The sequence below is a fragment of the Microbacterium elymi genome, from assembly GCF_021582895.2.
Lineage (GTDB): Bacteria > Actinomycetota > Actinomycetes > Actinomycetales > Microbacteriaceae > Microbacterium > Microbacterium humicola.
In genome coordinates this window covers 2,908,236-2,965,609 of record NZ_CP091139.2, presented here as the reverse complement: position 1 = coordinate 2,965,609, position 57,374 = coordinate 2,908,236, and the positions used below count along the sequence as shown (strand labels likewise).

Genomic DNA, 57,374 nt, shown 5'->3' with positions numbered 1-57,374 from the left:
CGATGGCGATCAGGATCAGGATGGTGGGCTGACGCAGCGCTCCCGCCAGCCGCCGGCGGAGAAGACGAAGCTGGGCTGGATGCTGACGGTCACGGCGATCAGGACGAGGATGAGGACGACAAGTCCTGCCTCGCGCGCCCGCAGCACCTTCGGGAACCAGGATCGTCGCGCCTCGACCGGCGGAACGGTGTGGGTGACGCTCATGCGGCTTCCTCCGTCGCGTGAGTGGCGGCGTACATGACGTTCTCCGGCGTGGCCTTCTCGCGCGGCAGCTCGGCGGTGATCCGGCCCTCGCGCACGACGAGCACGCGGTCGGCCATTCCCAGCACCTCGGGCAGCTCGGACGAGATCATCAGGACGGCCACGCCGGTGCCGGCGAGCTCGGAGAGCAGTCGATGCACCTCGGCCTTCGTGCCCACGTCGATCCCGCGGGTCGGCTCGTCCACGATGAGGATCTTCGGCTGCGTGGCCAGCCACTTGCCGAGCACCACCTTCTGCTGGTTGCCGCCGGAGAGCATGGATGCCTCGGTGTCCAGCGCGTGCGTCTTCACCTGCAGCCGCGACGCCCATATGCGGGCGCTGGGTTCTTCCAGCGAAGACGTGATGAAGCCCAGCTTGGCCAGGCTCTCCCGGATGGCGAGCGTGATGTTGGACTGCACCCCGGCCGACATCGCCAGACCCTGCTTGCGGCGGTCCTCGGGGACGAAGCCCATGCCCAGCCGCATCGCGGCCATCGGGTTCTTCGCCGGAACGGTGCGCCCGCCGATCGTGACGGTTCCCGACTCGTAGCGATCGATGCCGAAGACGGCGCGGGCGATCTCGCTGCGGCCGGCGCCGACCAGGCCGGCGAAGCAGACGATCTCGCCGGAGCGGACGGTGAAGCTGACGTCTTCGAAGATGCCGGGGCTGGAGAGGTTCTCCACCTCGAGCACGGCGGCGCCGACGGTGGTCTCCTCCTTCGGGAACAGGTTCTCCACGCTGCGGCCGACCATCTGCCGGATGATCGCGTCCTCGGTGACGTCCTCGACCGGGTTCGTGGCGATGTAGCTGCCGTCGCGCATCACGGTGATGGTGTCGCACAGCGCGAACACCTCGTCGAAGCGGTGGGAGATGAAGATGAGGCCGCGGCCCTCGTCGCGCAGCTGGCGGGCGATGCCCATCAGCCGGTCGACCTCGATGCCGGACAGGGCCGCGGTGGGCTCGTCCATGATGATGACCTTCGCGCCGATCGAGATGGACTTGGCGATCTCGACGACCTGCTGGTCGGCGATGGACAGTCCGCGCGCCTCGCGATCGGGGTCGATCGGCACGCCGAGTCGACGGGTGAGCTCGGAGGTCTCACGGCGCATCTTCGCGCGGTCGATGCCGCCGAACCGGGTGTAGGGCTGACGGCCGACGAAGATGTTCTCGGCGACGCTGAGGTCGGGGAACAGCGTGGGCTCCTGGTAGATCACCGCGATCCCCGCCTCCTTCGCCTCCCTCGTGCTGCGGAAGTCCACGCTCTCCCCTTCGAGCAGGAACTCCCCGTCGTCCCGGCGGTACAGGCCGCCGATGATCTTGACCAGGGTCGATTTGCCGGCCCCGTTCTCGCCGACGAGGGCGTGGATGGAGCCCGGTGCCAGCGTCAGGTCGGCGCTGATCAGGGCCCGGACGGCGCCGAACGACTTGCGCACTCCGGTGAGCTTGCATCAAAGGCGTCTCGGTCATGCGGTCACCTCGATCTCGATGGAATAGGAGCGGCTCTCGCCCGGCTTGGAGCTCGGGCAGGCGGCCGTGGGCGCGGGCGGCGGCCCGCCCCTGGATCTCTGCCGTGTTGGCCGGCTCCAGCCCGAGCACGAAGTGCTTGGTGGCGGTGAGCTTCCACTGGAAGACGGCCGGAAGCGTGGCCGAGCTCGCGAGCGAGAGCGTGAGCCCGCGGGCCGGATTGACCACGCGGGCGAGGTGCGGCCCGTCGCCCGTCTCGTGGATGTACAGCTGCTCGCGGAATCCGGCGGTGGGCGCGCCGATGCGGGTGCGCTCGTCGAAGCCGGCTTCGGCATCCGCATCCCGCGCGTGCACGGATCGTGCGGGGATCTCGACCGTGGTGCCGGCGTCGATCAGCGGCCAGCCGAGGTTCACGTGGTACAGGATCATGTGCGGGCTGGGATCCTCGCCGTCGTTGGTCACGGTGTCGTCGATGCGCAGCGCGGAGGAGCCGACCACCGAGGTGATCCGGCGCTCCAGCAGCAGGTTCTCCTGGAACACGGCCGTCTGCCGCGCCTGGCCGGCGACCGTCACCAGCTCGGGTGTCGCCGAGATCTCGCCGATCCGCGCGGGGATGCTGCCGATCCGGCCGTGCATCCCCACCACACCGGCCTCGTCGTCGGCCGGCGGGCCGAAGCTGTCGAGTCCGCAGGTGGTGACCAGACCGCCGCCGAAGGTGCGCAGCCAGCCGCGGCCCTCCGGCTCGTAGGCGTCGGGCCGGGTGATCCCGGTCGAGGAGAGCCAGGCCAGCGGCATCCCGCGGAACGTCGCCGCGCCGATGTCCAGACCGCGATCCGGGTGCACGTCGAACTCGAGTCCGCCGCCGTTGACCACGCGCAGCCGCCGCGCCCCACGGGCCGGCCCGTCGTCTTCGACGAAGCGGTCGACCCGGGCGACCTGGTCCAGAGAGCCGATGCGGGCAGCGCCTCGGCGGCCGGCGTTGCGAAGATGTCAGCCAACGGGACCGAGCTCCTGGTTGTCCGGCCCGAAGTGCTTGAGCATGACCAGGTCGTCCGTGCTCTGCGGTTCGTGATCGTGACCCCGGCTCGGGCGGCGCGCTCCGAGACGAAGAACTCGTCCTGGCTGAGCTGCCCGAAGCGGATCAGCGTGGCGGCCTGGGCGTCATGCGCGCCGAACGCGCCGGCGCCCTGCACGACGATGGCGCCGTAGGCGTCCTGATCGGCGATCGTGACGGTCTGACCGGGACGCACCGTCAGCTCGGTGGCGCTGAAGGCGGACGAGCGGTAGACGATCCAGTTCTCCGCATAGGCCGCGCCGCCGTCGGCGGCGGAGGCGGCGGTCGGGCGAGGGCGCATGAAGCGGTTCTCCACGAATGCGGGATCGACGTTGCGCTCCCAGTCCAGCAGATCGAGGATGAAGTCGTAGTCGCCGTGGTGCTCGTGCGGGACGTCCTTCCAGAGCAGCTCCTCCGGCACCTCGCGATTGTTGCTCCACGACTCGCACATGCAGAACACGTCGCTGGCGGACTGCGGCTCGTAGGTGCAGATGCTGGCGGGGGCGTGCAGCACGCCGGAGGGGATGTCCCACCCCGTGCCGAGCTGGGTGCGGTAGCCGAGCGCGTAGTCGGTGATGCGGTTGTCGCCGCCGGAGGCGAACCGGGCCAGACGCTCCTTCAGCTGGTCGCGGGTGGTCCCGGGCTGCAGGCCGAGGAACGAGATCGCCTGGTCGCCGGTGTAGTTGTTCATGTGCGGCGAGTAGTAGTACGCCTCGGGCTTGCCGACCTTGTCCACCAGCGCGGCCTTCTCGTCGCTGTGGTGCACGTGGAACGGCAGCGGCTCGCAGGTTGTCGTAGAACTTCGAGTACATGGTCCACCCGCCGAAGCGGTCCTGCAGCCGCGAACCGATCAGCTCGGCCCGGTGGTGCGCGACGAACTCGTCGAACGGCAGCAGCCCGCCGTCCGGGTCGACGACCAGGCTCAGCCCCTCCCACGGTCCGGTGAGCGGGCCGTTGTCGGCACGCACCGTCGACGCCAGCCAGCGCTCGTCGATGCCGCCGCGGGTCTGCGCGAACGGGAAGTAGTCGTCCGGGTGCAGGCGGATGCGACGGCCGGGGTGCAGAACGCCCGCGGCACCCAGGCCGGCGCCAGCCGGACGATGCCGTCGCCGGCGTCCAGAGCACGGTCGAAGCCGCTCGCGGTGGAGCGGACGTTGTCGTATGCCTCGGCCATCGTGTGACGCCCTTCTGCGGTCGGTGCGTCGACGAGCCCCGCGGCGACGCTGCTGTTCAGGAGTGGTTCAATGAACCACGACGGGAATCTAACACCCACCCGACCGTGTGTCAATGATTTGGCAAGACACACGTTCGATCCCTGTTTTTTCAAGCCTTCTCAATGATTGATGTGCGGTGTGCCTTGGAGATAACATAAATGTCACAGCGGAAGGGACATCGATGGCGATCACCAGCAGCACGGAGTCCGAGGAACGGCGCGCCCAGCTTCTCGCGATGCTCGAGCGCGACAACATCATCCGGCTGGCCGAGGCCGCCACCTCGCTGGGGGTCTCGGCGATGACCATCCGGCGCGATCTGGCCGATCTCGAGTCCGAGGGTCTGCTGCGCCGAGTGCGAGGCGGTGCGATCTCGGTGATCGGGCCCCGCCCGTATCGCGAGCGGCAGTCGGTGAACTCCCGCGCGAAGGATGTCATCGCCGAGAAGGCTCTCGCCCTCGTGCCGCGGTTCGGCTCGGTCGCCTTCGATGCATCGACGACGGTGGGCACCCTGGCCGCGCGGATCGGCCCGCGCTCCGGCCTGGTCGCGAGCACGAACTGCTATCCCACCTACGCCGCGTTGAAGGGCACTCCCGGCGTCACGCCCATCCTGATCGGGGGCGAGACCGAGGAATCGACCGACACCTTCGTCGGACCGCTGGCGGTGCAGGCCGCGGAGTCGCTGCGCTACATCCGGTTCTTCTCCTCGGCCAGCGCAGTCGACGCCGGCTTCGGGACCACCGAGGTCTCGCTCGCCGAAGCGCAGATGAAGCGCGCGTTCGCCCGGGTCTCGAAGGATGTCGTGCTCTGCCTGGACTCGTCCAAGCTGATGCAGTCCGCGACGGCATCCGGGCTCGAGCTCAGCCGGGTCTCGGTGCTGATCACCGAACTCGCCCCCGGCGACCCGCGCCTGGACGAGTTCCGGGATCACGTCGAGGTGCGCTGATCGGCACGCTTGTCGACGACGTCATTTCTTGTTACATTGCACACCAGAACGAACTTTTCCTAACAATGTCGGCAGCGGAGCCGGCCCTCCATCAGATTGAAGCCATGCGCACCACGTCAGCAGAACTCATCGAGCGATCCCACCGTCTGGGCAGCGATCCGAAGAACACCAACTACGCCGGCGGCAACACCTCGGCCAAGGGCACCGAGATCGATCCGGTCACCGGCGAACCGGTCGAGCTGCTCTGGGTGAAGGGATCCGGTGGCGACCTGGGCACGCTGAAGGAGAGCGGGCTCGCCGTGCTGCGTCTGGACCGGTTCCGCGCGCTCCAGGCAGTGTACCCGGGCGTGGATCGCGAGGACGAGATGGTCGCCGCGTTCGACTACTGCGTGCACGGCAAGGGCACGGTGGCCCCCTCGATCGACACCTCGATGCACGGCCTGGTCGACGCCCCCCACGTCGACCATCTGCATCCGGACTCGGGCATCGCGATCGCCACCGCCGCCGACGGCGAACAGCTGACGGCCGCGATCTTCGGCGACAAGGTGGTGTGGGTCCCGTGGCGCCGCCCCGGATTCCAGCTCGGCCTGGACATCGCGGCCATCCGGCGCGCGCACCCCGACGCCGTCGGGTGCATCCTGGGCGGTCATGGCATCACCGCGTGGGGGCAGACCAGCCAGGAGTGCGAACGCAATTCGCTGTGGATCATCGACACGGCGGCGGCCTACATCGCCGCGCACGGCGTCGCCGAGCCGTTCGGCGCGGTCGTGGCGGGATGGGAACCGCTGCCCGACGCCGAACGCCGTGCCAAGGCGGCCGCGCTGGCCCCCGTCATCCGCCGGATCGCGTCGCAGGACAGCGTGATGGTCGGCCACTTCGACGACTCCGCGCCGGTGCTCGACTTCCTCTCCCGCGAGAAGCCTGCCGCTGGCCGACCTCGGCACCAGCTGCCCGGATCACTTCCTGCGCACGAAGATCAAGCCGATGGTCCTCGACCTGCCCGCCGATGCGTCGGTCGAGGAGTCGATCGCACGCCTCACCGAGCGCCACGAGGCGTACCGCGCCGACTACCGGGCGTACTACGACGCGCACGCGACCGCCGACAGCCCGGCCATCCGCGGCGCAGACCCGCTCATCGTCCTCGTCCCCGGCGTGGGCATGTTCAGCTACGGCGCCGACAAGCAGACCGCCCGCGTCGCCGGCGAGTTCTATCGCAACGCGATCAACGTGATGCACGGCGCCGAGGCGGTGTCCCGCTACACCCCCATCTCGGATGCCGAGAAGTTCCGCATCGAGTACTGGGCGCTCGAAGAGGCCAAGCTGGAGCGCAGACCGGCGCCCCAATCGCACCAGGGGCGCATCGCGCTGGTCACCGGCGCCGCATCCGGGATCGGCAAGGCCATCGCCACCCGGCTCGCCGCCGAAGGCGCCTGCGTGGTGATCGCCGACCTCGATCCGGGCAAGGCCGAGGCCGCGGCCGCCGAGATCGGCGGCCCGGACGTGGCCGTCGGCGTGGCGGTGAACGTGGCGGATGCCGCAGCCGTCCAGGCCGCGGTGGACGCGGCCGTGCTCGCCTTCGGCGGCGTCGACCTCGTCGTGAACAACGCCGGCCTGTCCATCGCCGCCTCGCTGATCGACACCACCGAGGCGGACTGGGATCTGCTCCACGATGTGATGTCGAAGGGCTCGTTCCTGGTGTCCCAGGCCGCGGCCAAGGTGCTCATCGCACAGGGACTGGGCGGCGACATCGTCTACATCTCATCGAAGAACTCGGTCTTCGCCGGTCCGAAGAACATCGCCTATTCGGCCGCCAAGGCCGACCAGGCGCATCAGGTGCGCCTGCTGGCCGCCGAGCTCGGCGAGTTCGGCGTGAAGGTCAACGGCATAAATCCCGACGGCGTCGTACGCGGCTCGGGCATCTTCTCCTCGGGCTGGGGCGCCGACCGCGCAAAGACCTACGGGGTGAAGGAGGAGGACCTCGGCCAGTTCTACGCCGACCGCACCCTGCTCAAGCGCGAGGTCGTGCCCGAGAGCGTCGCCGATGCCGTCTTCGTGCTGACCGGCCCCGAGCTCAGCCGCACCACCGGCGTGCACATCCCCGTCGACTCCGGCGTCGCCGCCGCGTTCCTCCGGTAGCGGCCATGCGCAGCGGATCGGTCGCCGCGATCGACCTCGGGGCCACGAGCGGACGTGTCGTGGTCGGCCGGGTCGCCGACGCAGCGGTGCGCCTGCAGATCGTGCAGCGCTTCGAGAACAATCCGGTGCGCCACTGGGAGGGCACGACCGAGGCGCTGCACTGGAACCTGCTGGAGCAGTACCGGTCGATCCGGATCGGCCTGCGCGCCGCGCTGCGGCAGGAGGGCGAGCTGCACAGCATCGCCGTGGACTCGTGGGGCGTCGACTACGGGCTCCTGCGCGACGGGGCGCTTCTGGGCAACCCGTACCATTACCGCGACGAGCGCACCGCACGCGGCATGCGCGCGACCCACGAGCTGATCTCCCCCGAGGCGCTGTACGCGGTCAGCGGGCTGCAGGTGATTCCGATCAACTCGCTCTACCAGCTCGCCGACGACCGGCTCGCCGGACGCCTGGCCGCCGGAGACTGCGCCCTGCTGATCCCCGACCTGATCACCTACTGGCTGACCGGGCGGCTCGTGGCCGAGCGCACGAACGCATCGACCACCGGCCTGCTCGACGTGCGCACGCGCGAGTGGGCGACCGACCTGCTGGAGCGCCTGTCGCTTCCCCGCGACCTCTTCCCCGAACTCGTCGAGGCCGGCACGCCGGTCGGTGCGCTCTTGCCGGGCCTGGCCGAAGAGATCGGTGCACAGATCCCGGTGCACACCGTCGGCTCGCACGATACCGCGTCGGCCGTCGTCGGCCTCCCGGCCGTCGGGGACGACTTCGCCTATGTCTCCTGCGGCACCTGGGCGCTGGTCGGGGTCGAGACCGAGCATCCCGTGCTGACCGACGCCGGGCGGCGCGAGAACTTCACGAACGAGGGCGGCGTGGACGGGCGCACCCGCTACCTGAAGAACATCATGGGGCTGTGGCTGCAGTCCGAGAGCATCCGCACCTGGGAGCATGCCGGGCGGCAGATCGACCTGACGGCGCTGCTGGCAGAAGCGGCGGCGCTGCCCGGCGGCGCGCACTTCGATGCGAACGACCCCCGGCTGCTGGCCCCCGGCGACATGCCGGCGCGGATCGCACAGTGCTGTGCGGAGGCCGGTCAGCCCGTGCCGCAGACGCCGGCGCAGTTCGTGCGCGCGATCAACGAGTCCCTCGCGGACGCGTTCGCCGCCGCGGTGCACGCGGCCGCCGCGCTGTCCGGCAAGGAGGTGCGGGTGGTCCACATCGCCGGCGGCGGATCGCAGAACGCGCTGCTGTGCCAGCTCGCAGCCGACCGGCTCGGCCTGCCGGTGATCGCGGGGCCGGTGGAGGCCACCGCGATGGGCAACGTGCTGGTGCAGGCGCGGGCGACCGGGCTGCCGTCCGGCAGTCTGGACTCCCTGCGCGCGATCGTCGCCGCGAGCGCGCCCACCCGACGCTTCGAGCCGCGCACGCACTGACCGATCGGCTCGGTGTGGACGGCCGCGGCTCTGACGGCGCGAGCCCGGGCATTCGCCGCGAGACCCAGGCCGAACTCCTCGGTCCGGCCGAGCATCCCGGTTTCGGCGAGCGGCCCGGGCGAGTCCGCTATTCCTTCGCCACCAGCGTGAGCACGTCGTAGGACGCGACGAGGTCGTCGTTCTGGTTGCGGATGACCGCGTCCCAGCGCACCTCGCCGTAGTCGTCCGTCTCGCGCGGCGTGAGCTGCTTCGCCGTGAGCACGACCCGGATGCTGTCACCAGGTGAGACCGGCGTGACGAAGCGCAGGTCCTCCAGACCGTAGTTGGCCAGCACCGGCCCCGGCGCCGGGTCGACGAACAGTCCGGCCGCGAACGAGACCAGCAGGTATCCGTGCGCCACCCGGCCGGGGAAGAACGGGTTCGCGGCGGCCGCCTCTTCGTCCATGTGGGCGTAGAACGTGTCCCCGGTGAAGCGCGCGAACGTCTCGATGTCCTCCAGCGTCACCTCGCGCGAGGCCGAGGCGAGCTGGTCGCCGACCCGCAGCCGGGCCAGCGGCTTGCGGAACGGATGCTCGTCGTCGGCGCGCACGTCGGCCCCCGGATGCCACACCCCGGTCAGCGCGGTCAGCATCTGCGGCGAACCCTGGACGGCGGTGCGCTGCATGAAGTCGCAGCACCGCGCGGATGCCGCCCAGCTCCTCCCCGCCGCCGGCGCGGCCCGGGCCGCCGTGCACGAGGTGCGGCACGGGCGACCCGTGCCCGGTCGAGGTGCGGGCATCGATCGAGTCCAGGAACAGCACCCGCCCGTTGTGTGCGCCGATGCCGGCCATCAGCGCGGTCGCCACCGCCGGCTCGTCGGTGGCCACACTGGTCACCAGCGATCCGCCGCCGCGGTTGGCGAGTTCGACCGCCTGCGCCAGCGTCTCATAGCCGATCAGGGACGAGACCGGCCCGAACGCCTCCACCTCGTGCGCGACATCCGGCGCGTCCGGCCCGAACCCGATCACGATCGGCTCGACGAACGCGCCGTCCGGCGCCGCGCCCACCGTGCCGTCGCCGCGGACGACATCGGGCGCCGACCGCGACCCGATGAGCACCTCTCCGCCGGCACTCACCAGTTGATCCACCTGGCGGATCAACTGGTGAGCCTGCGCGACCGACACCAGCGGGCCCATGGTCACGCCCTCCGCGCGCGGGTCGCCGATCACGACCTTCGCCAGCTTCGTCCGCAGCGCGTCCACGACCGCATCCCGCAGCCCGACGGGGACGATCGCGCGCCGGATCGCGGTGCACTTCTGCCCCGTCTTGGCGGTCAGCTCCACCATCAGCTGCCGCACGAACGCATCGAACACGGCAGTGCCCGGGGTCGCATCCGGCCCCAGCACCGATGCGTTGATCGAGTCGGTCTCGCTGGTGAACCGCACGCCGTCGGGGGTCTGCGCACGCAGGCCGGCCGCCGTCGACGCCGAGCCGGTGAACGCGACGGCGTCGCCGAGCGTCAGCAGGTCGAACAGGCCCGGCAGCGCACCGCAGACCAGCTGCAGCGCGCCGGCGGGCACGAGACCCGAATCCAGCAGCATCCGCACCCATGCCTCGGTGATGTACGCGGTCGGGGTGGCGGGCTTGATGATCGTGGGCATGCCGGCCAGGAACGCGGGGGCGAGCTTCTCCAGCGGCCCCCACATCGGGAAGTTGAAGGCGTTGATCTGCACCACCGCGCCTGGCAGCCGGGTGTAGACGTGCCGCCCCAGGAACGAGCCGTCCTTGGCGAGCGTCTCGGCCGGGCCGTCCAGGTACACCTGGGCGTTGGGCAGCTCGCGGCGTCCCTTGGACGCGTAGGTGAACAGCACCCCGATGCCGCCGTCGACGTCGACCATCGCATCCCGCGCCGTGCACCCGGCGCGGGCAGACAGCTCGTACAGCTCGGCCTTGCGCTCGTTCAGCACGGTGGCGAACTGTTCGAGCAGCAGCGCGCGCTGGTGGAAGGTCAGCGCGCCCAGGCTGTCCTGTCCGGTCTGCCGCGCGTACGCGAGTGCGCCGGCCAGGTCGGCGCCGCGCGCGCTGACCCGGCAGATCTCGGCGCCGGTGGACGCGTCGCGCACGAGCACCGCGTCGGTGGCGTCGCCGGGGGTCCACCAGTCGCCCTGCAGGTGGCTGGGCAGGATCTCGGTCATCTCAGTCGCTCCATTCGTAGAATCCACGGCCCGACTTGCGGCCCAGGCGCCCCTCGGCGACCATCCGCCGCAAGCTCGGGCGGAGCGAACCGCTCCCCCAGCCTGCGCGTGCAGCTCTTCGGCGATGCCCAGCCGCACGTCCAGTCCGACGATGTCGGTGGTGCGCAGCGGGCCGGTCGGATGCCGGTAGCCGAGCTCCATGGCCGCATCGATGTCGGCGGGTTCGGCCACGCCCTCTTCGACCATCCGGATGGCCTCCAGTCCGAGCGCCACGCCCAGCCGGCTGGAGGCGAAGCCGGGCGCGTCCCGCACCACGACCGCGGTCTTGCCGATCTGCCCGACCCAGTCCCGCACGCGCTCGAGGACGGCCGGCCCGGTGGCCGCGCCGGTGACGACCTCGACCAGCCGCGACGACGGCACCGGGTTGAAGAAGTGCATGCCGACGAAGCGCTCGGGCCGGGCCACCCCGGTCGCCAGCGCGTCGATCGAGATCGACGAGGTGTTCGAGGCCAGCACCGCGTCCCCGTCGATCACCGCCTCGGCCCGAGCGAACGCGGCGTTCTTGAGCGCGCGGTCCTCCGGGACCGCCTCGACCACGAGCGCGCAGCCGGCCAGTGCGGCCGCGTCGACGCCGCAAGCCGAGGGATGCCTCGACCTCGGCGGTCGGCCGGTCGAGCACGCCGCGCCGGGCGGAGCCGGCGATCAGCTCCCGGATCCGGGCGGCCGCGGCATCCGCCGTCGGCTCGTCCCGCTCGAGCACGACGACCTCGGCGCCTGCGCACAGGAACGCGTGCGCGATCCCGGCGCCCATCCGGCCGCCGCCGATCACACCCACCCTCGCGGCGATCATCGCGCCCGCCGATCCAGGAACGCCGTCATCCGGCGTCGCTTCTCCGGGCTCTCGAACAGCTCGGCCTGCAGCGCGAGCTCGATCGCCGGGTGCGCGTCGGCGGGGGCACGCAGCGCGGTCTTGGTGTGCCGCACCGCGAGCGGGTCGTTGGCGACGATCCGATCGGCCAGGGCATGCGCGGCCGGGATGAGTTCGTCGGCGGGGTGCACGGCCGTCAGCAGCCCCCACGCCAGGGCCTCGTCGGCGCCCAGGATACGCCCGGTGAACAGCAGCTCGGCGGCCCGCGCCTCGCCCACCAGCTCGGGCAGTCGCCAGGTGGCGCCGGCGCCGGCGATGATGCCCAGCCCGGTCTCGGGGTTGCCGATCTTCGTCGTCGGCGTGCCCAGGCGCAGGTCGGCGGCGTAGGCCAGCTCGGCTCCCCCGCCCAGGGCGTAGCCGTCGACGGCCGCGATCACTGGCATCGGCAGGGCGCGGATGCGGGTGAACACGGCGGTGTTGATGCCCGCGCGCGCATCGGCCGCGCGCCGGTCGCGCAGCTGGGCGATGTCGGCGCCGGAGGCGAACACGCCGCCGGCGCCGGTGATGATCAGGATGCGCGGGGACGCCTCCAGTTCGCCGCACAGCGCGTGCAGCCGGTCGACGAGGTCCTGGTCGATCGCGTTGCGCACCCGCGGGCGGTGCAGCGTCGCGACCACCCGGTCGGCGCACCGCTCGATCCGCAGCGGGGTGTCGTCTTCGTCCACACCGAATACCTTACCGATCGTTCAGGAAATGGACCAGCCGTGCCAGACTGGGGCGGTGAGCGAACCGGCCCGACGCGGACGACCCGGGTACGACCGCGACCAGATCCTGGCGGTCGCCGTGGCCGCGTTCATCGAGCAGGGCTACGACGCGACCAGCGTCGCGCAAGCTGGCCGAGCGGCTGGGCGTGAGCAAGGCCGCGATGTACCACCACTTCGATTCCAAGGAGGAGCTGCTCTCGCTCGCCCTCGAGCAGGCGCTCGGCGGCCTGGAAGCCGTGCTGGCGACCCCCGAGGCCACCAGCGGATCGGCCACCGAGCGACTGGGCGCCGTGCTGCGCGGAGCGGTGCAGGTGCTGGTCGCGCAGCTGCCGGCGGTCACCCTGCCTGCGCGTGCGGGGCAACAGCGACGTCGAGCGGGCCGCGCTCGGGCGCCGGCGGGCGTTCGATCAGCGGGTGACCGCGCTCGTGCGCGCCGCCCAGGAAGAGGGTTCGGTGCGCGCAGACGTCGACGCGTCCGTGGCCACCCGGCTCGTGTTCGGCATGGTCAACTCGCTGGTGGAGTGGTACCGGCCCGGCGGCGGCGAGTCGGCCGATCAGCTGGCCCGGGACGTGCTGGCGGTCGCCCTGGACGGCCTGCGGACGCGGTGAGTCAGTCCGCCGCCGCCGGCGGCGGGAACAGCGCGTCGATCGCGGCCAGGTCCTCGTCATCCGGTGTCCACGCGGCGGGCGCGGCGGCATTGGCGCGCACCTGCTCCGGGGTCGTCGCGCCGGCGATCACGCTGGACAGCGACGGGCGCGCCAGCAGCCAGCCGTACGTCGCCTGCAGCATGGTGATCCCCCGCTGGTCGCAGAAGGCCTGATACGACTCCAGCGCGTCCCACGGGGCATCCGCCCAGACATGGCGCCGCTGCCGCATGATCCGGCTGTCGGCGGGTCCGCCCTCGCGGGTGAACTTGCCGGTGAGCAGGCCGTTCTGCAGCGGGAAGTAGGGGAAGAACCCGAGCCCGTACCGCTCGACGGCGCGGAGCACGTTCCGCTCGGCGTGCCGGTTCAGCAGGCTGTACTCGTTCTGCGACGAGATGTACGGCACCGCGCGCTGCTCGCGCGCGACGAAATGGCCCTCGGCGATCTGCCAGCCGGAGAAGTTCGAGTGCCCGATGTAGCGGACCTTGCCCTCGCGCACCAGATCGGACAGGGCGTCGAGGGTCTCTTCCATCGGCGTCTCGTTGTCGGGTGTGTGCAAGCTGGTAGAGGTCGATCCAGTCCGTCTGCAGCCGGCGCAGGGATGCCTCCACCGCCCGCCGCACATAGCTGCGCGAGCCCTTGGCCCCGGCGACGATCCCGGCCGTCGCGCGGGAGTGGCCGAACTTCGTGGCCAGCACGACCTCGTCCCGGCGTCCGCGCAGCGCCTCGCCCATGAGCGTCTCGCTCAGGCCGGGCTCCCGTCCGTAGATGTCGGCGGTGTCCAGGAACGTGACCCCGGCCTCCAGCGCGGCGTCGATCACCGCCGTCGTGCCCTCCAGACCTTCGGTGCGCGTCCCGGCGCGGCCGAAGTTGTTGCATCCGAGTCCGACCGCGCTGACCAGGAGTCCCGAGGCGCCGACCCGGCGCTGCTGCATGTCCGTCACCCCGTCCACGTTACGGCCTCTGCGTCCCGTCGTGCTTCCGCTTGCCCCGGCGCTCACGCTATGTTGAGGGGCTGTACGTGCAGTTCCGTGCGCTCTCGGGGCGTCGCGGGACCACCCAGGAAGGGGAGAAGAGATGAGTGACGCGAGCACGCCCGTCCCCGCGGGCCCGCTCTCGCCCGAGGCGGACCAGCAGGCCGCGATGTGGGCGCACATCGGCGGCATCGTCGGCTTCCTGCCATCGCTGCTGATCTGGCTGATCCTGAAGGACCGCGGGCCGCGTACCGACGTCGAGGGCAAGGAGGCCCTCAACTGGCAGATCACCGCCACGATCGGCTGGGTGATCCTCTGGATCGTCGGCGGCGTGCTCGGCGCCATCCCGTTCATCGGCTGGCTGATCGCGCTGCTGCTGAGCCTGGTGGCGCTGGCGCTGTGGATCGTGAACGTGATCTGGTCGATCATGGGCGGTCTGAAGGTGAGCGCCGGCGGCGGCTACCGCTACCCGGTCAACTTCCGCTTCATCAAGTAGCGGTCGCGCGGCGCTCAGACGACCAGGTCGAGTTCGCCCGGCATCCCGTCGCGCAGCGTGAGGCCCGCGGCATCCGCCCAGCGGCGCAGCGCGCCCAGCGACTGGATCCGCGGACGCTCGGTGGCCAGGCGCCGCACCAGGGCGCCCTTGGCGTGCTTGTTGAAGTGGTTCAGGGCGCGCGCGGCCCCGTCCGGTCCGTCGGTGACCACGCGCAGGTACGTCGAGGCGACCGTCGACGGCACCGGCCCGAGGGCGACGTAGGCCTCGGAGCGCAGATCCAGGACGAACGACGCGGATGCCGCCGCCAGCGCGGTCGCGACCGGCTCGGCCCAGTGCCGCCGCAGTGGCGGCAGACCGGGCAGCGCCGTGCCGGCGGCGAGCCGGTAGGCCGGGATCGCGTCCAGCGCGCCCACCGGACCGAACGGGGCCGAGTGGATCAGCACGTGCCCGGCCAGCCAGCGCCGGGCCGCGGCATCCATCGTCGACGCCCTCAGCGCGTCGAACAGCACGCCGGTGTACCGGTCGACCGCGGGCAGGGTGGGCCCGGTGCGCAGCGCTGTGTTGTGGGCGAGCTCACCGCGCTGCCGGTCCGAGAGCTTCAGCACCCGGGCGGCCGCCTCCGCGTCGGCCGAGAGCGCCACGAGGGCCGCGGCGACCGCCTCGCGCTCGGGCTTCAGCTGCGGGAAGGCCAGGGTGTCCAGGTTCAGCGGGCGGGAGCGACCCCCGGTGCGCTTGGTCTCCGAGGGCGGCAACAGCACCAGCATCCGCTCGCTCCTGTCCTGGCCGCCACGACCAGCCGCGACTGCACATCAAAACGCCGAGAGCACATCAAACCTGGCCGGGTTTGACGTGCTCTCGGCCACATCGTACGATTTCGCCGAGAAAGGGGTCAGGGCACGAGGGCGGCAGAACCCGCCACGATCGTCACCCGGTCGTTCTCGACCGAGACGAACCCGTCCTTCGCGTCCGCCTCGACCTTGACCCCGTCGGTGCCGGTGATGCGCACACGCCCCTCGGCGAGGATCGCCAGCACCGGCTCGTGACCGGTCATGAAGCCGATCTCGCCTTCGACGGTCTTGGCGATCACCAGCGACGCCTCGCCCGACCAGACCTCGGCCTCGGCGGAGACGAGAGTGACCTGCAGCGGCATGATCAGCCGTTCTCCTTCTGGATCTGCGCCCACTTGGCCTCGACATCGGCGATGCCGCCGACGTTGAAGAACGCCTGCTCGGCGACGTGGTCGTACTCGCCCTTCACGATCGCGTCGAACGACTCGATGGTCTCCTTGATCGGAACCGTGGAGCCCTCGACGCCGGTGAACTTCTTGGCCATGTACGTGTTCTGCGACAGGAACTGCTGGATGCGGCGGGCCCGCGAGACGACGATCTTGTCCTCTTCGGACAGCTCGTCGACACCGAGGATCGCGATGATCTCCTGCAGCTCCTTGTTCTTCTGCAGGATCTGCTTCACGGCGGTCGCAACCCGGTAGTGGTCCTCGCCGATGTAGCGCGGGTCCAGGATCCGGCTGGTCGAGGTGAGCGGGTCGACCGCAGGGTACAGACCCTTCGAGGCGATCTCACGCGACAGCTCGGTGGTGGCGTCCAGGTGGGCGAACGTCGTTGCCGGAGCCGGGTCGGTGTAGTCGTCGGCGGGCACGTAGATCGCCTGCAGCGAGGTGATCGAGTGGCCGCGGGTCGAGGTGATGCGCTCCTGCAGCACCTCATCTCGTCGGCGAGGTTCGGCTGGTAGCCCACCGCGGAGGGCATGCGGCCCAGCAGCGTGGACACCTCGGACCCAGCCTGGGTGAACCGGAAGATGTTGTCGATGAACAGCAGCACGTCCTGCTTCTGCACGTCGCGGAAGTACTCCGCCATCGTCAGCGCGGACAGGGCCACCCGCAGGCGCGTCCCCGGCGGCTCGTCCATCTGGCCGAACACCAGGGCGGTCTTGTCGAAGACCCCCGCCTCTTCCATCTCGGCGATCAGGTCGTTGCCCTCACGGGTGCGCTCGCCGACACCGGCGAACACCGACACACCGCCGTGGTCCTGCGCCACGCGCTGGATCATCTCCTGGATGAGGACGGTCTTGCCCACACCCGCGCCGCCGAACAGGCCGATCTTGCCGCCCTGCACGTACGGGGTGAGCAGGTCGATGACCTTGATGCCGGTCTCGAACATCGTGGTCTTCGACTCGAGCTGGTCGAAGTTCGGCGCCTGGCGGTGGATGCCCCAGCGCTCGGTGACCTCGATGGTCTCGCCGGGCTCGGCGTTGAGGATGTCGCCGGTCACGTTGAACACGCGGCCCTTGGTGACGTCGCCGACCGGGACCGTGATCGGCCCGCCGGTGTTGCGCACCTCCTGCCCGCGGACCATTCCGTCCGTGGGCTTGAGCGAGATGGCGCGGACCAGGTCGTCGCCCAGGTGCTGGGCGACCTCAAGGGTGATCTCGGTCGACTCGGAGCCGATCGTGATCGTGGTCTTCAGCGCGTTGTAGATGTCCGGGATCGAATCGTGCGGGAACTCGATGTCGACCACCGGGCCGGTGACGCGCGCGACACGGCCGACGGCAAGCGTCGCGGTCTCAGTCTCCTGTGCGGTGAGGCTCATGGCTTCTTCTCTTTCGGTGGGTTCTACTTGCCGCTCGCCAGGGCGTCGGCACCGCCGACGATCTCGGCGATCTGCTGCGTGATCTCGGCCTGGCGCGCGTTGTTGCGCAGGCGGGTGTAATCGGTGATGAGCTTGTCGGCGTTGTCGCTGGCCGACTTCATCGCCTTCTGCGTCGCGGCGTGCTTGGCCGCGGACGACTGCAGAAGGGCGTTGAAGACGCGGCTCTGGATGTAGACCGGCAGGAGCGCGTCCAGCACTGTCTCGGCATCCGGCTCGAACTCGTACAGCGGGTACACCGGCGCCTTGGCGCCTTCGTCCTCGTCGGCGGATGCCTCGACCACCTCGAGCGGCAGCAGTCGCACCGTCTCGGGGCTCTGGGTCATCATGCTGACGAACCGGTTGTACACGAGGTGGATCTCGTCGACGCCGCCGTCCTCGCCGCCCCGCTCGAAGGCGTCCAGCAGCGTGGCGGAGATGTCCTCGGCCCAGGTGAACCGCGGCGTGTCGGTGTCGCCCACCCACTCGGCGTCGGCGCTCATCCGGCGGAACTGGAAGTAGCCCACCGCCTTGCGGCCGATCAGGTAGTACACCGGCTCGCGGCCCTCGTCCCGCAGCAGCTGGGCCAGCTCCATCCCCTCGCGCAGGATCTGCGAGTTGAAGGCGCCGGCCAGCCCGCGGTCGGCGGTGAAGATGACGACCGCGGAACGGCGGATCTGCTCGGGCTCGCGGGTGAGCGGGTGGTCGACGTTCGAGTGCGTCGCGACGGCGGACACGGCTCGGGTCACGGCCTGCGCGAAGGGGGATGCCGCGCGTACGCGCGCCATCGCCTTCTGGATGCGCGAAGCCGCGATGAGCTCCATCGCCTTCGTGATCTTCTTGGTCGTCGAAGCAGAAGCGATCTTCTGCTTGTAGACCCGGAGTTGTGCGCCCATGTCTTACGTCTCCCGGGGCCTAGCCCCGACGGCCCTTGACGATCTTCTCCTGGTTGACGTCGCCGGCATCCGCCGCGTCGTGCTCCTCGGATCCCGGGGCGTCGATGGCCGTGCCGTCGCCGCCCTGGAACTCGGGGATGAACGCGTCGGTGACCTTCGTCAGCTCGGCGACCGTGTCGTCATCCAGCACGTTGGTCTCGCGCAAGCCGGTCGAGGATGGTGGTGTTGCGCCGGATGTAGTCCAGCAGCTCGCGCTCGAAGCGCAGCACGTCCTCGACCTCGATCGTGTCGAGCTTGCCGTTGGTGCCGGCCCAGATCGAGACGACCTGCTCCTCCACCGGGTACGGCGAGTACTGCGGCTGCTTGAGCAGCTCGGTCAGTCGCGCACCGCGGGCCAGCTGGCGGCGGGATGCCGCATCCAGGTCGCTCGCGAACATCGCGAACGCCTCCAGCGAGCGGTACTGCGCCAGCTCGAGCTTGAGCGTGCCGGAGACCTTCTTGATCGACTTGACCTGCGCGTCGCCGCCGACGCGGGACACCGAGATGCCCACGTCCACGGCGGGACGCTGGTTCGCGTTGAAGAGGTCGGACTGCAGGAAGATCTGCCCGTCCGTGATCGAGATCACGTTGGTCGGGATGTACGCCGACACGTCGTTGGCCTTCGTCTCGATGATCGGCAGACCGGTCATCGACCCGGCACCCAGGTCGTCGCTGAGCTTCGCGCAGCGCTCGAGCAGGCGGGAGTGCAGGTAGAAGACGTCGCCGGGGTACGCCTCGCGCCCCGGCGGACGACGCGCAGCAGCGACACGGCACGGTAGGCCTCGGCCTGCTTGGACAGGTCGTCGAAGACGATCAGCACGTGCTTGCCCTGGTACATCCAGTGCTGGCCGATGGCCGAGCCGGTGTAGGGGGCGAGGTACTTGAAGCCGGCGGGGTCGGATGCCGGGGCCGCGACGATGGTGGTGTAGTCCATCGCGCCGGCCTCTTCCAGCGCGCCCTTCACCGAGGCGATGGTCGAGCCCTTCTGGCCGATGGCGACGTAGATGCAGCGGACCTGCTTGTCCTCGTCGCCGGACTCCCAGTTCGACTTCTGGTTGATGATCGTGTCGATCGCGATCGCCGTCTTGCCGGTCTGACGGTCGCCGATGATCAGCTGGCGCTGTCCGCGACCCACCGGGATCATCGCGTCGATGGCCTTGATGCCGGTCTGCAGCGGCTCGTGCACGCTCTTGCGCTCGCATCACACCGGGTGCCTGCAGCTCGAGCGCGCGGCGGCCGTCGGTGGCGACCGTGCCGAGCCCGTCGATCGGGTTGCCCAGCGGGTCCACGACGCGGCCGAGGTAGCCGTCGCCGACGGGCACCGACAGCACCTCGCCGGTGCGGGTGACCTGCTGTCCGGCCTCGACGCCGGAGAAGTCGCCGAGCACGACCACGCCGATCTTGCTCTCGTCGAGGTTCAGGGCCAGGCCCTGGGTGCCGTCCGCGAACGTGACCAGCTCGTTGGCCATGACGCCGGGCAGGCCCTCGACATGGGCGATGCCGTCTGCCGCGTCCACGACCGTGCCGACCTCGGTCGCCGCGGCGCCGGTGGGCTCGTAGGCGGCCACGAAGTCCTTCAGCGCGTCACGGATGACGTCGGGGCTGATGGAGAGTTCTGCCATTGTCTTCCTTTTGTTCGAGGGGCCTCGGCCCCGAAGTCGCCGTCCTGGGGACGGGAAGTCTGTGTCAGCCTGCGAGCCGTTGCCGCAGGTCGGCCAGTCGGGACGAGACGCTGGCGTCGATCACGTCGTCGGCGATCTGCACCCGCAGACCTCCGACCAGCGTGGGGTCGACGACGGTGTTCACCGCGATCTCGGTGTCGTACCGCGCCTTGAGCATGGCCGCGATCCGCTCGGTCTGGGCCTGATTCAACGCGACCGCACTGGTCACGGTGGCCACGGTGCGTCCGCGTGCGCCGGCGACGATCTGCTCTGCACGTGCGAGCAGTTCGCGCACCCGTCGCTCCCGCGGCCGCTGGATGACGGACGACGCGATCAGGACCGTCGCGGTGCTGGCCCGCCCGTTCAGCAGCGCCTCGACCAGGCGCCCCTTCTCGGCGGCGTCCCCCAGCCGGCTGCCCAGGGCGAGCTCGAGCTCGGGGTCCGGGCGACGACCCGCGCGAAGTCGAAGAGCTCGCCCTCGACGTCTGCTCCGGCGTCGACCGCCGCGGCCACGCGGATGCCGAGCTCTTCGACGGCGTCCACGAGGTCGTCCGGGGACGACCAGCGCTGACGGGCCACCGTCTGCAGCAGCGATCGCGTCGTCTCACCCAGCGAGGCGAAGACGGTCCCGACGAGGTGGGCGCGGGAGTCGTCGCTCGCGGCCCGATCGGCCAGCGCGCCGCTCAGCTTGCGGCGTGTCGGCCAGGGCGCGTCCCGCGGCGAACAGCTCGCCGGCGACACCGAGGTCGACACCGGACACGGCGTCCAGCGCCGCGTTCGATGCCGCAAGGGCCTGAGTGGTCGCGCTGCCCATTATCGAGCTGCCGTTCCGGATGCCTCGAGGTCGGCCAGGAAGCGATCCACGACCGCCTGCGCCTTGGCGTCGTCGGAGAGGGTCTCCCCGATCACGCCGCCGGCCAGGTCGAGCGCAAGCGAACCGACCTCACCGCGCAGCGACACCAGAGCGGACTGCCGCTCGGCCTCGATCTGCGCGTGCGCGGCCGCGGTCACGCGGCCCGCCTCGGTGGTGGCGGCATCCTTCGCTTCGGCGACGATCTTCTTGGCGTCCTCGCGCGCGGATTCCCGGATCTCGCCGGCCTCCTTGCGCGCCTCGGCGAGCTGGGCCGTGTACTGCTCCAGCGCGGCCTCGGCCTGGCGCTGGGCCTCGTCGGCCTTCTCGATGTTGCCTTCGATCGCGGCGGCGCGCTGGTCGAGCATGTCCTGCATGCGCGGCAGCACGAACTTCCAGAACACGAGGAGGATTGCGACGAAGCACACCGCACCCCAGACGAGGTCGTAGACCTCGGGCAGCAGCGGGTTCGGGGCTTCCTCTTCCGCGGCCATAGTGACAAGAGCCGGAAGCATCCTGTCTCCTTACGTGAAGAGGGGGCTTAGAAGCCGAAGATGAAGCCGGTGGCGATACCGATGAACGCGAGCGCCTCGGTGAACGCGATGCCGATCCACATGAGGACCTGCAGACGGCCGGCCAGCTCGGGCTGACGGGCGACGCCCTCGATCGTCTTGCCGACGACCAGACCGATGCCGATGGCCGGGCCGATCGCTGCCAGACCGTATCCGACGGTCGCGATCGAACCGCTCATTGCGGCCAGAACCGTAGTAGCTTCCACGGGTTTTTCCTTTCGTTGGGAGGGACGGCGTGTGCCGGCCCGCTCAGTGCTCGTCCGCGATCGCGAGCTGAATGTAGACCGCGGTGAGGATTGCGAAGATGTACGCCTGGAGGACGGCCACCAGGATCTCGAACAGGGTGAAGGCGAAGCCGAAGGCGAGCGTGCCGGCGCCCAGCAGGCTCCACCAGCTGCCGGCGGTGAAGAAGAAGAACCACGTCGCCGAGAAGAACAGCACCAGCATCAGGTGGCCGACGATCATGTTCATCAGCAGACGCAGGGTGAGGGTGACCGGGCGGATGATGAACGTCGAGAGGAACTCGAGGATCGCCACGAACCACTGCAGGAAGATCGGGATGCCGGAGGGGAACAGCGAGTTGCGCACGAACCCCTTGGGGCTCTTCTTCACGCCGGCGTAGATGAACGTCGCATACGAGATGAGGGCCAGGCGAGCGGCACGGCGATGATGCTGGTGCCGGCGATGTTCAGGAACGGGATGATGCCTGTCAGGTTCATGAACAGCACCATGAAGAAGATGGTGGTCAGGATCGGCAGGAAGCGGTTGCCGTCTTTGCGGCCGAGGAGGTCGTGCGCGATGCCGTTGCGGACGAAGTCCAGCCCGAACTCGACCACGCTCTGGAAGCGGCCCGGGACGAGCTTCATGCGCCGGGTGCCGAGTACGAAGATGACGATGATCGCGAGCGTCGCGAGGATCTGGATGAGGTTGATGCGCGACAGCGCGAACGGCGTGCCCTCGAACAGCACGACCGGCGGGAAGAACTCGGTGATCGACGGCGGATGGAATCCGCCGTCAGAATCCGCGGCTTTCGCAATCAGGGTCGCAGCTTGAGTAAACAGCGCTGGCTCCAACTTCGGGGCACCGGTCGAAACCGTTGCGACGATGGTCGATGAGGCGCACCCGCAGTTCAGCTCTGACGTCAGACGCGAGCGGGCGGGTACTCGTCCACCCTATCAAACACCCGAGGGGGAACGTCCCGTTCATCGGATTCCGCGCGCGGTTCCGGGTCGTCCGGCACCTCGGTCGGCAGGTCCACCGACACGGCGGGGATCCGCATCCGGGTGAGGACGACGACGTCGATCACCAGGGACGCGACCACGCCCGCCACGATCGCGACGAAGAAGACGGTGGGCGCGATCCACGGCTGACCGCGAGCACGATCAGGGCGACGATGAACACCACGAACTTCAGCAGCCATCCGCCCAGCACGATGCCGAAGAAGATCGGCGTGTAGAGCGGGTCGCCGAACCAGCGGTTCGCGATGAGGATGCTGGCGCCGGTGATCCCCAGGAACAGGGCGGCCAGGATGATGCCGGCCAGCGCGCTGAACAGCCCGGGCGCGCCGGCCACGATGAAGCCGATCACGGCGCCGATCACCGCGAGGACGGCCGTGACCACGGCCGACCAGATCAGGACGGCGCGCAGGACGGGGGTGCTGGTGACCGGGCTGCCGGAGGCTCCCGGTGCGGGGTTGGTCATCGATGCTCCTGGGGGACGGGGGTGTGCGCTCGGGTCGGCGCAGTCGGATCGGGGGATGCCGGGGGCGGCGGAGAGTCGGGGGATGTCGGGGAGGTGCGCCGGCGGTGGTTCGGGATGAACGTGACGACCAGGCAGGCGGCCGCGCCGAGGACGCCGAACGCGACGCCGCCCCAGTACTGCCCGGGCCACCCGTGGCTGACGCCGATGTACATGAGCAGCATCGACAGCCCGATGATCGCCGTCCACGCGTAGAAGATCAGCACGGCGGTCTGGCTGGAATGGCCCATGTCCAGCATCCGGTGATGCAGGTGCTTGCGGTCCGGGGAGAACGGCGACTTGCCCGCGCGCATCCGCCGGATCACGGCCGATCCGAAGTCCAGCAGCGGCAGGATCACCACCGCGACCGGCAGCAGGATGGGGATGAACGCGCCCAGCAAGCTGCGAACGCCCGAACTCGTCCGGGTCGAGGGTCGCCGGGTCGAACTGACCGGTGATCGCGATCGCGCCGGTGGCCATCAGCAGCCCGAGCACGAGGGCCCCGGAATCGCCCATGAACAGCTTCGCGGGATGCCAGTTCATCGGCAGGAAGCCCAGGCACATGCCGACCAGCATCGCCGCGATGAACGAGGCGAGGTTGAAGTAGCTCGAGGCGCCCGAGTCGCGCACGATGAAGTAGGAGTAGACGAAGAAGATGGCGTTGGCGATCAGGCAGACGCCGGCCACCAGTCCGTCCAGACCGTCGATGAAGTTGACCGCGTTCATCACGATCACGATCGCGAACACCGTGAGCGTGAAGCTCACCGTCGCCGAGGGCACCGTCATCCCGCCGATCGGCAGCGAGTAGATCTGCAAGCTGTCCGAACCACGCGATGATCCCGGCGGCGAAGAACTGGGCGGCCAGCTTGATCATCCAGTCCAGGTCCCACAGGTCGTCGGCGACCCCGACCAGCACGGTCAGGGCCATGGCGGCCAGGATCGCCCACACCTGTCGCGGGTTCGACCAGAAGATCTGGAAGTAGGGGGTGAACGCCGAGACGGCGAACGCGGCCACCGCCCCGAGGAACATCGCGATGCCGCCGAGCCGAGGGGTGGGGGTCTGGTGCACGTCCCGGGCGCGGATGGCCGGGTAGAGCTTGTATCGGAGGCCGATCCGCCACACCGCCCACGAGAAGATCAGCGTCAGGGTGGCGGTGAACAGGATGGTGAAGATGTACTGCTTCACCCGTCGCCACCGGCTTGCGGCATCCGTCCCGGACGCCTCGGAGCGCGCGGGCGGGGTCTCGCCCTCGGGATCGGGTTCGAGCAGCTCGCCCAGCACGTCGCGCAAGCCGTTCGCGGCTTATGGCGCCGACCCGCAGCACGCGCACGATGGGCTCGGCGCCGCCGACCAGGCTGGTCGCATCGACGATCGTGGACGACACCCCGGTCTCGCTGAGTCCGGCGTCGAGGTAGACGGCCACGCTGTCGCCGAGCATCGCCTCGGCATCGACGGCGGCGATCGCGGCCGGGCGGCCGGTGAGGTTCGCGCTGGACACGGCCAGCGGCCCCGTCTCTTCCAGCAGCTCGATGGCCAGGGGCTGGGCGGGCATCCGCACCGCGACCGTGCCGTGCGTGTCGCCGAGGTCCCATGACAGCGAGGGCTGGGCGGGCAGCACGATGGTCAGTCCCCCGGGCCAGAACGCCTCGATGAGCCGGTCGACCGGCTCGGGGATCTCCGAGACCAGGGCCTGCATCATCGGCCGGCCGGCCACCAGCACCGGCGGCGGCGACTGGCGTCCGCGCCCCTTGGCCGCCAGCAGGCGGGTCACGGCATCCGGTGAGAACGCGTCGCCGGCGACGCCGTAGACGGTGTCGGTGGGCATGACGACGAGCTCTCCGCGGCCGATCGCCTGGCGTGCCTGACGCATGCCGGTGGGCAGGCTGCGCCGGATCGTCGCAGTCGTACAGGGGGCTCATGACCCGTCCAGTGTAGCGACGCGCGGCTGGGGGATGACGCCGGTCAGGGGCGGACCGCGGCGGATGCGCCGGTCAGGGGCGGATCGCGGTGGTCGCCCGGTCGCGCAGGGTCAGATCGGGATGCGTGGCCGCCGCCCGCCACCCGTCGCCGGTGAGCACGTCCCGGATGGGCGCCCCCTGCCACTCGCCGTGTTCGATCACGATCACCCCTCCGGGGCGGGCCAGGCGCAGGCCGACCCGGCTGAGGACGCGCACCACGTCCAGCCCGTCCGCTCCCCCGTACAGGGCCTGCGGCGGATCGAACAGGCGCACCTCCGGGTCGCGCGGGATCGCGTCATCCGGGACATACGGCGGATTGGATGCCACGACGTCGACGGTCCCGTCCAGCTCGGGCAGCGCATCAGCCAGGTCGCCGAGGACCAGATGGGCGTTCGCGCCACCGTACCGGGCGGCGTTGCGCTGCGTCCACGCGTACGCCTCGGGTGACCGCTCGACCGCCCACACCTCGGCGTTCGGCACCTCGGTGGCCATCGCCAGGGCGATCGCACCGCTGCCGGTGCCCAGATCGACCGCGCGCGGTCGCGGCATGGGGACGGCGGCGAGAGCGTCGATCGCCAGCTGCGCGACCACCTCGGTCTCGGGGCGGGGGACGAACACCCCCGGCCCGACGGCCAGCTCGAGGTGGCGGAACGGCGCGGTGCCGGTCAGATGCTCCAGCGGCTCACGCCGGGCGCGGCGAGCCACCAGTGCGGCGAGCGCGGCCCCGTCCTCGGCCGGCAGCGGATCGCCGCGCAGCGCGGCGGCCTGCACGGCGCCGCGGCCGACCCCCAGGACGTGGCCGGCGAGCAGCTCGACATCGACCATCGGATCGGGCACTCCCGCCGCATCCAGGGTCCGCGCGCCGTCGCGGAGCGCGGCGGCCAGGCGGGGCGAGGTCGTGTCGGCGGCGTCCATGGGCGGCCTCCAGCCTATCCGCGGCCGTCACCGCCGCCCCCGGCATCCGCTCGCGCTGTCGAAATCCGCATCCGCTGCCCGAAGAAAGGACCGCGCACTCCGAAAACGGCAGCGCGACGCAGAGGCGTGGCCGGGAACGACAGCCGGCGCGGAACCGGCGGCGCCGGGCGAGCCAGTAGGCTGGGACGCTTGCGCCCTCGTAGCTCAGTGGATAGAGCGGCGGACTCCTAAGCCGCGCGTCGGAGGTTCGATTCCTCTCGGGGGCACCATCAGCTGTGCGGCTCCGTGCCGAAGTCGAGGATGCCGGCGTCTCCGGCCCGCGCGGTCACCTCCCGCGGGCACGAGTGCCTGTGCCGTATGTGAATCCGCTCAGAATGTCGGCACGGGGTTGCGCCTCGCCCGGATTCTCGGAATCGTGGCCGACTCCAAGCCCTCGGGCATCCCCACGGAAGGACAGGACATGCTCACACTCACCGAGAACGCCGCCACCGCGGTGAAGTCGATCGTCTCGAACGACGCCGAGGTCGACACGGCCGGCCTGCGGATCCACACCGCCGACGACCCTGCGCAGGGGTTCGCACTCAACGTCGCCCCGGCACCGGAGTCCGAGGACGCCGTGGTCGAAGAGGCCGGGGCCCGCGTGTTCCTGGATGCCGGGGCCACGGTGGCGCTGGACGACCAGGTGCTCGACGCCCAGGTCGGCGACGACGGGGCCGTGCGCTTCGGCCTCGCGATGCAGAGCTGACGCCGTACGGGGCGTCAGCGGAAGTCGCGGGAGCGGTGCGCGAGGCCGACCCGCAGGTCTTCGAATCCGTCCGCGACCAGGTTCGTGACGCCCTCCACCGATCGCTCCACGATCCCGCGCACGATCAGGGCGGGGGCATCCCGCACGATCCGCCGGTGCCGGGTCCACGCCCCCACCGAGCAGACCACGTTGACGATGCCGTGCTCGTCCTCGAGGTTCAGGAACGTGACCCCGGATGCCGTGGCCGGCCGCTGTCGGTGGGTGACCAGTCCCGCGACTTCGACGCGACGCCCCACCTCGTTCGTGCGCAAGCTCGTTCGAGGTGAGCACGCCTCGGGCATCGAGCCCGGCGCGGAAGTGGGTCATCGGGTGGTCGTCGGTGGAGACTCCGGTCGCCCACAGGTCCGCGGCCAGCCGCTCGTAGCTGCTCGGATCGGCGAACAGCGGCGGCTGCACCGACACCATCGAGTCCGGCAGGAACTCGGGTCGGTCGGCCGCCGCTGATCCGGCGAGCCAGATCGCCTCGCGCCGGCTCAGCCCGAGGCACTCGAACGCCCCGGCGGTGGCCAGCGCCTCCAGCTTGCGCCGCGGCCACCCCCACCCGGCGCACGAGGTCGCGCAGGTCGCGGTATCGGCCGTGCGCCTCGCGCTCGGCCACGATCCGGTCGGCCAGCGCGAGCCCGATCCCCTTGACCGCGGCCAGTCCCAGCCGCACCGCGAACGCTCCGTCCCGTCGGTGCGCGGCCGAGACGTCCGGCGCGGCCGGGTCGAAGTCGCCGACGGCCGGCTGGTGGCGGTCCAGGCACGCGTCGCTGCCGGTCACGGCCGGGCCGCCATACGGGGCTGCCCCTCGCCGCGCCCCTCCCCCTCGCCGCGACCCTCCGCGTCGCCTCGGCTCTCCGCGTCGCCTCGGCTCTGGCGGGTGCGCTCCATCCCCGGCACCGCCCCCGACCGGTGCAGGTCCGGGCGGAGCACCTCGACGCCGTGCCGACGCGCGTCGGCGGTGAGGGTGGCCGGCGAGTAGAACCCCATCGGCTGGGCCCGCAAGGCCCCGCCAGGAACGCCGCCGGATAGTGCAGCTTCAGCCACGACGAGGCGTAGACCAGCAGCGCGAACGACAGCGAGTGCGACTCGGCGAAGCCGAAGTTCGCGAACGCCTGGATCTTCTCGTAGATGGCGTCGGCATCGTCGCCGGTGAGCCCGTTGGCGGCCATCCCGTCGTACAGCTTCTGCTTGAGCGACTCGATCCGCTCCACCCCGCGCTTGGAGCCCATGGCGCGCCGCAGCAGGTCGGCGTCCTCCCCGTTCAGCCCGCCGACAGCCATGCCCATCTGCATCAGCTGCTCCTGGAACACCGGGATGCCCAGGGTCCGCTCCAGCACCGGCTCGAGCCGCGGATGCGCGTACGTGACCGGCTCCCGCCCCAGCTTGCGACGCACATACGGGTGCACCGCCCCGCCCTGGATGGGGCCCGGCCGGATCAGCGCGATCTCGATCACCAGGTCGTAGAACCGGCGCGGCTGCAGTCGCGGCAGCAGACCCATCTGCGCCCGGGACTCGACCTGGAACACCCCGATCGAGTCGGCCCGGCACAGCATGTCGTAGACCGCCGCCTCCTCCTTCGGGATGGTGGCCAGCTCCCAGTCCTCCCCGTCGAGCCGCGGATCAGATCGAAGCAGTACTGCAGGGCCGCCAGCATCCCCAGCCCCAGCAGGTCGAACTTGACCAGGCCCATCCAGCTCGCATCGTCCTTGTCCCACTGGATCACGGTGCGGTTCTCCATCCGGGCGTGCTCGATCGGCACGACCTCGCCCACCGGTCGATCGGTCAGGACCATGCCGCCGGAGTGGATGCCCAGGTGCCGCGGCGCCTTCAGCAGCTCTTCGGCGTACTCGATCACCTGATCCGGGATGTCGTGCCCGTCGCCGGTGGACAGGGAGGCGCCCCATCCTTCCACCTGCTTCGAGAACGCATCCTGCTGGCCCGGCGAATGGCCGAGCGCCCGGGCCATGTCGCGGATGGCGTTCTTCGGCCGGTACTGGATGACGTTCGCCACCTGCGCGGCGCGGTCCCGGCCGTAGGTGGCGTACACCCACTGGATGATCTCCTCACGCCGGTCCGAGTCGAAGTCGACGTCGATGTCGGGCTCCTCCTCGCGCAGGCTCGACAGGAACCGCTCGAACGGCAGCCCGTAGGCGATGGCGTCCACCGCGGTGATGTCCAGCAGATAGCAGATGGCGCTGTTGGCGGCCGAGCCCCGTCCCTGGCACAGGATGCCGCGGCGGCGCGCCTCCTGGACGATGCCGTGCACGATCAGGAAGTAGCCGGGGAAGTCCTTCTGCTCGATGACATCCAGCTCGTGGCCGATGCGCGCGCGGTCCTGCGGCTTCAGGTCGGGGTACCGGCGCGGCACCGCATCCCACACCAGCTGTCGCAGCCAGGACATCGGCGTGTGCCCCTCGGGGACGGGCAACTTCGGCAGCGCCGGTCGGGCCGCGCGCAGCGGGAAGGCCAGCTCGTCGGCCAGCGCGACCGTGCGGGCGACCGCGCCGGGGTAGCGCGCGAAGCGCCGCTGCATCTCGGCGCCGCTGCGCAGGTGCGCCCCGGCGTGCACCGGCAGCCAGCCGTCCAGCTCGTCCAGGCTCCGGTTCGCCCGCACCGCGGCCACCGCCGCCGCCAGCTGCCGCCGCCCGGGCGTCGCGTAGTGCACGTTGTTGGTCGCCACGGTCGGCAGGCCGCGGTCGGCGGCCAGCCCGGCGAGCACGTCGTTGACGGCCGAGTCCTGCGGGTCGCCGTGGTCGATGAGCTCGACGTGCACGGCATCCGCTCCGAACAGCGCCACCAGCTGGTCGAGCTCGGCGGCCGCGGCATCCGTCCCCCCGGTCAGCCCGCGGTCGGCGAGGGCGCGGCGCACCGCCCCCTTGCGGCAGCCGGTGAGGATGGCCCAGTGGCCGTCGGCCTGGGCGGCCAGCGCGTCCAGGTCGTAGAGCGGCCGGCCCTTCTCGGCGCCGCGCAGCTGCGCGTGCGTGATGGCCGCCGCGAGCCGGTGGTATCCCTCCTGCCCCCGGGCGAGGACGAGCAGGTGAGAGCCGGCCGGATCGGCTTCGCCCTTCTGGGGCTTGGGCAGCTGGAGCGACAGCTCGGCGCCGTACACGGTCTTCACCTGCCGCCCCTGCGCGGCCTCGGCGAAGCGCACGATGCCGTAGAAGCCGTCGTGGTCGGTGATCGCCAGGGCGTGCAGCCCGAGCCGCTCGGCCTCTTCCACCAGGTCTTCGGGCGAGGATGCCCCGTCCAGGAATGAGAACGAGCTGTGTGCGTGCAGCTCGGCGTACGGCACCGCGTCGGTTGGCCGCTCGATCGGCGCGGGCACGTACGGACCGCGCTTGTGCGACCACGCGGGGCTGTCGCCGCCGTCGGCGCCGGCGGGCACGTTCCGCGGGCGGCGGCGGTCGCTGAGCACCCGTTCGAGCTCGGACCACGGGATGGAGGGGTTGTCGAATCCCATCAGGACCTGACCTCAGTCATAGCGCGCCTCCGCCGCCCAGCGGCCGTCCTGACAGATCAGCAGCCAGGCGTTCTGCTCGGCGTCCACCACCTGGAACCGGTGCGCACGGCGGGCACGGGCGGCATCCCACCCCCGCTCGTCCACGGTCCACGGACCCGCCCAGGACACGATGGCGCGCCGCCGGCCGGCCTCGACCAGCTGCGCGGGCGCCGCACTGAGCGCGCCCCGCTCGTCCACCTCGACGCACACGCCCTCCGCGCCGGTCACGTCCACGGTCTGCGGGCGCGGGAACACGGTCGCCGGCGCCGGCGGGGGCAGGCTCCCCGGCCAGGGCCGTGAGCGCTCCGCCCCCACCATCGCGCGGTCGCCCCAGGGCACGAGCACCTGCCGCTCGGTCAGCCAGCGGCCGCCGCCGATCGCCGGGGTGAGCACGCCGCGGTGACCGAGCATGGCCTGCACCCGAGACAGCGCGTGATGCACCTTCTCTTCGGCGCCGGGGCCGAAGATGGCCGGCTGATGGGCGGATGCCGCATCCACCGCCGCCGGTTCGATCCGCACCTGCGCCACCCCGCCCCGCAGCACCCGGTTCTGCGCGGCTTCGGCCAGCTGCCAGCGCACCCGGTCGACGACCGCGGACGCATCGAACGATCCGGGTGCAAGCCACACCCGTTCGCTGCACTCGCCCCGCTCGGCCACCAGCCGGACCCGCAGCTCGGTGCACACCAGATCGTGCGCGCCCAGCCCCGAGATGAACTCGTCGGCGGCCACCCGCATCCCGAACGCGACCTGCTCGGCCAGCTCGAGCGGCGGTTCGAACAAGACCTCGCGATCCAGCTCCGGCGGCGGGGTGCGCGCGGTGATCGGCCGGGAGTCCGCCCCGGTGGCCAGAGCGTGCAGGCGCTGCCCGCGCGGCCCGAACCGGTCGCGGATGCGGGTGGGGTCCAGCTGCGCGAACGCGCCCAGAGTGTGGACGCCGAGCCGGCTCAGCAGGTGCGCGAGCTCGTCGTCGGCGAGCACCGTCACCGGCAGCGGGGCGAGGAAGGCCGCCGTCTCGTCGGTGGGCACCACCCGCACCGGCGCATCGGGACCGGTGGCCCGAGCCGCCTGTTCGGCGGTGAACGGGCCGTCGGCGACACCGGCGCGCACGCCCGGAAGGTCGTCCCCTTCGGCGAGCGCGTCGAGGATCTCGCACGCCGCCGCGCTCTCGCCGCCGTAGTAGCGGGCCGGTCCCCGGGCGCGCAGCGCGCACAGTCCCGGCCGGATGATCTGCACGCCCGGAGCGAGCTGCTCGATGCGGGACACGATCGGCGAGAACGCGCGCTGATCGCGTGCCGGATCGGCGGCGACGATCTGCGCGCGCGGGCAGCGCGCCTGCGCGTCGCGACGGCGCTGCCCCGTCGCACCCCCTCGGCGCGTGCTCGAGCCGAGCAGGCCACCACGGTGTTCGCGTGCACGATCACGACGGGTGCGGCATCCGCGGTCCGCTCGCGCTCGAGCGCGGTCACCGGCCAATCGGGGAACCACAGCACCAGGCTGCGGATCGGGCCGTCCATCTCACCCCACCGCCCTCATCGGCGCCCGGCGCTCGTCACCGGACCAGGCGCGCGACGCCGTGAGCGCGCCGGTATCGTCGGGCAGCAGCATCCGCGCCCGACGCGGGACCGCCCAGCGCCGGCTGGTCACGCTCACGGTGAGGGCGCGACGACGCAGATACCCGTGCCCGTCGCCGACACCGGACCATTCCGGCGCATCGACGTCGAGGGATGCCTCGGCGGTCGGCCACACCCCCTGCACGAGCAGGACCGTGCCCTTCTCGCGCAGCCGCGCGGACAGGCGGGCGATCTCGGCGTCCGAGGCCCGCCCCGCCGGGCGCACCGCCACCACCGGCAGCACGTCGGCGAGGGTCGCGGTCACCGCGATCCAGCGCGGACCCGGATCGGGGATCAGCACCAGCCGGGACAGCTCGACCCCCAGCTGCTCGGCGGCCTCGGCGCCCAGCTCGGGCAGCCCCACCGCACCGCACCAGGCACCGTCCTGCGAGGGGCGGGCCATCATCGCCAGCAGCGCGATGCCGAGGGGCCCACCGCATAGGCGGCGCCGGGGCGCAGCCCGCCCCGGGCAAGCTCGGCGAGGGCCGGCAGCGTCGGCAGCACGGGCGCGTCCAGCCGACGCCCCTGCATCTGCTCGAGCCGAGCGCGCAGACGCGAGACCTCTGGTGCCGCAGCCGATGCCGACATGATCGTCCTCACTTCTCCATGCTAGAACGCATGTTCTAGTACGTCAATCGCAAGAACGACGATAAACCTGCCTTCCGACAGTGAATCCCTTCCTATTCGCTTGCTATGTTCGACAGTCCCATAGCGCGAAAAGGGCAATCGAGGATGGGCAGAAGACCGCCGCCGAAGAGCTACTTCGCCTTCTGCTGCTCCTTCTTGCGGGCCGCCGCACGGGCGATCTCGGCGGCCGCCTGGAACGGCCGGCGCGGGTGGATGATCGCGGATGTCGAGGTGATGTCCCGTGGGGTGATCGAGTTGATCGCCCAGCCGAGAAAGAGGCGGATCTTTCGGGCGAGCGTGGGCATGGCCATGCCGTGATACGCGCGGTCGAATACCCAGGCGGGAAGGCCGTGCAGACGGATGCCCTTCACCACCGCCGCTCCTTGGCCCGGCCCGTAACTGGCCAGCGTGCCCAGCGACTCATGACGGTATTCGACCGGTTCGGCACCCCTGAGTGCACCCGCGATGTTCTTGGCCAGCAGCTTGGCCTGGCGCACCGCGTTCTGCGCGTTCGGCGGATAGTAGGCGGGCTGCTTCTGAGAGGTCAGATCAGGTATCTGAGCGTTGTCCCCGGCAGCCCACGCACCGGAAACGACGGACCCGTCGTCGCGAACGACCTGCATCCGCGCGTTCGCGACAACGTGCCCCTTGGGACCGCGCGGCAGGTTTGTGCCATCGAGCGCCGGGTTGGGGGTCACGCCAGCCGTCCAGACGATCGTGTCGGCGGGCATCCGCTCGCCATTGTCGAGAACGACGTCGCCGTTCTCGCACGAGACCATCGTGGTGCGCAGCACCTCGATGCCCCGCTCGTGCAGATGCTGCTGACTCCAGCGCCCCAGCTTCTCTCCGAGTTCGACGGCGATCTGGTCTGCCGCCTCCACCAGCACCCAGCGCGGTGAGAACCCGGACAGTTCTGGATAGCAGGGGAGGGTGTGAGCCGCGAGATCCTGCAGTTCGGTGATCGCCTCGACCCCGGTGTAGCCCCCGCCGACGAAAACGAACGTCAGCGCCTTCTCGCGCGCCTCGGCATCGCTCGTTGACGCCGCCCAGCGGATGCGGTCCAAGACGTGATTGCGCAGGTGAAGCGCCTCTTCGAGCGTGGCGAAGCCGATGCCCTGTTCCTCGAGGCCGGGAGTGGGAATCACGCGGGTGACGGCGCCGAGGGCCAGCACGACATGGTCGTAGTGCAGCTCGACCTCGGTGTCATCGAGTCGGTGCAGTGTCGCCGTTCGGCTGTCGCAGTCAAGCGACTCCAGCCGGCCGGCCACCGGGGAACTGCGCCGCAAGGCGCGCCGGAGTGGCACCGTGACGTTTCGCGGTTCGATCTCACCGCCCGCCACCTCTGGCAGCAGCGGCTTGTACGTCATGTACGGGTTCGGTTCGACGACGGTGATCCGAAGCTCACCGCGTCGAACGAGTGGTTCCAGACCCCATGCGGTGTACAGACCGACATATCCTCCGCCGAGAATCAGCACGTGCGGCGTCGTCACGATCGCCCCATCCTCTCTTACTCGAACTGCTCTTGTGCGAACCGCTCTTGTGCGAACCGCTCGGGCCGTCGAGCGTTCACAGGCCCACGCTTCCCTGCATGATGCCGCCGTCGACGACGACGCTCGTCGCGGTGATGTAGCTGCCGCGATCCGAAGCCAGGAAGACGACCGTTTCGGCGATCTGTGAAGGTTGCGCGACACGCCTCAGCGGGATCGAGTTCTTCAGCGTCTTCGACTTCTCGGGATCCTCGAGCGTCTCGTCGTTGATAGGCGTGTCAACGGCACCGGGGCAGACGTTCACCACGCGGATGCTGTGGGGGCCGAGTTCGACGCCTGCGGTTCGCGCGAGCATCCGTTCGCCGCCCTTCGAGACGCAGTAGGCGGTGTTGCCGGGCATCGGCCAGTCCTCGTGCACGGAGGAGATGTTGACAACGGTGCCCCCGTCGCCCTGTTCGATGAACTGCTTCGCCGCGAGCTGGGTGCCGAAGAACGCGCTCTTCAGGTTGATGGCGAGCACCTTGTCGTAGTCGGCTTCCGTGGTATCCAGCACGGACGTGCGGGTTTCGATGCCGGCGTTGTTGACGAGTACATCCAGTCGCCCGAAGGCGTCCACCGCCGTCTTCACCATGTTCTTCAGATCCTCGACCTTGCTCACGTCTGCTCGAACACTCACCGCCTGTCCGCCCGAGGACTCGATCTTCTCGATCAACGACTTCGTCTCATCGGGATGCGCGACGTAGTCGATCACGACCTTCGCACCCTCGCGGGCGGCAGCGAGCGCGATCGCCTCACCGATCCCGCTGTTCCCTCCGGTCACGACGACTGATTTTCCCTCGAGCAGCATGCCCCCACCTTTCACGGGTGTATCTCACCTCCATCCAAGCGCGTGCCGTCCCGCCTGCACAGTCCTTGCCGTATCGGGAGCAGCGCGGTATACGTGGCAGAGACCCGACAGACGCGAGGCAGACGATGGCGCACCTCCCGTTCCCTCTGGAGCGTTCAGCGACGAGACCGGAGAGTCACTTGTCCTTCACCGTGACGTGCGCACATTGCCGGGCGACGGCGTCGCCGGCCCGCAGTCCCTCTTCGAACGCCGCCACCGCGTTCAGTCCGGCCGTGTTCCGAGCCCCGCCGACGACGGTGTGCGGGATGCCGCGCAGAGCCAGCCGCTCCGCCAGCGGGGACCAGGAAGTCTGCCCCGCCGCGACGACGACGACGTCGGCCGCAATCAGCTCTTCGGCGCCGTCGACATCGATGCGCACCCCGTCGGGTCCGATGCCGCGATACGAGACGCCGGTGAGCGTGCGCACGCCGCGGCGGCGGATCGCCTGCACGGCCGCCCAGCGGGTGGTCACGCCCATCCCTGCGCCGATCGCACCGGACCGGCGCATGATCGTCACCTGTCGCCGCGGCGGCGGCAGCGTGCCGTCCTGCAGCCCGTGCTCGATGCGGAAGCGGTCCTGCTCCGCCGCGGCCCGACCGCCGGCATCCGGCTCCTCCCCCACGCCCACGCCCTCGCCCTCGCCCTCGACGAGCAGATGCGCCAGATCCACGGCGATCCCGCCCGCCCCGATCACCGCCACCCGCCCGCCCAGCTGCGGGGCCCGTGCGAACGCCTCGGCGTAGTCGATCACGTTCGCCCCGTCGCTGCCGGGCACCTCGACCTTTCGCGGCACGACGCCGGTGGCGACGATGACGTGCGCGAACCCGACGAGGTCGTCCGCGGTGGCGGCGTGGCCGGTGCGCACCTCGACCCCGAGGCGGTCCAGCACCCGTCGGAAGGACTGGGCGGTCGCCGCGAAGTCGTGCTTGCCGGGGACGGCGCCGGCCAGCAGGAACTGCCCGCCGATCGCCTCGGCCGCCTCGAACAGGGTGACCCGGGCGCCCGCGAACGCCGCCGCCCGAGCGGCCTCCATCCCGGCCGGGCCGCCGCCGACGACCGCGATGCGCGCGCCGGAGCCGCCGACCACCGGCACCAGCGGGAACTCGAGCTCGCGACCTGCACGGGGATTCACGGTGCACGAGACCGGCTCCAGCCCGAGCGACCGGTCGATGCAGGCCTCGTTGCAAGCCGATGCAGGGATTCACCGTGGATACGCGGCCGGCCAGCGACGCGGCCACGATCTGCGGGTCGGCCAGGAACGGCCGCGCCATCGACACCAGGTCGGCCTCACCGGCCGCCAGCACCCGCTCGGCCTGCGCCAGCGAGGTGATGCGATTGGACGCGATCACCGGCACGCGCGCCCCGGCGCTCGTCAACGCGCTCCGGATGTGCGCCGCCACGTCGACGAACGCGGCGTGCGGGACCATCGACTGCACCGTCGGGACACGGGCCTCATGCCAGCCGATGCCCACGTCGATGGCGTCCGCGCCCGCGCCGACCAGCGCGGCCGCCAGCGCATCGACCTCGTCCGGCGACGACGAGCCGGGGACCAGATCGGCACCCGAGACCCGCACGATCACCGGCGCGTCGCCGGCCGCCTCGCGCACCGCCCGGGTCACGGCCAGCGGGAACGCGCGCCGGCGCGCGGCATCCCCACCCCAGGCGTCGTCGCGCAGATTCGTGACGGGCGAGGCGAACTGGTTGAGCAGGTACCCCTCGGATGCCATCACCTCGACGCCGTCGAACCCGAGGTCGATCGCCACTGCGGCTGCGGACGCGAAGTCGGCGATGGTGGCGGCGATGCCGTCCTCGTCCAGTGCGACCGGCTCGGCCTGGGAGAACCGGCTGAACACCGCGGACGGCGCCACCGGCGTCAGCCCGAAGGCCGAGGGCAACGCGTACCGGCCCGCGTGGAACAGCTCCAGTGCGATGCGTCCGCCGGCCGCGTGCACCGCCTCGACCACGCCTCGCCAGGGCGCGGCGTGCGCGGGCTCGTTGATCAGCGTGTAGCCGGCGCTGCCGGCGCCGACCCGGCTGACGGCGGCGCCGCCGGTGATGATGAGGGCCGCGCCCCCGCGGGCCCGCTCCGCATAGAACGCGGCCAGGGCCGCGGCATCCCCGGTCTCACGGTTCAGGTGCATCGACCCCATCACCACCCGATGCGGGCAGCATCAGCGTGCCCAGTCGCACCGGCGTCTGCACCGTCGGATATCGCGCTGTCGGTTCTGGCGATGGCGGATGCTGTGCCGTCGACACCGACTACTCCCGGGTCGGCCGCGGCGGCAAGCCCCAGCGGGTGGGTCGTGTCGTGCCAGTACGGGGGTGCGGCCACCGTCATCCCGCCATCCACGACGATCGTGTGGCCGGTGATGTAGCCGGCCCGCTCCGAGAGCAGGAAGTCGATCGCGTCCGCCATGTCGGCCACGGTGCCCGGCCGCCCCAGCGGGATCGCGTCGATCACGCTCTGCATCGGGGCCATCCCCGGCATCGAGTAGAAGTAGTCGAGCGAGTCCGATTCGATCAGTCCGCCGTTGACCCCGTTCACGGTGATGCCGTAGCCGGCGAACTCCACGGCCATGAACCGGATGAACGACTCCACCGCCGCCTTGTACGAGCCCAGGGCCGCATAGGTCGCGAAGGCCCGGACGCTGCCGTAGCTGGAGACGGCGACGATGCGGCCGCCGCGGTCCATGAGCTTGACCGCCTCCTGCGCGCCGAGCACGAACGGGCGCACGTTCATCGCGTACGAGCGGTCCAGGTGGTGCGTCTTCAGGTCGACGATCCGCTTGAAGGCGGCCGCCGCGGCGTTGTTGACGAAGAAGTCGAGACGCCCGTACTCGGATGCCACGGCGTCGAACAGTCGGACGATGTCGTCCGGGCTCTCCATGTCGGCCTGCACCGCGATGCCGTCGCCGCCGCGTCGGCGCGCCTCGGCCACCACCTCGTCGGCCAGGTCGGCGTTCGTGCGGTAGTTCACCACCACGGTGGCGCCCTTGGCCGCCAGCTCCAGGGCCAGCGTGCGTCCGATGCCGCGGGATGCGCCGGTGATCAGCGCGATCTTCTCGGCGTACTCGCCCTGGTCGTCGTCGGGGATCTCGGCAGGGGTCGGGGTGGTCATGCGGTCTCCTTCTTCCCTGCCCGGGCGAACACGTCGCGGGCCACGACGGTCTTCTGGATCTCGTTCGTGCCCTCTTCGAACCGCTGTGCGCGGGCGTCCCGGTAGACGCGCTCGATCGTGGAGGTCTTCCAGTAGCCGATCCCGCCGTGCACCTGCAGCGCCTTGTCGGTGACCCGCGTGAGCATGTCCACCGCGGTCATCTTCGCCATCGACGACAGCGCGGGCGCCTCGGGCGCATCCCGCTCCCATTCGCGGGCCGCGTGCAGCGTGAGCCTGCTTGGCGGCCTGGATGTCGGCCTCGTTCTCGGCGATCATGAACGAGATCGCCTGCCGAGCGGCGATCGGCTTGCCGAACGTGACCCGCGAGGACGCGTAGTCGACGGCGAGCTCCTGAGCCCGTGCGGCCAGCCCGACGCAAGCTCATCGCCACCGAGATCCGGCTCGGGGTGAGGAACCCGCCCAGCGCGATCTTCAGGCCGTCGCCCTCGTCGCCCAGCCGCTGCGCCACCGGCACCGGGGTGTCCACGAACGTGAGCGTCGCATGGTCCGTGCCGTGCACGCCCATCGTGTGCGAGGTGTCCTCGACGTCCGCCCCGGGGGCGTGCCGGTCCACCAGCAGCGCGACCACCCCGTCCTTGCCGGCCGTGCCCTCCAGCCGCGCGAACAGCAGCCAGTAGTCGCAGGTGACGCCGAACGTGATCAGATGCTTGCGCCCGTTCAGCAGGTACATGTCGCCCTCGCGGCGCACGGTGCAGGTGAGGTCGGCACCGCTGCCGTTGTCGGGCTCGGTGAGCGTGAAGGCGACCAGGGTGTCGCCGGCGACCATCGGCCGCACGAACCGCTCGCGCTGCTCGTCGGTGACATGCGGGTTTATCGCCCGCCACGTGCCGTTCAGCACGTGCACCAGCATCCGGATCGACGCGTGCGAACGGGAGAAGACCTCCATCAGCCCCATCCACTGGCTGAACGCGAGGCCGCGGCCGCCCAGTTCGACCGGTGCGGCCATGCTCAGGTAGCCGCGCGACTTCAGCTCGCCGAACAGCTCCGGCGACACCGTCCCGGTCTGCTCGATCCGCTCGGCCCAGCGCTCGCCGGGTCCGCGCACCCACTGCGTCACCTCCGCGAGGAGCGCGTCGTACTCAGGCTGTCCTATTCGGCTTCCGCGTCCGTCGAGCGTGATCGGGCTGCTGGTCATCGAGGATGTCCTCCTTGTCGGGGTGGGGTACGGCCGCCAGCCGCTGGGGCTTCAGTGTCGCCGCCTGCTCGCGCAGCAGGAACTTCTGCACCTTGCCGACGGTGTTGCGCGGCAGCGCGTCGACGATCTCGAGGCGCTCCGGCCAGTAGCTCTTGGCGACGCGGCAGTCGTCGAGGTACTTCTGCAGCTGTGCGAACGTCAGGCTCGCTCCGGGGCGAGCACTGCGAATGCGCAGGCCCGCTCGCCCAGGCGCGGGTCGGGCATCGCCACGATCGCGACATCCTCCACTGCGGGATGCCGATACAGCAGCTTGCCTCGATCTCCGAGACCGGCACCTTCTCGCCGCCGCGGTTGATGACGTCGCGGACGCGGCCGGTGATGCGCAGATAGCCGTCGTCGTCGAGGGTGGCCAGGTCGCCTGTGCGATACCACCCGTCCGCAGTGAACGCCTCGGCGCTCAGATCGGGCCGCTCCAGGTAGCCGTCGAACACCGTGGGACCGGTCAGCTCGAAGTTGCCCTCCTGCCCGGCCGCGACCGGGTGACCGTCGTCGTCCACGATCCGCAGCGACACCCCGTGCAGCGCCTTGCCGTCCGTCCCCCACGCCTTCGCGGCCGGGTCGGACGGACTGGCCAGTGCGGCCAGGCCGGTCTCGGTCGTGCCGAACGCCCCGCAGACGGTCGCGCCCAGCACGCGCGTCGCGCGCTCGGCGAGTGCGCGGGGCACGGCGGCGCCGGTGGCCACGAACACGCGCAGGGCGTGCGGCACCTCGGCGCCGGCCTCGACCTCGCGGACGAGGTCGGTGAGGAACGGCGTGGCGGCCTGCACGAACGTGCCCTCCCACTCGTTCAGCACCTCGAGGGCCCGCGTCGCGTTCCAGGTGCGCTGCACGATCTCGGGCACGCCCAGCACCCAGGACAGCCACATCCCGTACAGGAACCCGGTCTGATGCGCGAGCGGCGAGGGCACGTAGACGGTGTCGGTCGAGTTCAGCGGCAGCTGCCTCGATCTCCATCCACGCCGCCCGGCTGAGGCTCTCGTGCCGGTGGATAACGCCCTTGGGCTCGCCCGAGGTCCCGGACGTGAACAGCAGCTGCGCGGGATCCTGCGGCCGGGGGGTCCGGGCGTCCAGCGCCGCGCGATCCACGTGCACCCACGCGGATGCGCGGTGCCAGGCGTGCCACGCCACGCCCGGATTGGCGCACTCGGGCAGGATGTGCGCGACGCCCGGCGTCAGATGCATGACCAGCACGGTCTGCAGAGCCAGTTCGGCGGCGTCCGGACCGTCCAGGATCTCGGCGATCTCGCGGTCGTGCTGACGGCCGCGGAAGTTGTCGGCGACGACCAGGAGCTTCGCCCGCGACCGCTTCAGCGCCACGGCCACCTCGCGCTCGCGGAAGATCGGCATGATCGGGCAGATCACGGCGCCGATGCGCGCCGCGGCGGCGGCGATCACCACGAACCCGCTGCAGTTGGGCAGCTGGACGGCCACCCGGTCGCCGGCCTCGATCCCGAACTCCAGCGAGCGTGGCGGCCTTGTCGACGGCGTGGTCCAGCTCGTCCCAGGTCATCCGGGTCGTGCGGTCGGGTGCGGCATCCACCACCGCCAGCCCGTGCGGACGCTCGGCGGCCCACCGGCGGATCCACTCCGCCCCGGTGACCTGGCCGGCTGCCTCCACCGTGCCCTCCCGCGGCAGGCGTCGGGCGGTCGGCTTCGCCGGGCCGCGCTCCACCTGCATGTCCACGTGCAGCTCCTCCATCGCGTCGAGGAACTGCGGGTACGAGATCCGGTACGCATGCGGGAAGGTGAGGGTGGAACGACCGGATGCCGCACCCGCCGCGACCGCCAGCGACATCAGCACCCGGTGGTCGTTGAACGAGGAGAGGTGCGCGCCGTGCAGGCCGGCGACCCCCGGATCCGCAGGTCCGTGCCGTCGAAGTCGAGGTCGGCGCCCATCTCGTTCAGCTCGAGCATCGAGGTGACCCGGTCGGACTCCTTCAGCCGCACGTGCTCGACGTTGCGGAACACGCTCTCGCCGTCGGCGAACGCCGCCATCGCGGACAGCACCGGGAGCATGTCGGGCACCGCCCGGCAGTCCACCTCGGTCGCGCGCAGCCGCAGTCCGTCGTGCTGCACCCGGACCCCGCCGGCCGCGGCATCCACCACCATCGGCAGCCCCATGTCCCGGGCGATCCCGAGGAATTCGGCCTCCGGGTGGTCGACCTCGGCCGGGTCGATGCTGTGCAGCCCGGTCAGCAGCACGTCGGCCGGCCGGATGCCGGCCACGGCCAGCCCGAACGCCGCCGAGCCGATGTCCGGCGGCAGCTGCAGGTCGGCGGGGCGCGGGGTCTGGTTCGGCGCGATGTCGAAGCGGCGACCATCCGCCGAGACGGCGACCTGAAGGCCGAACTGGGCCATCATCCGGATCGTGAGGTCGACGTAGCTGCGCTCGTTGAAGGGGCCGTCCACGATGACGGTGGTGTGCGCGGCGGCGAACGGCGCGATCAGCAGCAGCGCCGAGATCCACTGCGAGAGGGTGCCGGCGATGTGCACGACGCCCCCGGTCGGACGGCCGTGCCCGACGCGGATGGGCGGACAGTCCGTGGGCGAGGAGACATCCACCCCCACCTCGCGCAGCGCGCGCAGCAAGGGCCCGATCGGACGGCGCTCGAAATACTTCTGGCCGGTCACCACGACGTCGCGATCGGCGAGCGCGGCAAGACCGACCATGAAGTACAGCGTCGTGCCCGAGCTGCCCACGGTGATCCGTTCGCGTCGCGGCCGGTACGGACCGCCGTGCACGATGAACGTGTCGCCGTCGATCTCGACCTCGATGCCGAGGGCCCGCAGCGCGCCGACCGTGTACTGCACGTGTCGGGCGTCGCTGAGCCCGGTGATGCGACTCGTGCCCGGGGCCAGCGAGGCCAGGATGAGCGCACGGTGCGCGTGGTACTTCGAATTCGGCACCTGCACGCTTCCGTGCACGCGCTCCGCGCTTCCCGCCACCGCCAGATGCATGTCGACCTCCTTGCCCGAGTGCAGGCCCCGACCACGACATGCAGGCATGCGTGTCGAAGGCCTGCCAGAGGCGAACATACTCCTCTGGCGCCGCGCGTGCAGATCCTCGACAGCGCGTGCGGGTCCGATCCGGTCAGGCGGCGAGAGCCAGGTACGGCTCCCAGCGCGGATCGGCGCGGTCGATGCCGCGCACGGTCCAGTGCGCCCCGCGGGGCGGGCGGGGGATCACCCGCAGCTGCCAGGACATCTCCTGGGGTGTGCGGTCGCCCTTCGTGTTGTTGCAGCGCTGGCAGCAGGCCACGAGGTTCTCCCATGAGTCCGCTCCCCCGCGCGAGCGGGGCTGCACGTGGTCGATGGTGGCGGCATGGCCGCCGCAGTAGGCGCAAGCGGAAGCCGTCCCGCCGCAGCACCCCACGGCGGGTCACCGGCACGCGACGCGTGTTCGGCAGGTGCACGTACCGGGCGAGGATGATCACCGCGGGTCTGTCGTACGATCCGCGTGCGGCCAGGACCGGCTCACCCTCGACATGCTCGATGATGGTCGCCTTCTCGTTCATCACCAGGACCAGAGCCCGGCGGAACGAGACCACGGCCAGCGGTTCATATCCTGCGTTCAGCACCAGTGTGCGCATCTGCCATCCTCACGAACAGTCCGAGACGGCTTCCCGGACGATCGACACGAGGACGCACAACGTCGCGCAGGGCATGAAAAAGGCGCCGCCCGGCGGGCGACGCCACGGACGCGCGCAGGGTGCGGCATCCGTGCTCATGATGCCGAAGGACGAGCAGGCCGAGCGCATCCATGGTGCGGATGTGTGGTGTGCTGCCCATCGGCTTCCCTTCGCTCGGTTGAGCGTCCGGGATCAGATTAGCCCCAACGCGCGGGACCGCGCCGCGCGAGGGTGCGTGTCGGACGGATGCCGTCAGCCGGCGTTCGCGCGCAAGCCAGGCCAGCGGATCCACGTGCGAACCGTTGAGCATGACCTCGAAGTGCAGGTGGTTCGCGGTGGAGCGGCCGGTGCTGCCCACCAGGCCGATGACCTGACCGACCGACACCTTCTGGCCGTGCACGACCTGACGGCTGCCGTAGCGCATGTGCCCGTAGAGCGTGGTGACCTTGGTGCCGTTGATGACGGTGTCGATCGTGACGGCCACGCCGTAGCCGTAGTAGCCCTCGCTGGACACGTTCACGGTGCCGGAGGTCGCGGCGAAGATCGGGGTGCCCCCGTTGGTGAGCAGGTCCACGCCCTGGTGCTCGCCGCCGCGGGCGCCGAAGCCCTCGCCGATGTGGTTGATCTTGGCCAGCGGCCAGCGGATCGCGCCGCTGCCGGGGCCCTTCATGTTCAGATCGACCTTCACGGACGAGTAGCTGACCGCTGCCGCCGCGGCGGCAGGCCGCCTGGCGGGCACGGGCGGCCGCGGCCTCCTGCGCCTTCTTCTTCGAGATCTCGCCGGCGGTGGTCGCGGAATAGCGCTGCGGCTGAGGTCGGCCGGCTGCTCGTCCGAGGCGACGACGACGGACTGCGCGTCGTCCGCGGCGACCTGCTGGATCGTCCGCGTCTCGGGCGTCGAGTTCGCCGCGGCGAAGGCCGGGACGGCGGCGGTGCCCACCAGTGCGGCGATCACGCCGACGACGGCGAGGCGGCGTGCCGGGGACCGACGCCGCGCGGCGGCCGTGCGCGGAGCCGATGCGGGGCCGGTCGGTGCGGGACTGGACTGTGCCGGGGTAGATAGTGCCGGGGTGGATGGTGCCGTCGACCTTCGGGCGACCGGACCGGTGGCGGCGGCTCGCAGCCCTCGGCGAGTGGGTACGGGCGCGGCCCGGGTATCGGTCGCGTCGTGCTGTTCGGCCAAACTGTCCTCCACAGCCTCCGCACCCGGTTCGGGATCGGGCACCGGCTCGTCGGATGCTACGCAGGCACAGGTGTCGGGACACGCGGTGCGATGACCCGCCAGGACGACGAGCCGATGAGGCGATCCTGGCGGTATCCGTCGGCGGGCTTCTCGCCTATGGACTTTTCGAGGTTACCCGAAGGTAACGAATATGTCACGCCCCCGTGCCGGCCGCGCTGCGGCGAGTTCAGCCCTCGTCCACCAGGAAGATGTGCGAAGCGACCTCGACGGGAAGCTCCAGGCCCTCGTCGCTGCCGTCCATCTGCACCAGCACGTAGCCCTCGCTGTAGCGGTAGTCGCCGGTCGCACCGGGAAGGACGCCGGCGCCGCGCAGCTGTTCCAGCAGCTCCGGGTCGACCTGGGCGGGCTCGGCGAGCCGGCGCACCGTCCCGCGGATCGGGCCGCCCGCGGCATCCAATCGGCGCACGAGTCCCACCACGCCCTGCTCGAACTGCATCGAGGCGGTGCCGCCCAGCTGGTCCAGGCCGGGGATCGGGTTGCCGTAGGGCGATTCGGTGGGGTGTCCGAGCAGTTCGACGAGGCGCCGCTCGACCTGCTCGCTCATCACGTGCTCCCAGCGGCAGGCCTCTTCGTGGACGTAGGCCCAGTCCAGCCCGATCACGTCCGAGAGCAGACGCTCGGCGAGGCGGTGCTTGCGCATGACGTCGACGGCCTTGTGCCGGCCGGCATCCGTCAGTTCCAGACGCCGGTCGTCCGAGACCACGACCAGCCCGTCGCGCTCCATGCGGCCCACGGTCTGCGACACCGTCGGCCCGGAGTGGCCGAGCCGCTCGGAGATGCGTGCGCGCAGCGGGACGATGTTCTCCTCCTCGAGTTCGAGGATCGTCCGCAGGTACATCTCGGTGGTGTCGATCAGGTCAACCATGGTTCGTTCTCCGCGTCAGCCGTGTCGGTCCAGCCTAGTCGGCGCACCACCGGGCGACGGCGGCGCAACCGGGCGTCATCCGCTCGGGGCCGGGCACGCGGCCCGCCTAGAATCGGGGGCATGACCCACGTTGCGCTGCCCGCGAGATCCTGCCCGTCGACGGTCGATTCGGCTGCGGTCCGTCGAAGGTCCGTGCCGAGCAGATCCAGGCGCTGGCCGGCCCGGGAGCGACGATCCTGGGCACCAGCCATCGGCAGGCGCCGGTGAAAAACCTGGTCGGCAGCGTGCGCTCGGGGCTCGCCGAGCTGTTCCGCCTGCCGGAGGGCTACGAGATCATCCTCGCCAACGGCGGCTCGACCGCGTTCTGGGATGCCGCCGCGTTCGGCCTGATCGAGAACCGCGCGCAGAATCTGCAGTTCGGCGAGTTCGGCGGCAAGTTCGCCAAGGCCGCCGCCGCCCCGTGGCTGCAGGCGCCGGATGTGCGCACCGCCGAGCCGGGCACCCGGGCGCGGTTCGAGCCGGTCGCCGGTGTCGACGTGTACGGCGGACCGCACAACGAGACCTCCACGGGTGTGGTCGCCCCGATCGAGCGCGTGCACGGCGACGACGGCGCGCTGACCGTCATCGACGCGACCAGTGCGGCCGGCGGCATCGACGTCGACGTGACGCAGACCGACGTGTACTACTTCGCACCGCAGAAGAACTTCGCCTCCGACGGCGGCCTGTGGTTCGCGGCGGTCTCGCCGGCGGCGGTCGAGCGGATCGAGCGGATCGCGGCATCCGACCGCTACATCCCCGCGTTCCTCGACCTGAAGACGGCCGTCGAGCAGTCGCGCCTGAACCAGACCCTGAACACCCCCGCCCTGTCGACGCTGCCTGATGGACGCGCAGATCCGCTGGATCAACGGCCACGGCGGCCTCGCCTGGGCCGGCGCGCGCACGAAGGAGTCCTCGGACATCCTGTACGGCTGGGCCGAGGCATCCTCGTACGCCACCCCGTTCGCCGCCGACCCGGCCGACCGGTCCCCCGTGGTGGTCACGATCGACTTCGACGCGTCGGTGGATGCCGCGGCCGTGGCCGCGTCGCTGCGGTCGAACGGCATCGTCGACACCGAGCCGTACCGCAAGCTGGGCCGCAACCAGCTTGCGCATCGCGACGTTCGTGGCGATCGAGCCCGACGACGTGCGCCAGCTCGTCCGCTGCATCGACTACACGGTCGAGCACCTCTGAGCCCGATGGATGCGGCCGCCCGGCCGCCGAGGGCACTCATCGGGCGCCGAGGCGGCTTCATCGGTCGCCGATGCACGCGAATCGCGCACTTCGTGCACAACCGCGTCAGCTGAGCACGACAGGCTGCCCGCCCCGCCCCTGAGGGCGTGTGAACGGGAAGTTCATCACGTGTGGGAGAACATCCCGGTCCGGCTCAGTCCCGCTCGGGTTCAGTCCTGCTGATCCTCGTCCGCGTCGTCCTCGTCGGAATCATCGTCCTCGTCCGCGTCGTCCGCGTCGTCCTCGCCTGAGTCGTCCTCGTTCGCGTCGCCCTCGCCTGAGTCGTCCTCGTCGGAGTCGGAGTCGTCCTCGTCGTCGGAGTCGTCGTCCTCGTCCTCGTCCTCATCAGACTCGTCCTCATCCGCGGACGACTCGTCCAGTTCGTCGATGTCGACCCCGTCGACGTCGCCCGCGTGCAGGATCCGCGACCCGTCCGTGTCGAAGTCCGCGGCATCCAGGTCGTCGACGTCGTCGAGGTCCTCATCGAGATCGTCGTCCTCGTCGAGGTCGTCGTCGCCCTCCGCGGACTCGTCACCCTCGGCCGCAACCTCGTCACCGGCGGCGGCCGCCGCGGCCTGCTGCGCCTGGTATTCGGCGAGGCGGACCGCCCACGGCACCCATTCCGGGGCCAGCAGCGCGCCCTGACCGGGCAGCAGCTTCACCTCGAGCACGGTCGGCTCGGCGTCCTCGACCACAGCCAGGCTCACCGTCCAGAACCATCCCGGGTACCCCGGCAGCCGATTCTCGAAGCGCAGCGACACCACGTCGTCCGCCTCGACGGTGTAGCCGGCCGCGGGGCCGACCGTCTCGGGCGGGTGATCTCGGCGAGCGCCGTCAGTGCGAGGTCGTGGTCTTCGAGCAGCCGCTCGTCAGGCGTCGAAGTCATCAGCGACCCTGCGCAGGAGTGCGGCGACCTTCTTCGCGTGCGCCCCCGCCGGGTAGCGCCCGCGGCGCAGGTCCCCGCCGATGCCGTCGAGAAGCTTGACCAGATCTTCGACGATGACCGCCATGTCGTCGGCCGGCTTGCGGGTGCGCTTGGCCAGGCTGACCGGCGCCTCCAGCACCCGGACCGACAGCGCCTGCGGACCGCGGCGCCCGTCGGCGAGACCGAATTCGACCCGAGAGCCGGCCTTGACCACGGCGCCCGCGGGCAGGGCGGACGCGTGCAGGAACACGTCCTGACCGTCTTCCGAGGAGATGAAGCCGAAGCCCTTCTCCTCGTCGTAGAACCTGACCTTGCCGGTGGGCATGACTACCTCGCTGAAACGCGGCGCGCGCCGGTCTGGCGCGCGGATGGGGACGAAGAACGAGAGACCCGAAGGCCTCGCATCCAGCCTACGGCACGCTCGCGCGGCGGTAGGCTGATAGAGATGAGCGCGCCCACACCATCCGAGGAGATCCCGGTCCGCCGGATCGACCGCATGCTGTCGTTCACAGCCCTGGGGCTGTTGGTCCTGTCGGTCGTCTGCTTCTTCTCGATCATGATCGGCTCGGCCATGCACGCCAGCTTCGATCAGGGCCTGTGGCCGACGATCGGCGCCATCGTGTACATCGCACCGATCGTCGCGTTCCTGCTCATCCTGACTGTGGTCATCATGAGCTTCGTGCGGAGGTCGCGGGCCAACAAGGCGCGCTGAGTGGCCGACACCTCCGACGAGCGGGCGCTGGCGCGGCGCCTGGCAGGGCTCGAGCCGCACCGGCTCGCCCGACTTCTGCGCGAGCGCGGGGTCTCGCCCGCGACCTCGTGGGACGACTGCTTCGATGCGGCCGAGGGCTGCTGGATGCCGCGTCCCTCGACCGCGCGCTGACGACGCTGGCGCGGCCCGCCGTGCGAGCGCTGGCCGCCGCGGCCACGGAGCAGGGGACGGATGCCGCCGCCGACGTGGGCGACCGCTCGGCGCGCGCCGCGCTGGACGCGCTGGGCCTGCTGCGGGAGGACGGGCGCCCGTTCCGCGCCGTCGCCGAGCGCCTGGAAGCGCTGCTGGCCGAGCGGCCGGACGCGATCGCGGAGCAGCCGGCGGCGGCCGACCCGCCTGTCCCCGATGTCCGCGCACGGGCGCTGCTGGCCGAACACGCCGCCGCCGCGACCCGGGCCGTGACCGACATCGTGGCGCTGTCGGCCGACCAGCCGCTGGCCGTCACCGGCGGAGGTGCGGTCACCGCCGTCGATCGGCGGCGACTCGTCGACACGCACGTGGTCCGGGACGGCGACGAGCTCGACGACCTCCTGCGCCTGGCGGCCGACGCGGGCCTTCTCGTCCCGGTCGACCGGGCCTGGCGCGTCGCGGTGGCCGGAGACGCCTGGCTGCCGGGCTCGACCACGCAACGCTGGCAGCGCGTGGCCGTCGGCTGGCGCGACGGGCTCCCCGCGGCGCTGCGCACCGCCGACGGCGGGTACCTCCCGCCCGCCCGATGGGAGGGCGCCGTTCCCCTCGATCCCGATTGGCCGGCGACCGTGGCGGCGGTGCGCGCCCGTGCCGTGCGCTGGGGCCTGTACGACCGGGACGGGGCCGAACCGGAGTGGACTCGCGGCCTGCGCCGGGGCGCCGAGCCGGACGCGGCGGCGCTGACCGCCCTCCTCCCCGCCGAGATCGACTCCGTCTATCTGCAGGCCGATCTGACGGCGATCGCGCCCGGCCCGCTGCGCTCCGCCGTGGATCTGCGGCTGCGCACGATGGCCGTCCGCGAATCGCAGGCCCAGGCATCCACCTACCGCTTCACCGCCGACAGCCTCGCCGCGGCGGTCGCCGGCGGCGAGGACGCGACCTCGCTGCGCGACTTCCTGTCCACCATCTCGCTGACCGGCATCCCGCAGCCGCTGGACTACCTGATCGCGCAGACGGCCGCCCGGCATGGGCTCGTGCGTGTGGGCACGGATGCCACGACCGGCCGCACCCGGGTCACCGGCGCCGATCCGCAGGTGCTGCGCACGATCGCGGTCGACCAGTCGCTGCGGTCGATCGGGCTGATGCCGGACGGAGCGGCGCTCACCTCGCGCGTGTCGCGGGATGCCGTGTTCTGGACGCTCGCCGACGCCCGCTACCCGGTGGTCGCGGTCGACGCGGCCGGGCAGCCCGAACCGCTCGCCCGCCGCCACGCCCCCGTCCCGGCGGCACCGCCCGCCGACCCTGCCGCACCGCTCCTGCCGCTGGCGCACGCGCTGCTCGCGCACAGCGCAAGCCGATGCGGATGCCGCGTGGCTGCGCCGCGAGCTCGACCAGGCCGTGCGTACCCGCAGCGAGATCACCGTCACGGTGCGGATGCCCGACGGCGGCGAGCGCGAGTTCACCCTGGCCGTGACCGGACTGGGCGGCGGACGCCTGCGCGGACGCGACCGCGCCGCCGACATCGAGCGCACCCTCCCCGTGGCGAGCATCGTGGGCGTGCGGCCCGGGTAGACTGGACAGTTATGTCCGACGGCCCCCTCATCGTCCAGAGCGACCGCACCGTCCTGCTGGAGGTGGCGCACCCGGACGCCGAGAGCGCCCGCCACGAGTTGGCGATCTTCGCCGAGCTGGAACGCGCTCCCGAGCACATCCACACCTACCGCATCACCCGGCTCGGGCTGTGGAACGCGCGCGCCGCCGGGCATCAGGCCGACGACATGCTGGCCACCCTCGAGCGGTGGTCGAAGTTCCCGGTGCCGCCGTCGGTGTCGATCGACATCCGCGAGACCGTCAACCGGTACGGGCGTCTGGTCATCGACCGGGATGCCGACGGCCAGCTGATCCTGAAGTCCACGGATGCCGCGGTCCTGACCGAGGTGTCCAAGAACAAGCGCATCCAGCCGCTGCTGGTCGGGCATCCCTCCGCCGACGTGTACCTGGTCGACGCCTGGGCGCGCGGTCACATCAAGCAGGAGCTGCTGAAGATCGGCTGGCCGGCCGAGGACCTCGCCGGGTACACGCCGGGCACGCCGCATCCGATCGACCTCGCCGAGCAGGACTGGAGTCTGCGCCCGTACCAGCGGCACGCGGTCGACATCTTCACCGAGGGCGGCTCGGGCGTCGTGGTGCTGCCCTGCGGCGCGGGCAAGACCCTGGTCGGGGCCGGGGCGATGGCGGCCACCAAGACGACCACCCTCATCCTGGTGACCAACACGGTCAGCGCCCGGCAGTGGCGCGACGAGCTCGCTGCGCCGCACGAGCCTGACCGCGGACGAGATCGGCGAGTACTCCGGCCAGGTCAAAGAGGTCAAGCCGGTCACGATCGCGACCTACCAGATCCTCACGGCGAAGCGGAAGGGGCAGTACGCCCACCTCGCCCTGCTGGACGCGCTGGACTGGGGTCTGATCATCTACGACGAGGTGCATCTGCTGCCCGCGCCGGTGTTCAAGCTCACCGCCGACCTGCAGGCGCGGCGGCGCCTGGGCCTGACCGCCACCCTGGTGCGCGAGGACGGCCGCGAAGGCGACGTGTTCAGCCTGATCGGCCCGAAGCGCTTCGATGCGCCGTGGAAGGAGATCGAGTCGCAGGGCTTCATCTCACCGGCCGTCTGCTATGAGGTGCGGGTCGACCTGCCCGACGACGACCGGCTCGAGTACGCGGCATCCGCCGACGACGAGCGGTACCGACTCGCGGCCACGGCGCCGGCCAAGATCGGCGTGGTCAAGGATCTGGTGGCCAAGCACCGAGGCGAGCGGATCCTGGTGATCGGCCAGTATCTGGATCAGATCGACGTGCTGGCCGAGGCGCTGGACGCTCCGAAGATCACCGGGGCGACCCCGGTGGACGAGCGCGAGGAGCTGTACCAGGCGTTCCGGGTGGGCGAGATCGAGGTGCTGGTCGTCTCGAAGGTCGCGAACTTCTCGATCGATCTGCCCGAGGCATCCGTGGCCATCCAGGTGTCGGGGTCGTTCGGCTCGCGGCAGGAGGAGGCCCAGCGGCTGGGCCGCCTGCTGCGACCGAAGGAATCAGGGCACACCGCGAGCTTCTACACCCTGATCGCCCGGGACACCGTCGACCAGGACTTCGCCCAGAACCGGCAGCGGTTCCTCGCCGAGCAGGGCTACGCGTACACGATTCTGGACGCGGACCGGCTCGCCGCCTGAGCTGCGCCCGACCCAGCACGCCCAGGCACCGCGCGCCGGGTCAGCAGAAGGAGATCCGGACGGAGAAGGAGCTCCGGCCGGGAAACGCCTTCCCTCGCCCGAATCTCCTTCTCGCGGCGGCCGGTGCCGGCTACTGCGCCGTGATCCGGTCGAGCGCCACCGGCACATACGGGCTGTGCGCGGACAGGTAGTCCGCGAACGCATCGATGTCCAGGCCGCCGTAGTAGACGTTCTGCGCGTCGAGGAATGTGGGGAACCCGTCTCCGCCGCCGGCGAGGAAGTTGTTCGTCACCACCCGATACGTCGCCGTGTCATCCAGCGGCTGCCCGTTCAGCGTCACCGCGCCGAGCGTGGTGCCCGAGTAGGAGTATGCGAAGCCGTCGCTGACCTGCAGGATCTTGCGGCTCGCGGCGTTCGGTCCGCTCCACTGCTCGTTCAGCAAGCTGCTTCGAGCCTGCGCACCGGTCAGGTCGAGCGAGACCAGGTAGTTGTTGAACGGCTGGACCGTGAACGCCTCCTCGAACGTGACGTCTCCCGGCGCCTCGCCCCACGACGACGCGTCGTAGACGAGATCGGTGCGGATCCCGCCGGGGTTCATCAGCGCGATCACGGGCGCACCGTACGAGCCGACGACACTGGGGTCGGCCAGCTGCGCGTCGGCGATCAGGTCGCCCAGCGCCGATTCGCCCGCGGCGTCCTGCGTGCGCGTCACGTCACCGGTGATCTGCCCGATCACCTTGCTGGCGATCGGCTTGACCAGCTCCTTGTAGCGAGCGATGATCCCGGTCTCGGCGGCGTCCTTGGCGACGTCCCGGGTGACCAGCATGTTCGCGCTCGACACCGAGGTGCGCACGATGTCCTGCGTACGCCGGTCGTAGGTGAGCGTCGTGTCCGTGTACAGGCGTCCGAACGACGATGCGGATGTCACCATCCGGTCGTTGCCGGCGGGGTCCTTGATGTCGCACACGTACGGCTGGTGGGTGTGCCCCGAGACGATCATGTCGATGGCCGGATCGAGGTTCTTCGCGATCGGGATGATCGGACTGGTCGGATCCAGCTGGGCCCCGTTCGCACACGCGGCGTCGTAGGACGGGTTCACCGTGTACGGCGTTCCGTCGTGGTACCAGGTCTGCTGCCCGGGCACGCCGCCCTGGTGGATGAGCACCACGATCGCGTTGACGCCCTTCTTCTTCAGCACCGGGACCAGCGCGTTCGCGGTGGCGACCTCGTCCCGGAACTGCAGACCGGCCACGCCCGAGGCGGTGACGATCGACGGGGTGTCCTTCAGCGTCATCCCGATGAAGCCGATCTTCACGCCCTTGATCTTCTTGATCGCGTAAGCGGGGAGGATCGTCGTGTCCGTGCCGGCCTTGACGACGTTCGCCGCGAGGTAGTCGAAGCTCGCGCCGGGGAACGTGCCGTCGGGGCAGGAGTTCTGATTGTTCGCACCGTCGCCGTCATCGATGCAGCCGCCGTCGGCCATGCGCTGCAAGCTCGCGGTAGCCCTCGTCGAACTCGTGGTTGCCCACGGCCGACACGTCGAGCTTGAGCGCGTTCATGGCGAGGATCGACGGCTCGTCGTGGAATGCGCCGGACAGCAGCGGCGAGGCGCCGATGAGGTCGCCCGCGGCCACCGTGAGGGAGTACGGATGCCCCTTCCGGGCATCGGCGAGGTGGGTGGCCAGATACTCCACACCGCCCACGTTCTCGGTCACATCGCTGACCGCGCCGGCGGCGTTGACGGCGTGGTCGACGACCAGCCTCCCGCTTGAGCCGGCCGGGGCCTCGAGGTTGCCGTGGAAGTCGTTGAACGACAGCAGCTGGACGTCGACCGTCGGACCGTTGGGAGTGTTCGGGTGGGGGTCCTTGGGCGCGGCCTGGGCCGGTGCGCTCAGCGCCACGGCCAGTGCCGCGGTGATCGCGATCGCGGCCGCTCCTGCGATCCGTCCGGTCTTCCTGCGAGATGTCACGGGGTGTCTCCGTTCTGCGAGGCGCATCGTCGACGGGGTGTGTCGTGCGCGCGATGGGACAGAACCTAGCGCACGACGGCGTCCAACTGAACCTTTCAGATGAATTCGCCCTGAACGCACTGAACGACGTCAGCGCGCGTAGCGCAGGAACACGAACCCGTCGTCGTCGCGCAGGATGCTGCGCAAGCCCGAGGGCTCGGTCCCCTTCCGCGGCCCCCTGCGCGATCCGTCCCGCTCCCCCGCCGACCACGCGCGGGGCGAGGGTGAGACACAGCTCGTCCACGACATCTGCGTCCAGCAGCGACCCGAACAGATGCGGCCCGCCCTCGCTGAGGATCTGCGGCATCCCCCGGTCGGCCAGCGCCGCGACCATCAGGGACAGGTCTACCGTCGCGTCGCCGCACACGATCACATCGGCGACCTCGGCGAGCGCTTCGCGCCGTGCCGTCGGCGACGCCGCCCGGGTGATGACGAGCGGGCGGGCGGATGCCTCGGTGAACACGGCGGCGGCCGGTGACAGGTCCAGCCGCCCGCTGACGATCGCCAGGCGGGGCACCGGCGACAGTCCGTGCGCACGCCGCCACGCGGCATCCTCCGGCTGCGGAGCCACCCCGCCGTAGCCCTCGACGCGCACGGTGCCGGCGCCCACGAGGACGACGTCGGCCATGGCCCGCAGCACCTCCATCAGCGCACGGTCGGTCTGGCCGCCCAGCGGCCCGCTGCGTCCGTCCAGCGTCACGGCGCCGTCCGCACTGGAGACGAAATTCATCCGCACCCGCGGCGTGGCGCGGTCATCGAGCGCGTAGCCGGCGAACAGCTCGCCCCGGGTGGGTGTCATGCGTTCCCCTCGGGCTTGGTGTTGTGCAGTTCGTACACCGGCTCGCGCCAGCCCAGGATCGCCTCGACCATGCGCAGCGCGTCGACGGTCTCGACGACATTGTGCGCGCGCACGATCCGCGCACCCTGCAGGACGCAGAAGACCGCGGTGGCCAGCGACCCGGGCAGGCGCTGGTGTCGCTCGCGTCCGAGCGCCTCGCCGACGAAGTCCTTGTTCGATGCGGCCACGAGCATCGGCAGCCCGATGTCGGCGAGCTCGCCCAGGCGTCGCGTGAGCTCGAGCGACTGCCGTGTGTTCTTGTTCAGGTCGTGACCGGGGTCGACGATGATCCGCTCCCGCGGCACGCCGTGGCCCACGGCGAGGTCGACACGCGCGCGCAGGAACTCCCCGACTTCGGCGACCACGTCCTGGTAGTGCGGCAGCGGCAGCTGGGTGCGGGGAGCGGCCAGGCTGTGCGCCACCACGAGGGTCGCGTCCGAGTCGGCCACGACATCCGCCATGGCCGGATCATGCACTCCGGTGGTGTCGTTGATCACGGCGGCTCCGGCGGCGATCGCCGCCTTCGCGACCGCGGGCTGGAAGGTGTCCACGCTCACCGCCCCCAGCGGCGACAGCTCGCGCACGACCGGGAGGACCCGCCGCAGCTCGTCCTCCACCGGCAGCGCCGGCCCCGGTGCGAACTTCACTCCGCCCACGTCCACCAGCGCCGCGCCGGCGGCGAACGCCGCGGCGCCCGAGGCGACCGCGGCATCCAGCGCGAACGTGGCGCCCTTGTCGTAGAACGAGTCCGGCGTCCGGTTGACGATCGCCATCACGGCCGTCTGCCGCGAGAAGTCGATGTCGCGTCCGCCGATGCGGCGCACCGGATGCTCCAGCCGGGGCATCACGAGGGCGTCCGGTCTCACGCGGTGGCCAGACCGTCGAGGGGGGCCTGCGCGTCGGTCAGGGCGTCCAGGTCCACATCCCGACCGGAGCGGATGAGCTCCTGCACGGTCTCGTTCACGTCCCACACGTTCACGTTCATGCCGCCGACGACCCGCCGCCCCTGCACCCAGAACGCGATGAACTCGCGCGCGTCCACGTCGCCGCGGATCACCATCTGCGCGTCCTTCATCAGCGGCGGGTAGCCGCTGAGCTCCATGCCCAGGTCGTACTGATCGGTGTAGAAGTACGGGATCATGTCGTGCACGGCATCCTGCCCCAGCATGACCTTGGCCGCGACGGGGCCGGCGTTCAGTGCGTTCGCCCAGTGCTCGCTTGCGCAGCCGCTGCTTCAGCAGCGGGTGCATCGCGTTGGCGACGTCGCCGGCGGCGAGCACGTCGGCGGCGCTGGTGCGCAGCGACGCATCGGTGAGGATGCCGTGGTCCACCTCGATGCCGGCGGCCTCGGCCAGCTGCGTGTTCGGGATGGCCCCCACGCCGATCAGCACGAGGTCGGCGGGCACCGTCTCGCCGTCCACGACGACACCGGTCGCCCGGTCGGTCCCCTCGATCCGCTCGACGTTCACGGAGGTGCGCAGGTCGACGCCGTGCTCCTCGTGCAGCGTGCGGAACACGTTCCCCATCTGGTCGCCCAGGGCGACCGCCAGCGGAACGGGATCGCGCTCCAGGATCGTGACCTCGTTGCCGAGCTGGCGGGCGGTCGCGGCGACCTCCATCCCGATCCAGCCGGACCCGATGAGCACCAGCCGCTTGCCGCCGCCGGACAGCTTGCGCCTTCAGCGCCTCGGAGTCGTCGAGCCGGCGCAGCATGTGCACCCCGTCCAGGTCGTGGCCGGGGATCGGCAGCGCGCGCGGGAACGAGCCGGTCGCCAGCAGCGTTGTCGTAGCCGAGGGTCGTGCCGTCCGACAGCGTGACCTCGTGCGCTGCGGGATCGACCGCGGTCACGGCGGTGGAGACGCGCACGTCGACCCGCTGCTCGCGGTACCAGTCGTCGGGATGCAGGATGACGGCATCCCGCCCCTCGTCACCCTTCAGGAACCCCTTGGACAGCGGCGGGCGCTGGTACGGCGTGTGCGGCTCGTCGGCGATCACCACGATCTCGCCGTCGTACCCCTCGGTGCGCAGCGTCTCCGCCGCCGTGCCGGCGGCCAGACCGCCCCCGACGATGACCATGCGTGTCATGGCGTTCCCCTCTCGTTCCTGTCTCGTGTCCGATGTCTCTTGTCGTGTCAGCGCGCGCGGGCGAAGCGCGCCCGCAGGACCTCATCGTCCCGCAGCGCACCGCGGAACGCACTCGTGGTCGTCGTCGCGCCGGTGGCCCGTACGCCGCGCAGCGACATGCACAGGTGCTCGGCCTCGAGCACGACCCCCACGCCGCGGGGCTCCAGCATCCGCTCGAGATGCTCGGCGATCTGGGCGGTCAGCGCCTCCTGCACCTGCAGGTCGCGGGCGAACAGCTCGACGACGCGGGCGAGCTTGGACAGCCCCACGATCCGGTCGCCGGGCAGATAGCCGACGTGGGCGACGCCGCGGAAGGGCAGCAGGTGATGCTCGCACAGCGAGGTGAACGGGATGTCGCGGACCAGCACGAGCTCGTCGTACCCGTCTTCGTTCGGGAACGTCGTCAGCGCGAACGGCCGCGGCTCGATCAGCTCGCGCAGTCCGGCGACCACCCGGCGCGGGGTCTCGGCCAGGTGCGGGTCGGCGACATCGCGGCCCAGCGCCCGCAGGCGCGGCGACCGCCCGCTCGGCGGCGACCACGTCGACGCGGGGTTGGTCGTCCTCGACGGCCTCGAGCGGGGTCACCGGTGCGGATGACGTCTGGATTCCGATGGACATGCCCTTGCCGGCCCCTTCCGGCGCCGGCCGGATGTCGGTGCCCGAGTCCGACGCTAGCCCCCGCGAATTCTTTTGTCAAGAATCACATTTTTAGAGTACGATGGGGCCCATGAGTGTTCTCTCCGGGAATCGGGCGGACGCACTGGGTGCGCTCGGGGATCCGATGCGCCGCCGCGTGTACGACGTGGTCGCCCGCGCGCACGACGCGGTGGGGCGGGATGCCGCGGCCGCAGCCGCCGGCATCCCCCGATCCACCGTGGCCTTCCACCTCGACCGCCTGGTCGAGGCGGGTCTGCTCACGGTCGAGTACCGCCGCCTGTCCGGCCGCAGCGGGCCCGGGGCCGGGCGGCCCGCGAAGCTGTACCGCGCGGTGGCGGGCGAGCTGGTGGGGTCGATCCCCGAGCGGCACTACGAAGTGGCCGGCGACCTGCTGGCCTCGGCCGCAGAGCGGGCCGACCGGGACGGCGTCCCGATGCGCGACGCGGTCACCGCGCAGGCCCACGAGCTGGGCGCAAGCTCGGCCACGACGCCGGCACCGTCGAAGGCGCCCTGACCTCCTGCGGCTACGCACCCGAACCGGACGGCCAGGGCGGTCTGATGCTCGGCAACTGCCCCTTCCACGTGCTCGCGGCACGGCACACGGACCTGATCTGCGGGGCGAATCTGGCCCTCGTGCAGGGCATCGTGGGCGCCGTCGACGACCCGCGCACCCCACATCTGATCCCCCGCGACGGGCACTGCTGCGTCGAAATCCGCGCCGCCCAGGCCGAGCCGGATG

General features: G+C 70.9%; 39 protein-coding genes, 1 tRNA gene and 25 pseudogenes (1 of these 65 only partly in view). 15 read left to right on the top strand and 50 right to left on the bottom strand.

Features of this window, described 5'->3' with window-relative positions; all coding sequences use genetic code 11:
* Nucleotides 1-15 precede the first annotated feature (15 nt).
* The 3 genes and pseudogenes from L2X98_RS16160 to L2X98_RS16150 all read right to left on the bottom strand — a co-directional run.
* Complete coding sequence (locus tag L2X98_RS16160; protein WP_259611584.1) at nucleotides 16-204, bottom strand: hypothetical protein; 189 nt, start codon at nucleotides 202-204, stop codon at nucleotides 16-18.
* Nucleotides 201-1,673, bottom strand: a complete 1,473-nt coding sequence (locus L2X98_RS16155; protein ID WP_259611583.1) for a sugar ABC transporter ATP-binding protein — start codon at nucleotides 1,671-1,673, stop codon at nucleotides 201-203. The genes L2X98_RS16160 and L2X98_RS16155 overlap by 4 nt, the downstream gene beginning before the upstream one ends.
* A gap of 130 nt (nucleotides 1,674-1,803) precedes the next feature.
* A pseudogene (locus tag L2X98_RS16150) lies at nucleotides 1,804-2,547 on the bottom strand (aldose 1-epimerase family protein); the annotation flags it as partial.
* A 1,077-nt stretch (nucleotides 2,548-3,624) separates the two neighbouring features.
* Between L2X98_RS16150 and L2X98_RS16145 the strand changes: the two are divergent.
* The 4 genes and pseudogenes from L2X98_RS16145 (at nucleotide 3,625) to L2X98_RS16130 (ending at nucleotide 8,484) form a co-directional block, all read left to right on the top strand.
* Nucleotides 3,625-3,939 carry a hypothetical protein gene (locus L2X98_RS16145; RefSeq protein ID WP_259611582.1) on the top strand — a complete coding sequence of 105 codons (315 nt, stop codon included), beginning with the start codon at nucleotides 3,625-3,627 and terminating at the stop codon, nucleotides 3,937-3,939.
* Nucleotides 3,940-4,153: 214 nt separating this feature from the next.
* A complete protein-coding gene (locus L2X98_RS16140) occupies nucleotides 4,154-4,915 on the top strand; it encodes a DeoR/GlpR family DNA-binding transcription regulator (RefSeq protein WP_259611581.1) in 762 nt (253 codons plus the stop codon).
* 104 nt (nucleotides 4,916-5,019) lie between these two features.
* Nucleotides 5,020-7,051, top strand: a pseudogene (locus L2X98_RS16135) (bifunctional aldolase/short-chain dehydrogenase).
* A 5-nt stretch (nucleotides 7,052-7,056) separates the two neighbouring features.
* On the top strand, nucleotides 7,057-8,484 hold the full coding sequence (locus tag L2X98_RS16130; RefSeq protein WP_259611580.1) for a rhamnulokinase: 1,428 nt from the start codon (nucleotides 7,057-7,059) through the stop codon (nucleotides 8,482-8,484).
* A gap of 127 nt (nucleotides 8,485-8,611) precedes the next feature.
* On the opposite strand, the pseudogene paaZ reads toward L2X98_RS16130, so the two are convergent.
* From paaZ to L2X98_RS16115, 3 genes and pseudogenes are all read right to left on the bottom strand, one after another.
* Nucleotides 8,612-10,658, bottom strand: a pseudogene (paaZ, locus tag L2X98_RS16125) (phenylacetic acid degradation bifunctional protein PaaZ).
* A gap of 1 nt (nucleotide 10,659) precedes the next feature.
* Nucleotides 10,660-11,508 (bottom strand): annotated as a pseudogene (locus L2X98_RS22495) (3-hydroxyacyl-CoA dehydrogenase family protein).
* The gene (locus L2X98_RS16115) at nucleotides 11,505-12,251 is read right to left on the bottom strand and encodes an enoyl-CoA hydratase/isomerase family protein (protein WP_259611579.1); all 747 of its coding nucleotides are present in this window, start codon (nucleotides 12,249-12,251) and stop codon (nucleotides 11,505-11,507) included. The pseudogene L2X98_RS22495 and the gene L2X98_RS16115 overlap by 4 nt, the downstream one beginning before the upstream one ends.
* A gap of 28 nt (nucleotides 12,252-12,279) precedes the next feature.
* Here L2X98_RS16115 and L2X98_RS21780 point away from each other — a divergent pair.
* Nucleotides 12,280-12,899 (top strand): annotated as a pseudogene (locus tag L2X98_RS21780) (TetR/AcrR family transcriptional regulator).
* A 1-nt stretch (nucleotide 12,900) separates the two neighbouring features.
* On the opposite strand, the pseudogene L2X98_RS16100 reads toward L2X98_RS21780, so the two are convergent.
* Nucleotides 12,901-13,870, bottom strand: a pseudogene (locus tag L2X98_RS16100) (aldo/keto reductase).
* A gap of 142 nt (nucleotides 13,871-14,012) precedes the next feature.
* On the opposite strand from L2X98_RS16100, the gene L2X98_RS16095 reads away from it, so the two are divergent.
* Nucleotides 14,013-14,405 (top strand): DUF4870 domain-containing protein, encoded by a 393-nt coding sequence (locus tag L2X98_RS16095; protein WP_259611576.1) that lies wholly within the window; start codon nucleotides 14,013-14,015, stop codon nucleotides 14,403-14,405.
* Nucleotides 14,406-14,419: 14 nt separating this feature from the next.
* Here L2X98_RS16095 and L2X98_RS16090 read toward each other — a convergent pair whose 3' ends face one another.
* From L2X98_RS16090 to prmC, 15 genes and pseudogenes are all read right to left on the bottom strand, one after another.
* Nucleotides 14,420-15,169 (bottom strand): YaaA family protein, encoded by a 750-nt coding sequence (locus tag L2X98_RS16090; protein WP_259611575.1) that lies wholly within the window; start codon nucleotides 15,167-15,169, stop codon nucleotides 14,420-14,422.
* Between the two features lie 125 nt (nucleotides 15,170-15,294).
* Nucleotides 15,295-15,555, bottom strand: coding sequence for a F0F1 ATP synthase subunit epsilon (locus L2X98_RS16085; RefSeq protein ID WP_259611574.1), 261 nt, complete (start codon nucleotides 15,553-15,555; stop codon nucleotides 15,295-15,297).
* 2 nt (nucleotides 15,556-15,557) lie between these two features.
* Nucleotides 15,558-17,011, bottom strand: a pseudogene (gene atpD / locus L2X98_RS16080) (F0F1 ATP synthase subunit beta).
* Between the two features lie 23 nt (nucleotides 17,012-17,034).
* On the bottom strand, nucleotides 17,035-17,943 hold the full coding sequence (locus L2X98_RS16075; RefSeq protein WP_259611573.1) for a F0F1 ATP synthase subunit gamma: 909 nt from the start codon (nucleotides 17,941-17,943) through the stop codon (nucleotides 17,035-17,037).
* A 19-nt stretch (nucleotides 17,944-17,962) separates the two neighbouring features.
* A pseudogene (gene atpA / locus L2X98_RS16070) lies at nucleotides 17,963-19,604 on the bottom strand (F0F1 ATP synthase subunit alpha).
* Nucleotides 19,605-19,668: 64 nt separating this feature from the next.
* Nucleotides 19,669-20,025: an ATP synthase F1 subunit delta gene (gene atpH, locus L2X98_RS16065; RefSeq protein ID WP_259613360.1), complete on the bottom strand. Its 357-nt coding sequence runs from the start codon at nucleotides 20,023-20,025 to the stop codon at nucleotides 19,669-19,671.
* A complete protein-coding gene (locus L2X98_RS16060) occupies nucleotides 20,007-20,396 on the bottom strand; it encodes a F0F1 ATP synthase subunit delta (protein ID WP_259611572.1) in 390 nt (129 codons plus the stop codon). Before L2X98_RS16060 ends, atpH begins: the two co-directional genes overlap by 19 nt.
* A gap of 60 nt (nucleotides 20,397-20,456) precedes the next feature.
* The gene (locus L2X98_RS16055; protein ID WP_259611571.1) at nucleotides 20,457-21,008 is read right to left on the bottom strand and encodes a F0F1 ATP synthase subunit B; all 552 of its coding nucleotides are present in this window, start codon (nucleotides 21,006-21,008) and stop codon (nucleotides 20,457-20,459) included.
* A gap of 26 nt (nucleotides 21,009-21,034) precedes the next feature.
* On the bottom strand, nucleotides 21,035-21,271 hold the full coding sequence (atpE, locus tag L2X98_RS16050; protein ID WP_274637475.1) for an ATP synthase F0 subunit C: 237 nt from the start codon (nucleotides 21,269-21,271) through the stop codon (nucleotides 21,035-21,037).
* 43 nt (nucleotides 21,272-21,314) lie between these two features.
* Nucleotides 21,315-22,126, bottom strand: a pseudogene (atpB, locus tag L2X98_RS16045) (F0F1 ATP synthase subunit A).
* A gap of 80 nt (nucleotides 22,127-22,206) precedes the next feature.
* Nucleotides 22,207-22,386, bottom strand: a complete 180-nt coding sequence (locus L2X98_RS22490) for a hypothetical protein (protein WP_435526215.1) — start codon at nucleotides 22,384-22,386, stop codon at nucleotides 22,207-22,209.
* Nucleotides 22,368-22,766, bottom strand: coding sequence for a Cg1360 family ATP-synthase-associated protein (locus L2X98_RS22485; RefSeq protein WP_435526214.1), 399 nt, complete (start codon nucleotides 22,764-22,766; stop codon nucleotides 22,368-22,370). The genes L2X98_RS22490 and L2X98_RS22485 overlap by 19 nt, the downstream gene beginning before the upstream one ends.
* Nucleotides 22,763-23,988, bottom strand: a pseudogene (locus tag L2X98_RS16035) (MraY family glycosyltransferase). Before L2X98_RS16035 ends, L2X98_RS22485 begins: the two are co-directional and overlap by 4 nt.
* Before the next feature lie 42 nt (nucleotides 23,989-24,030).
* Nucleotides 24,031-24,722 (bottom strand): annotated as a pseudogene (locus L2X98_RS16030) (L-threonylcarbamoyladenylate synthase); the annotation flags it as partial.
* A gap of 72 nt (nucleotides 24,723-24,794) precedes the next feature.
* Nucleotides 24,795-25,676, bottom strand: a complete 882-nt coding sequence (gene prmC / locus L2X98_RS16025) for a peptide chain release factor N(5)-glutamine methyltransferase (protein WP_259611569.1) — start codon at nucleotides 25,674-25,676, stop codon at nucleotides 24,795-24,797.
* Nucleotides 25,677-25,869: 193 nt separating this feature from the next.
* Between prmC and L2X98_RS16020 the strand changes: the two genes are divergently transcribed.
* Nucleotides 25,870-25,945 (top strand) — tRNA-Arg (locus tag L2X98_RS16020).
* A 191-nt stretch (nucleotides 25,946-26,136) separates the two neighbouring features.
* Nucleotides 26,137-26,421 (top strand): Fe-S cluster assembly protein HesB, encoded by a 285-nt coding sequence (locus tag L2X98_RS16015; protein ID WP_259611568.1) that lies wholly within the window; start codon nucleotides 26,137-26,139, stop codon nucleotides 26,419-26,421.
* A 14-nt stretch (nucleotides 26,422-26,435) separates the two neighbouring features.
* Here the strand turns inward: L2X98_RS16015 and L2X98_RS16010 are convergent.
* The 18 genes and pseudogenes from L2X98_RS16010 to L2X98_RS15935 form a co-directional block, all read right to left on the bottom strand.
* Nucleotides 26,436-29,926 (bottom strand): annotated as a pseudogene (locus L2X98_RS16010) (error-prone DNA polymerase).
* A gap of 12 nt (nucleotides 29,927-29,938) precedes the next feature.
* Nucleotides 29,939-31,438, bottom strand: coding sequence for a DNA polymerase Y family protein (locus tag L2X98_RS16005; protein ID WP_354002831.1), 1,500 nt, complete (start codon nucleotides 31,436-31,438; stop codon nucleotides 29,939-29,941).
* A 42-nt stretch (nucleotides 31,439-31,480) separates the two neighbouring features.
* A complete protein-coding gene (gene imuA', locus L2X98_RS16000) occupies nucleotides 31,481-31,981 on the bottom strand; it encodes a DnaE2-dependent mutagenesis accessory factor ImuA' (protein ID WP_259611567.1) in 501 nt (166 codons plus the stop codon).
* Nucleotides 31,978-32,175: a hypothetical protein gene (locus L2X98_RS15995; protein WP_259611566.1), complete on the bottom strand. Its 198-nt coding sequence runs from the start codon at nucleotides 32,173-32,175 to the stop codon at nucleotides 31,978-31,980. Before L2X98_RS15995 ends, imuA' begins: the two co-directional genes overlap by 4 nt.
* A gap of 158 nt (nucleotides 32,176-32,333) precedes the next feature.
* Entirely contained in the window at nucleotides 32,334-33,692 is a 1,359-nt protein-coding gene (locus L2X98_RS15990) for an NAD(P)/FAD-dependent oxidoreductase (RefSeq protein ID WP_259611565.1), read from the bottom strand.
* A 76-nt stretch (nucleotides 33,693-33,768) separates the two neighbouring features.
* Nucleotides 33,769-34,536, bottom strand: a complete 768-nt coding sequence (locus L2X98_RS15985; protein WP_259611564.1) for an SDR family NAD(P)-dependent oxidoreductase — start codon at nucleotides 34,534-34,536, stop codon at nucleotides 33,769-33,771.
* A gap of 175 nt (nucleotides 34,537-34,711) precedes the next feature.
* The gene (locus tag L2X98_RS15980; protein WP_259611563.1) at nucleotides 34,712-35,707 is read right to left on the bottom strand and encodes an FAD-dependent oxidoreductase; all 996 of its coding nucleotides are present in this window, start codon (nucleotides 35,705-35,707) and stop codon (nucleotides 34,712-34,714) included.
* Nucleotides 35,708-35,870: 163 nt separating this feature from the next.
* Nucleotides 35,871-36,716, bottom strand: a pseudogene (locus L2X98_RS21770) (oxidoreductase); the annotation flags it as partial.
* A gap of 8 nt (nucleotides 36,717-36,724) precedes the next feature.
* The gene (locus tag L2X98_RS15970) at nucleotides 36,725-37,693 is read right to left on the bottom strand and encodes an SDR family oxidoreductase (protein ID WP_259613359.1); all 969 of its coding nucleotides are present in this window, start codon (nucleotides 37,691-37,693) and stop codon (nucleotides 36,725-36,727) included.
* A pseudogene (locus L2X98_RS15965) lies at nucleotides 37,690-38,101 on the bottom strand (acyl-CoA dehydrogenase family protein). Before L2X98_RS15965 ends, L2X98_RS15970 begins: the two are co-directional and overlap by 4 nt.
* Nucleotides 38,102-38,225: 124 nt before the next feature.
* A pseudogene (locus tag L2X98_RS15960) lies at nucleotides 38,226-38,888 on the bottom strand (acyl-CoA dehydrogenase family protein); the annotation flags it as partial.
* Between the two features lie 198 nt (nucleotides 38,889-39,086).
* A complete protein-coding gene (locus L2X98_RS21765; protein WP_354003077.1) occupies nucleotides 39,087-39,152 on the bottom strand; it encodes a hypothetical protein in 66 nt (21 codons plus the stop codon).
* 269 nt (nucleotides 39,153-39,421) lie between these two features.
* Nucleotides 39,422-39,856: pseudogene (locus L2X98_RS21760) on the bottom strand (AMP-binding protein); the annotation flags it as partial.
* 100 nt (nucleotides 39,857-39,956) lie between these two features.
* Nucleotides 39,957-40,346, bottom strand: a pseudogene (locus L2X98_RS21755) (AMP-binding protein); the annotation flags it as partial.
* Between the two features lie 358 nt (nucleotides 40,347-40,704).
* Nucleotides 40,705-41,906, bottom strand: a pseudogene (locus tag L2X98_RS21750) (3-phosphoshikimate 1-carboxyvinyltransferase); the annotation flags it as partial.
* 133 nt (nucleotides 41,907-42,039) lie between these two features.
* Nucleotides 42,040-42,538 (bottom strand): annotated as a pseudogene (locus L2X98_RS15945) (HNH endonuclease).
* Nucleotides 42,507-43,532 (bottom strand): M23 family metallopeptidase, encoded by a 1,026-nt coding sequence (locus L2X98_RS15940; RefSeq protein WP_259611560.1) that lies wholly within the window; start codon nucleotides 43,530-43,532, stop codon nucleotides 42,507-42,509. The pseudogene L2X98_RS15945 and the gene L2X98_RS15940 overlap by 32 nt, the downstream one beginning before the upstream one ends.
* A 454-nt stretch (nucleotides 43,533-43,986) precedes the next feature.
* Nucleotides 43,987-44,685: an iron-dependent transcriptional repressor DtxR gene (locus tag L2X98_RS15935; protein ID WP_259611559.1), complete on the bottom strand. Its 699-nt coding sequence runs from the start codon at nucleotides 44,683-44,685 to the stop codon at nucleotides 43,987-43,989.
* Nucleotides 44,686-44,831: 146 nt separating this feature from the next.
* Between L2X98_RS15935 and serC the strand changes: the two are divergent.
* A pseudogene (gene serC / locus L2X98_RS15930) lies at nucleotides 44,832-45,916 on the top strand (phosphoserine transaminase).
* A gap of 209 nt (nucleotides 45,917-46,125) precedes the next feature.
* Here the strand turns inward: serC and L2X98_RS15925 are convergent.
* Both L2X98_RS15925 and L2X98_RS15920 read right to left on the bottom strand, forming a co-directional pair.
* Nucleotides 46,126-46,719, bottom strand: coding sequence for a DUF3027 domain-containing protein (locus L2X98_RS15925; protein WP_354002830.1), 594 nt, complete (start codon nucleotides 46,717-46,719; stop codon nucleotides 46,126-46,128).
* Nucleotides 46,720-46,824: 105 nt separating this feature from the next.
* Complete coding sequence (locus tag L2X98_RS15920) at nucleotides 46,825-47,205, bottom strand: cold-shock protein (protein ID WP_259611558.1); 381 nt, start codon at nucleotides 47,203-47,205, stop codon at nucleotides 46,825-46,827.
* A gap of 120 nt (nucleotides 47,206-47,325) precedes the next feature.
* Between L2X98_RS15920 and L2X98_RS15915 the strand changes: the two genes are divergently transcribed.
* From L2X98_RS15915 to L2X98_RS15900, 4 genes and pseudogenes are all read left to right on the top strand, one after another.
* Entirely contained in the window at nucleotides 47,326-47,592 is a 267-nt protein-coding gene (locus L2X98_RS15915) for a multidrug ABC transporter ATPase (RefSeq protein WP_259611557.1), read from the top strand.
* Nucleotides 47,593-47,763, top strand: a complete 171-nt coding sequence (locus L2X98_RS15910) for a hypothetical protein (protein WP_259611556.1) — start codon at nucleotides 47,593-47,595, stop codon at nucleotides 47,761-47,763.
* Nucleotides 47,700-48,863 (top strand): annotated as a pseudogene (locus tag L2X98_RS21745) (helicase-associated domain-containing protein); the annotation flags it as partial. The gene L2X98_RS15910 and the pseudogene L2X98_RS21745, both read left to right, overlap by 64 nt.
* A gap of 501 nt (nucleotides 48,864-49,364) precedes the next feature.
* Nucleotides 49,365-51,006, top strand: a pseudogene (locus tag L2X98_RS15900) (DNA repair helicase XPB).
* Nucleotides 51,007-51,136: 130 nt separating this feature from the next.
* On the opposite strand, the gene L2X98_RS15895 reads toward L2X98_RS15900, so the two are convergent.
* The 8 genes and pseudogenes from L2X98_RS15895 to folE all read right to left on the bottom strand — a co-directional run bounded on the left by L2X98_RS15895 (nucleotide 51,137) and on the right by folE (nucleotide 56,430).
* Entirely contained in the window at nucleotides 51,137-52,489 is a 1,353-nt protein-coding gene (locus L2X98_RS15895) for a bifunctional metallophosphatase/5'-nucleotidase (protein WP_259611555.1), read from the bottom strand.
* Nucleotides 52,464-52,976, bottom strand: a complete 513-nt coding sequence (locus L2X98_RS15890; protein ID WP_259613421.1) for a metallophosphoesterase family protein — start codon at nucleotides 52,974-52,976, stop codon at nucleotides 52,464-52,466. The genes L2X98_RS15895 and L2X98_RS15890 overlap by 26 nt, the downstream gene beginning before the upstream one ends.
* Before the next feature lie 277 nt (nucleotides 52,977-53,253).
* Nucleotides 53,254-53,745: pseudogene (locus L2X98_RS15885) on the bottom strand (dihydrofolate reductase family protein); the annotation flags it as partial.
* 65 nt (nucleotides 53,746-53,810) lie between these two features.
* The gene (gene folP, locus L2X98_RS15880; RefSeq protein ID WP_259613358.1) at nucleotides 53,811-54,698 is read right to left on the bottom strand and encodes a dihydropteroate synthase; all 888 of its coding nucleotides are present in this window, start codon (nucleotides 54,696-54,698) and stop codon (nucleotides 53,811-53,813) included.
* A gap of 17 nt (nucleotides 54,699-54,715) precedes the next feature.
* Complete coding sequence (locus L2X98_RS21740) at nucleotides 54,716-55,021, bottom strand: oxidoreductase C-terminal domain-containing protein (RefSeq protein WP_354003076.1); 306 nt, start codon at nucleotides 55,019-55,021, stop codon at nucleotides 54,716-54,718.
* A 136-nt stretch (nucleotides 55,022-55,157) separates the two neighbouring features.
* Nucleotides 55,158-55,472, bottom strand: a pseudogene (locus L2X98_RS21735) (FAD-dependent oxidoreductase); the annotation flags it as partial.
* A 173-nt stretch (nucleotides 55,473-55,645) separates the two neighbouring features.
* A pseudogene (locus L2X98_RS21730) lies at nucleotides 55,646-55,930 on the bottom strand (FAD-dependent oxidoreductase); the annotation flags it as partial.
* A gap of 56 nt (nucleotides 55,931-55,986) precedes the next feature.
* On the bottom strand, nucleotides 55,987-56,430 hold the full coding sequence (folE, locus tag L2X98_RS15870) for a GTP cyclohydrolase I (RefSeq protein WP_435526213.1): 444 nt from the start codon (nucleotides 56,428-56,430) through the stop codon (nucleotides 55,987-55,989).
* A 275-nt stretch (nucleotides 56,431-56,705) separates the two neighbouring features.
* Here folE and L2X98_RS15865 point away from each other — a divergent pair, with 275 nt between their 5' ends.
* Nucleotides 56,706-57,149, top strand: coding sequence for a helix-turn-helix domain-containing protein (locus L2X98_RS15865; RefSeq protein ID WP_259611554.1), 444 nt, complete (start codon nucleotides 56,706-56,708; stop codon nucleotides 57,147-57,149).
* 44 nt (nucleotides 57,150-57,193) lie between these two features.
* Nucleotides 57,194-57,374, top strand: partial view of a helix-turn-helix domain-containing protein gene (locus L2X98_RS15860; protein WP_259611553.1) — the 5' portion only. Its footprint extends 50 nt past the window's final position; the window shows 181 of its 231 coding nt (coding positions 1-181); it begins with the start codon at nucleotides 57,194-57,196; its stop codon lies beyond the right edge, outside the window.

Coding starts and splice junctions, on each gene's coding strand:
- L2X98_RS16085 (WP_259611574.1), bottom strand. CDS start 15,555: ATGCCGCTGCAGGTCACTCTCGTCTCCGCCGAGGCCGAGGTCTGGTCG.
- prmC (WP_259611569.1), bottom strand. CDS start 25,676: ATGGACGCCGCCGACACGACCTCGCCCCGCCTGGCCGCCGCGCTCCGC.
- L2X98_RS15895 (WP_259611555.1), bottom strand. CDS start 52,489: ATGGCCGACGGCGGCTGCATCGATGACGGCGACGGTGCGAACAATCAG.
- L2X98_RS16140 (WP_259611581.1), top strand. CDS start 4,154: ATGGCGATCACCAGCAGCACGGAGTCCGAGGAACGGCGCGCCCAGCTT.
- L2X98_RS15915 (WP_259611557.1), top strand. CDS start 47,326: ATGAGCGCGCCCACACCATCCGAGGAGATCCCGGTCCGCCGGATCGAC.
- L2X98_RS16160 (WP_259611584.1), bottom strand. CDS start 204: ATGAGCGTCACCCACACCGTTCCGCCGGTCGAGGCGCGACGATCCTGG.
- L2X98_RS16055 (WP_259611571.1), bottom strand. CDS start 21,008: ATGCTTCCGGCTCTTGTCACTATGGCCGCGGAAGAGGAAGCCCCGAAC.
- L2X98_RS15935 (WP_259611559.1), bottom strand. CDS start 44,685: ATGGTTGACCTGATCGACACCACCGAGATGTACCTGCGGACGATCCTC.
- folP (WP_259613358.1), bottom strand. CDS start 54,698: ATGCCCCGGCTGGAGCATCCGGTGCGCCGCATCGGCGGACGCGACATC.
- L2X98_RS15985 (WP_259611564.1), bottom strand. CDS start 34,536: ATGCTGCTCGAGGGAAAATCAGTCGTCGTGACCGGAGGGAACAGCGGG.
- imuA' (WP_259611567.1), bottom strand. CDS start 31,981: ATGATGGCCCGCCCCTCGCAGGACGGTGCCTGGTGCGGTGCGGTGGGG.
- L2X98_RS16095 (WP_259611576.1), top strand. CDS start 14,013: ATGAGTGACGCGAGCACGCCCGTCCCCGCGGGCCCGCTCTCGCCCGAG.
- L2X98_RS15865 (WP_259611554.1), top strand. CDS start 56,706: ATGAGTGTTCTCTCCGGGAATCGGGCGGACGCACTGGGTGCGCTCGGG.
- L2X98_RS16075 (WP_259611573.1), bottom strand. CDS start 17,943: ATGGGCGCACAACTCCGGGTCTACAAGCAGAAGATCGCTTCTGCTTCG.
- L2X98_RS16015 (WP_259611568.1), top strand. CDS start 26,137: ATGCTCACACTCACCGAGAACGCCGCCACCGCGGTGAAGTCGATCGTC.
- L2X98_RS16130 (WP_259611580.1), top strand. CDS start 7,057: ATGCGCAGCGGATCGGTCGCCGCGATCGACCTCGGGGCCACGAGCGGA.
- L2X98_RS15920 (WP_259611558.1), bottom strand. CDS start 47,205: ATGCCCACCGGCAAGGTCAGGTTCTACGACGAGGAGAAGGGCTTCGGC.
- L2X98_RS15970 (WP_259613359.1), bottom strand. CDS start 37,693: ATGACCACCCCGACCCCTGCCGAGATCCCCGACGACGACCAGGGCGAG.
- L2X98_RS16090 (WP_259611575.1), bottom strand. CDS start 15,169: ATGCTGGTGCTGTTGCCGCCCTCGGAGACCAAGCGCACCGGGGGTCGC.
- L2X98_RS22485 (WP_435526214.1), bottom strand. CDS start 22,766: ATGACCAACCCCGCACCGGGAGCCTCCGGCAGCCCGGTCACCAGCACC.
- L2X98_RS21740 (WP_354003076.1), bottom strand. CDS start 55,021: ATGCTGGGGCAGGATGCCGTGCACGACATGATCCCGTACTTCTACACC.